Genomic DNA, 57,322 nt, shown 5'->3' with positions numbered 1-57,322 from the left:
CTCACCCAGGCCGACGACCACGGCCGCCATCGCGATAACGCCGCGATCATCGCGGGGCTGCTCTGGCCCCTGCGGGCCGAGCACACGTCGGTCCACGTCGAGGACGACCTCCAGCAGCTCGCCAACGCCGGCCTGCTCTGCCGGTACACCGGCTGCGACGGACGCCGCTACCTCCATGTCGTGACCTGGTTCGAGCACCAGAAGATCGACAAGGCCAGCCAGTCCCGGCTGCCCTCCTGCCCGCAGCACCACGCGGCAGCCCGGTGTGGTCCTTGCAAGGGGACCTGCACCCGGCACCCCGAAGCGTCGCCCACCCCTACCCGAGGACTCGCCGAGATTTCGCCGAACGCTCCCCAAACCCTCGATCTGCCCGCGCAGCCCGCTCCGACGCCTCCCATCCCCCGAAGCGGGGCCCCGGCCGCCCGGCAGGACCCCCTGGTCGGCCTCGCCAGCACCCCTGATCACAGTGACAAGAAAGCCGCAGGTCGGGAGGCATTCGCCGAGGGCTCCCCGAAGCCTCGGAGAGGGCTCGGCGCCTGGATCCAGGATCTTGGATCCTGGATCTTCATTCCCTACGGGGCGCACAGCGCCCGCCACCACCGTCTCGGTCAACGACCTGATCGGCGAGTACGTCGCCGCGTGCGACGAGCGTCCGCCCAGCGACGTGATCGGACACATCGGCCGCATCGCCAAGAAGCTCCTCGGCGAGGGGATCGCCCCGGAGCACGTCCGCGCCGGACTGAAGCGCTTCGCGGAGATCCAGGGCCACCCCAGCCGCCTGCCGAGCCTGGTCAACGACGCCATGAACGCACGAGCGGCCGGTTTGGCGCGGCCGGGAAACCGGCCTAACGTGCCCGCTCACCAGGCGTGGACCAACCCGGTCGACGCTGCCGCCGCCTACGCCGAGGAGCTGTGATGCGCACCCGTACCCGCGACCCGCAGACTCTCGGCGGCGCAGGCACCCTGGACCGGATGGCCCGGATCCTGGCCGCCCGCAACATCGACCCGGCAGCCGTCGCTGCTCTGGTCGACGAGCCCGATTCCTTCTCCCCGCTGGATGCCCTGTTGGCCGCGATGCCCCCGCGCTACCAGGGTGCGGTCGCCGACCATCCGCAGGTCCTGGACTGGGTCCGGGACGTCGCCCAGCAGGCCGTCGCGCCCAGCCCGGGAGCCCGGCGGCAGGTCACCACTGGCCCGAGTCTGCTGCTGGCCGGGGTGGTCGGCGCGGGCAAGACGCACCAGGCGTACGGGGCGGTCCGACAGCTGGTGCGGACCGGGGTGGGCGTGAGGTGGCGCGCGACGACGGCCGCCGACCTGTACGCCGACCTGCGCCCTCGCCCCGGGGTGGACAGCGAGCGGGAGCTGGCGGACGTCAGCCGGTGCCCGCTGCTGATCATCGACGACCTCGGCGCGGCCAAGGCGTCCGAGTGGGTCGAGGAAGTGACGTACCAGCTGATCAACCGCCGGTACAACCACATGCTCCCGACGCTGATCACCACCAACCTGGCGATCAAGGACCTCCGGGCCTACCTCGGCGACCGCGTCACCTCCCGACTCGCGCAGATGACCACCCGGGTCGGGTTCGAGCCGGTCGACCGCAGACGCCACCGCCCCGCCGCCTGACCCACCGCCGGCCGTACCGCCGGGCCGCGCCTCCAGCGCGCTGCCCCATGCACCTCCCGACCCAGCGCACCCCTCCGCCGACACCCCTGCGCGCGGAGAGCGATCGGAGCAACCCGCATGACCACCACGACGATCAGCCCTGCCCGCCACCGGTCGCTCGGTGACCACACCTGGCAGGACCAGGCCGTCTGCCAGAGCACCGAGCACAACCCGGTGGACCCCGACATGTTCTTCCCCGAGCCCGACGAGACCGCCAAGATCGCCGCAGCGAAGTCGCTGTGCGGCCAGTGCCCGGTCCGCCGCACCTGTCTGGACGCCGCCCTGGAAGGCGGCGACACCCACGGCATACGGGGCGGGATGACCGAGGAGGAGCGCGAGCCGCTGCACGAGAACATCTCCAGCCGCCTCGACTACAGCCGGGTCAACGCCACCGTCGCCGGGCGCGACGTCCACCTCACCAAGGCCGAGCGCCGCGCGGTCGTTCGTGCCGCCTACCGCCACGGCCTCACCGAACAGCGCCTGGCCTGGCTCCTGAAGATCAGCGAAGAGCACGCCCAGAAGCTGTACCGCGAAACCCGCCGAGCCCTGCGCAACCGAGACCTGGAGCAGACCACGCAGAACACCCCACCCCCTGAGACCGACGGCAAGCAGCTGGGCCGCGACGACTTCGGGACGGCGGCGTGAGCATCGCGAGCGCGCCGAGCACGGCGCATGTCACCGGGTGGGACCGCGCGGTCGTCATCGCCCTCGGTGGTGCGGGATGCGCTCTGTCGTACGACGCCCTGCAGCAGATGGCCGTCGCCATCCACGTCCGGGGGCTGCTGACCTACCTCTTCCCCTTGGTGATCGACGGGTTCATCGCGTACGGCATTCGCGCTCTGCTGGTCCTGCGCGACGCACCGCTGCGCGCCCGGCTTTACGTCTGGACGCTCTTCGGCACGGCCACTGCTGCCAGCATCTGGGCCAACGCGTTGCACGCGGTCAGGCTCAACGAAGAGAACACCTCGGCCACCGGGCTGCGGCTCGGAGACACGGTGGTCGCGGTGCTGTCCACCATCGCCCCGCTGGCCCTGGCCGGAGCGGTGCACCTATACATCCTCATCGCCCGGGGGCCGGTCAAGGCCAGCGACCGAAGTGACCGCGATGGCCTCGGTCACCCCGGTCACCCCGGTCAGTCCGGTCAGTCCGAGCGTCTCCCGGTCACTCGGACTGACCAGGCCAGCCGCCAGCCGCCGCCGCCCGGTCAGGTCACCGCCGGACAGCTGGCCACCGCCCTGACCGACCGGCCCCGCCCGTCCCTGGACAAGCAGACTCCGGATGCCCGGACATTGGCCGGGGACAGCGCCCCAGCGGACAGCGGCAGCCCAGACAGCAGCCATCGTGACAGGGAGACCAAGGCTGCTGACCTGGGCGGACAGCCGGACACCACCCCGGCGGTCAGTGACCGACAGACCGTCACCGAGCCGGTCAAGGGCCACCCGGACAACCTCCCGTCGGCGACTGACCGGCCGGTCACTCCGCCACCGGTCACTGACGGCACTCCCCGGGCAACCGGTGGCCGGCGACCTGACCCGGACACCGAGGAGCTGCTGGAGATCGCCCGGTCGGCGGTCAGGGCCGAGGACAAGCTGACCCGCAAGGTGGTCGCCCAGGCGATCCGCGGTCAGCAGATCCCTCTCTCCAGCGACACGCTGACCGCCCTGATGGTCCAGCTGCGTCAGCAGCACGGCCGGTCGGTCACCACCCCCAGGAACTGACCGCACACCCCATGGGGCGGTGACCGAGCACCTCGGCCGGTCACCCGCCCCGGACAGCCCGCCCCACGACGTCCTCCCGTGAACCGGAGAGCACCGCCATGCGCACGAAGCCCGCGACACCCGCCGAGGTGGACACCTGGCTGACCGTCCTGCACCAGCGCGGCCACATCCACCGAGCCGAGTCCGGTCCCGACAACACCTGGACCGTGCAACGGTGCCGACACAGCCGCCCCTGGACTCTGCACCACCCGGTCCTGGCCATGGACTGGATCGAGGGCATCGTCCGCGACATCCGTCAGCAGGACGCGGAGGCGGGCCGGTGACCGCCAACGACCAGGCGGCCACCACGTCCGGACCGCAGCGTGACCCCAACTCGGCTCCAGGCGGAGCAAGTTGTCGCATACGACGGTCCTACGGCCCGTCGTACGCACTTGCCCCCGCCCAGGGGAGCGGGGGAAGTCCGGCTGCTCCCCGAGCGAGGGCGCACGGGGACCAGCCGGACTCCCGGCACCAGAGGGCGCCCGTCGGGGGAGGAGAAGCAGACGACCGCGCCCCGCGCGAACAGCAGAGCCCGAGCCAACCTGCTTTCCCCGACCGCAAGCCGCGCCGCCGCACCCGCAACCTGAGCCAGCGCACCCACAAGATGACCACTCGCCTGTCCGACACCGAGAAGACCGAGATCACTGCCGCCGCCAAGCAGCGCGCCGTCACCGTGGCCCGTTTCCTCGCCGCCGCCGGCCTCGCTGTCGCCCGCGGTTCGACCATCGTGCATACCAACGAACAGCTCGATGCCGCCATCGACGAGCTGGCCGCTCTGCGCACCGCCATCTCCCGTGTCGGCAACAACATCAACCAAATCGCCTTCGTCTACAACGCCGGAGGACAGCCCCTCCCCGGCGAACTCGACCGCGCCCTGACGACCGTGAACTGCGTCCTGACCCGCGTGGACGACGCGGCCGACATCCTGGTGAAGAAGCGCCTCTGATGGTCCCCAAGATCCGACGCGGCTCGCGCACCCACGGCCTGCTCGTCTACCTGTACGGCCCCGGCAAGCGCGACGAGCACACGGACCCCCACCTCGTCGGCAGTTGGGAGGGCTTCGCCCCCGACCCCGGCCGTGACACCAGCCCCGACCCTGACCCCAAGGTCACCCTCGCCCGGCTCACTGCTGCCCTGGACCTGCGGGTCAAGCAGGCTGGCGACCAGGCGCCGGCCCAGCACGTCTGGCACTGCTCGGTCCGTACCGACCCCGGCGACCGGACCCTGACCGACGACGAGTGGAACACCGTCGCCCGCCGTCTGGTCCACGCGGTCAACCTCGCCCCCGAAGGCGATCCTGACGGCTGCCGCTGGGTCGCGGTGCGCCACGCTGACGACCACATCCACATCCTCGCCACCATGGTCCGAGGCGACCTGCGCCGCCCGAGGATGAACTACGACTTCAAGAAGGCTCAGGCCGAATGCCGTCGCATCGAACAGGAGATGGGCCTGCGTCGGCTCAAGCCCGGCGACGGCACCGGAGCCAAGACGCCCACCAGCGCCGAGCGCTTCAAAGCCGAGCGGACCGGCCGGCCCGAGACACCGCGCGAGACGCTGCGCGAAGCCGTCCGCCAGGCCGTCGCCGGAGCCGCCAGCGAAGCCGAGTTCTTCACCCGCCTTCGCGAGGCGGGCCTGCGCGTCAAGCTGCGGCACGCGCCTTCCGGCGACATTCTCGGCTACACGGTCGCGCTGCCCGGAGACCGCAACCGCGACCGCGAGCCGGTCTGGTTTGCGGGCTCGACCCTGGCCCCCGACCTTTCCTATCCGAAGATCCAGCGCCGCCTCGCCGGCGGAACCCCCGACGAGGCCCCGCTGCCGGAAGCAGACAGCGGCCGGTCGAACTGGTCGCCTCCCGCACGGTGGCGACGCACCGCGACCGGGATCGCCGAGCGAGCCGCAGTCCTCCTGGACAGCGACGACGACGAAGCCGCAGGCCAACTCGTCGGAGTCGGCGAACTCCTGGACGCGGTCGCCCAGACCTCCCCGGCCGCCACCCGCGCCGAACTCGGCGCCGCCGCCCGCTCCTTCGAACGCGCCACCCGCAGCCACGTCCGAGCCGAACGCGCCGACACCCGGGCGATCCGCTCGGCGGCCCGGGGCATCATCCAGGCCGGAGGCGCGCTCGGCCGAGGAGAAGACGGCGGCACCACCGCCATGCTCGTCTCCACCCTCGTGCTGGTGGCGCTGGCCGCAGCACGCTGGCACTCCGCACGCGGTCACGCCCAGCAGGCCGAAGCCTCCCGGCAGGCCGCCGAGCACCTTCGCGCCGCCTACCGCCAAGCCGCCGCCACACCCATGCAGGCCCTGCGCGACCAGGGACGAGCCTTGCCGGAAGCCCAGCGCCGTGCCTACGAGACCACCATCCGCACCGTCCTGCCCGAGAACCGCACCCGACCCGGCACGAGCACGAAGAACGACGCCTTGGCCGCCACCCTGGCTCAGGCCGAGCAGGCAGGCCACGACCCGAAGGCCCTCCTGAAGGAGGTCATCGCCATGCGCGAACTCGACACGGCCGAGGACGTTAACGACGTCCTGGTCTGGCGACTGCGCCGCCTCGCCCAGCTCCCCGCCCACCCGGGCGAAGCTACTCGACGCCCGCAGGCCGGCACCGGTCGCGCCACGCCTCCCGCCAACCCGGCCAGCGTCCGGACCGCGCCCCCGGCCTCGCCGAGGCCCGCCGCACCGGACCCGCACAGCCGCCCGCCGCGCCGCTGACCAGCAGTCCGGCAGGCCCGCCACCGGCCTGCCGACTGCGCGAAACCCCTGGACAACCGATTCCACCGGCTGTTACGGATGAAGAGAAGGCCCTCGACCGGGAGATGACGCTCGTGCTCAGAACGACCGACCACCACGTAGAGCCGACCCCCGTCCTGCCCGCCGCGCCCGCCGGAAGTGATCCGCTGCTGCAGCAGCAGTACGAGACGCAGCCGCCCAGCGGCCCCGGAGCGACGCGATGCCTCAGCCATCCGCCGGAGCTGTCCCTGCGCGGCATCCCCGTGCTGTGCTCGGCCTGCCGGGCCCGGCGCGACTGGCTGCTCATCAACCACGGCCGCAATGTCTGGGTCCGCTGCCGTTGCGGCAACCAGTGGCTCGAGCCCGAGATCAGCCGCGCCGATTTCGACGCCATGATCGCCATCCCGGACGGGACGACCTACCCCAGCGTCGAGCAGGGCCTGATCGCACTCGGCTTCGACGGCGCCTTCGCCGGCACCTACCTGGACTAACGCGCCGAACTGCATCCGTCGCAACAGTTCTCGAAATCCCGAAATCAACTGCTGTGACCTGTATGGATGTTGGTTCCGAAAGCTCAGCAGTGCTGACGTTCGCCCCTGAGGAGGGCAGCGCGAGCCGCTTCCCGCCGGAGGGGGCGGCTCGGCGAATCCGGGCTCGCTGTCACTGGCGGGTGGCATTCTCCGTAGCCATGAGCAGAGAAGACAGCGACGAGGCGTACGTACTCGGCATGTGTGACGAGGTTCTCGGGGAAGTCGGCCGACAGGGGCATCGGTTCGATTGGCTGCTTGGAGATCCCGGAGCCACCGGACGGCGAGTGAAGCTGCCAGTCGATTCGTACTGGCCCTGCCACCAACTAGTAGTTGAATACCGCGAACTCCAGCACGACCAGCCGGTACCGATCTTCGACAAGCCGGAGATACTGACCATCAGCGGTGTGCACCGCGGCGAACAGCGCGCGTTGTACGACGCCCGTCGAGACACCGAGATTCCCGCGCACGGCCTACGACTCGTGGTGATCCGTCCGGCTGACCTCAATGCTGACGGCAGAGGCCGGTTGCGCAGGACCCGAGTATCTGACCTGGAGGCAGTGCGGAACCTCCTGGCGCGGACCAGCGACGAAGACCGCGTGATCGATGTGTTCAGGTGCTGGCTGATCGCCGAAGGCTGGACCCCAGTCACTCCCACCGACAAGTGGACCGACATCGAAGCCCTGCGTGGTGATGAGCGCTTGATCGGGGAGGCCAAGGGGCGCACGAAGGAGAAGGGCATAGACGTCGACATCGTGTACGGGCAGCTCCTGCGTCGGATGACGGACGGGTCCCCGAACACCCGCTACGCCCTGATCGTGCCGACCTCATCCGTAAAGGCTGCCGAGCGGGTTCCGGCCGCTGTTCGACAACTGCTCAGGGTTGATCTGTACGAGGTGGCGGACGACGACACCGTGAGCCACCGGGCCTTGTAGGGCACGGAGGCTCGGGACGGCACACGGAGCGCACGAGGAAACCGCGTTCGGCAGACATGCGGTAGACCGAGAGGGATGTGTCCCGGGCCTCGTGCTTGTGGTCTGCTGACCGGCGAGAGTCCGCCACTGCAGGTGAGCTGCTCCATCAGCCGCTGGCCTCACTGAGAGCCACAGCCTGGTCGATCAGGGTGTGATTACGCTCCCACAGCGCCGTGATTCGCGCGGCTGCTCGATCTGAGTACGCCGCAACGAGATCGTCTTCCTCGCCAGGGGGAGTCAAGTCGAGCTCTTCCCAACGCGGCCACTGATCCCAGAACGGCCGATCTTGCGGGTCGCAGGCGGCTGAGAGGTACTCGTTAACCCTTGGATCCTCGGCACGGATCCCCAGGAAGGGACGCAGATCTCCACCGAAGTCGAAAGGGTCAGGCTCGGCGCGGGTCCCGTAGCCAACGCCGGCCCGAGGGCTGCCGTCGGCAGTACACCATCCTGGCTTGACCAGGAGCACCGCCAACTCGGGGTACGTCCCGAAGTCTCCGCGTATCTTCTTGTGTCCAACTGCCTGGTAGGGAAACGGGCCGACAACCTTCACGGGCTCACTCAGGTCAAGTCGGTTCAGCACCGCCGCGACAGCCGTTGGCAGTTGCTTGAGCACGTCGCGCGCTGCGGCCTTGGCACTGGGCAAGTGCTGGCCGTAGGTGAGCCAGATCCGCGCCGCAGCCTGGTCCGTTGGGGCCATGCCGGTCATCCTTTCCAGGGTGTCCAGAAGATCCCCTGCCGTTTCCCTGCCACGGCGCGTATGGGGGGTGAGCGGGGCAGGGGCCTGTTCAAGAGCGCTCCGGAGCAGGCAAGCGAAGGTGCGCAGACTCATCGGTGTAAAGCGTTCGTCCGCCGGGTCGTCACCGTGGAGCGTGAGGAACACCAGCAGGAGTTCCTGCTGCTGAGCGTGGTCGTCGGCAAGGCGTTTCGTCTGCTCACGGCCTTCGTCCGCGTGCACCTTCAGCTCGACTACGAGCTTGAACGCTGAGGTGGAGATGACGATGTCCGCGCGTGAGCCCGGTTTGACGACCTCCAGGTCCACCCGGACCCGAGCGAGTCCCTCGGCTTCGACGAGGTGCGCCTTGCCCAGCACCCTCAGCATTCCGGTGAGGACGGCGGTTCCGAGGTCGTGCGGCTGGCGGGGGTCGAGCAGCCAGCCGATCAAGAGTTGGTGAGATCTCTCTTTCCTGCTGGTTTGCAGGACATCCATCACAGTCGAGGGACCAGGCATCCAAGGACGAGCCCTACGCTGCCTTTCCAGGTCTGCCCAGACGGCGGACCACCACTGCTCGTTCAGCCGTTCGTCTCCCATGCGAGTGGCTCCCTGCTCAGCCGCGGTTGCTGTGCTTGGGCAGCTCGCCCCGGAAGTCGCAGCCGGGGCACTCGTCCTCGCCCTGGACATGGCCCTCGTACCAGCCGTGGACGGCTGCGTGGAGGATCGCCTCCTCCACCGAGGCTTCGCCGCTGCGGACCGACGCGATGGCGTTGCCGACAATCAGCCGGAGCACGGCGCTGTCGGGCGAGGGGAACGGCGGGGACGGCATCGGCGAGTCGGTCGTCATGGCCGCAGCCTACGGGCGGGAACGACTGACGGTCAGCCGGATGCGGTGCCGTCGTGAGAGGCAGTGCCGTGCAGGTCGCTGCGGAACCCTCGGCCGACCGGCTGCCAGTCCTGCAACGTGGCGGGCCTCCAGCGTGGCTGGTCCTGCACCCTGATGTCGTCGGGCTCCGGCCGAGTGTCCTGGCTCTTGCGGCTGCGGGCGGCCCGGACGCTGATGCCCATGTGGGCGGCGACCTCCGGATACCTCCAGAGCTGCTGCTCGTCGGCCATCGTGTCCTCATCGTTCGTCGGTGATGAGCGTGGGCGGGGTTACCGCAAGGCCGCCCCTGCCGGTTCGGCGAGGGGCGGCCTTGCGGTTGCGGTCAGACTTCGGCGAGGCGGTTGGAGAGGTCCAGGGCGCTGGTGGCGACCGCGAGGGCGGCGCACAGGCCGGTCACCTCGTGGATGGTGGGGCGGACCAGGCGCGGCCAGTCGTCGGGGGCGGCGGGCCAGGAGGCGAGGAGGACCTCGGCGGTGGCCAGGCCGAGGTGGGCGGTGACGTCCCAGCCCGTGTGGGAGGCGGGCTCCCAGTGCAGGCGGATACGGCCGAGCGGGAGTTCAGGGGTGCCCGCCGGGAGCCAGGAGATGTCGAGCGGTCCCTCCGGGAGGGCGGAGACGCGCTGGACCAGTGCGCCGCGCACTCCCGGCGGCATGGGCCGCACGGCGAGGGCGTGCAGCGGGTAATCGGTGGAAGGGTGGGGTCGCGGTGAGATCGGGGCCTCCTGGACAGGTCCGTACGGAGGGTCAGGCCCAGGCGAGGGCGTTGCGGACCGATGCCGGGAGGTAGCCCTCTTGGCCGTTTTCGGCGATGAACGCCATGCCGTCGCCCACGACGACGTCGGTGCCGACGTAGTGGGCGAAGGGCCAGTCGGGGTTGACAGCCAGGCGGATCGGCAGGTCGGGGTCGAGGTTCTGAAGTTGGCGGAGCAGGTGGCCGACGGTCAGGTGCTGGGGCAACGGGGAGCCTCCGGGATCGAGGGCGAAGCGGTGTGGTGATAGAGCGTCAGGGGCGTCGAGGCAGAGTTGGTCGCGCAAGACCTTTTGCTGGGTGGTTCAGCGGCTTGCGATGAGCGCTGCGAGGAACCCGGCCACGGCCTCGGAGGGGGTGTCGGGGCCGAACTCCTGGATCCAGGGCTCCGCGTCGGAGGGGTGGACCCGGACCTGCCAGACGATGCCGCGCTTCCAGGCGGTGGTGTCCTCGGGGAGCCAGCCGACGTAGACGCGGCCGTCCGGGCTGGTGCAGTGCACGTTAGCCTCCGGGGTGTCGACGATCGCCCAGCCGAGCCCGCCCAGCAGTTCGAGTACCGGGCTCGCACAGTGGTCGCTGGAGAGCCAGGCGCGTTCCTCCACGGCGGGGCGGACGACGGCTGGCAGGAGGATGCTGGAGGCGTTCACGAGTGGGCGTCCCTTCGTTGACCTGCGAGTTTTCCCGACGTCCGTACGTTGACATGCGGTGTGCCGAAGTACGTAGTCGTTTCCGGGAAGGTGAGGTCTGCCGTGGGCGAACTGGCCGCCGAGGGGGGAGGAGGTCGGTGGGCCGGGGAATGGATCGACGCGACCGGTTGTCGTAACCGGGTTGCGGCGCGGGGCCGTACAGAGCAGAAGGGACAGGCCGTGGCGGAGTCGAGCAGACACTGGGACGGTGCCGGGCTGGAGCGCAAGATCCGTGGCGCCGCGCGGCCGTGGACAGCGGGCGACATAGCGATGGTGGCCGACGGGCAGTGGGCTGTGGGCATCCAGGCCCGGAGGCAGCGTGACGGGGAAGCCCTGGTGGAGCGTCGGATCGCGGACGGGCGGCGCGTCGAGCTGACGTTGGTGGAGCTGGCCCGCGCGATGGACTCCCGGTTCGGCGCGGCCCATCGCGACGAAGACTCCCGCTGACCGGTTACCGTCCGGGCCCGGTCGTGGCCACCGTGGGGCGGACAGCGGCCGACGGGGCAGGCTGGTCCGGCGGTTGGCCCAGCGCACGCGGCGCGTGCGCGGAGCGGGTGACAGCGGCCTGGGCCAGGCTGAGCGACGGTGTCCGGTTCGCGGTCACGGCGGCTTCGCGGGCCTCGATCACGTGACTGATCGCCTGCAGGGCTATGCGGCTCTCGGCCTGCGCGACGCGCAGGTCCACCGCCGAGCTGGTGATCCGCTCCAGGTCGTGGAAGGCCGGCACATGACCGGGCCGCGTGAGGGCGTGCAAGCGGTCCTGGTGGACGGCGACCGCGTTGTTCGAGACGACGAGGCTCGATCGGATATGCATTGCTGAGCGGAGGAGCGGGTCCTCGACGGGGCGGCGGACCGCGAGGTTCTCCAGCACGTTGATGGGGGTGGCCCAGGCTTTCTCGATCATGGCTGTGGCCTGATCCAGTGCGGTGGCGTCGGGCATGGCGGAACTCCCGGTATTCGGAGGTGTTGCTTCGGTCAGAGGCGACGTCTCGGAGGGGCCAGGGGCGGGAGTCAGCGGCTGTGCCGTGGGGCCGACAGGCTGGCCGGCGGCCTGGCCGCGGCTGCGTGTGCGAGGTTGCCCGACAGATTCTGTGTCGAAGTCGCGGTGCGACTGCGAGCGGCCACCACGCGGAGGTCGGCTGCTGTCTGCGGGGCGCGTGCGGCGCGGTGGACGGCCTGGGCGACAGCGGTGCGGCGCACGTCGAGTGGGGTCGGAGCACGAGAGATCTGAGGATCGGCGGCTCGGCCGACCGGGGCCAGTGTGACCAGGTGCTCCACCTTGCGGTTGATCTGGTGCCGCTCACGAATCGCCGGGGCTGAGTCCGACATGGCGGCTGCGGTCGCCGCGATCAGGTGGGTCGGGGTGCGGGCTGTGAAGACCGCTTCCGCCCGCGTGCCCCAACCCGGAGGACCGGCCCACAGCCTGACGGTTTCGTCGTCCCAGTCAGAGAGGCGGTTGTCGATCAGAACGCCCGCTTGTCCGTCGGGGGCGATGATCTCGACAGTGCCGCGCTCGGCCGCCCCGTCGCGGGTCCAGCCGGCATTGGTCAGCGGCCGGACGGCACCAGCCCAGTACAACGACGGGCTCGTCAAGAAGCGCGCGTTGCCTTCGGTGGCCTCGGCTTCGGCGTAGTCGCGGGCCAGAGCGCTGGTGAGCCCGGCGACGATCTCGGCCGGGGTGCCGTGGTTGAAGGTTGCCGTCCAGCGGGGTGCGGAGACGGCGTCCTCGGCGGCGGTGATCTTCCACAGTTCGAAGTCGTCGCCGAACCAGCCGATCCGTATTCGCTGGTCGGGCGAGGTGACGAGGAGCTGGCAGGGGCCCTCGTCGAGATAGTGGTGCGGCCAGTGACTGACAGGGGCGAAGCCAGCGTCCCCGGTCCCGTTGGAGCCGGCCAGGTACATGGGGCTGACCAGTACCTCTTGATAGGGATGCTGGTCGTAGGGCTGGGTGTTCACGGTCGAGACTCCGAGGTGTAGGAGGGGAACGCGCCCGCGTGCGCAGAGGAACGAACGGCTGGACTGCACGGGGGCGCCGTGGCAACGGCGTGAAGCGGCTGGCTCTCAGTGCCACCCGGATCACCGGCCCCGGGAGGAGGCCGACTGAGCGGCTACGGCCACCGGTACCCGCGGTTGTGGCTGCGGGGCGTGGCTGAACAGGGAGCTGGGCGCGGCGGTGCTCCGCCGCAGGGCCGCTGAGGTACGGATGCCGTCCGACCCCGGCGGGATGCCCGTGTGGGTGCGCGTGGCCGCCGCGACCCGGACAGGGGCGGGACGCGGTGCGGCGACGGGGTTGCTCCAGTGCTCGACGGCTGCGTAGACCGGGCCCAGCGCCCGTCCGGCGGCGGTCAGGACGTACGGATCGCCGTGGCGCGGTCCGGTGCGGGTGACCAGGCCGTCGAGCTGAAGCCGGATCAGGCGCTGTCCTGTTGTTCAGTCCTGTCTGTTCGACGATGTGGACGAACCGCATGGGCCCGCCCGCGTCGAGGGCCTGGATCATGGCGGTCGAGTGGCGAAGGTGCAGCCGACGCACGGCGTCCTCGACGCGCTCGGCACCGGCCACCTTGCCGAGCGGCAGGTGCGCGCGGGACCAGTCGGACAGCGCCCGGTGTACCGGGGAGAGTGCGTTGCCGAACCCACTGAGCTGGTACGGGGCACCCTGGCGATGACTGGCTCGGGTTACCAGCCCGTCATCGTGCATCTGGGCCAGCCGCTTGCCGACGAACTGTTCGCTGACGAAGGGGAGGTGGGCGGCGACGTCACGCACACGCATGGGGCCGCCCTGCTGGGCCAGGGTCTGTGCCGACCAGGTGGTCCACTTCGGCGCTATCAGGGAGAGTGCCTCCTCGATGCGCCGGGCGTCGACGAAGCCGATCTGGGAGGTTGCGGGTTGTGCGGGGGCGGACATGGCGGTAACTCCGTTATGACGATGGGTGAATCGAACGGCGGGGTGCGGATCAGTGAAGGTCGCGCTCGGCGCGGAGACGCTGGAGCACCGTGCCGAGGCGGCGGTTGCTGACGTGGATGCCGCGAGCGCGCAGGCCCTGGCGCAGAGCTTCGCGGTTGAGCCGGGGCAGAAGGGCGGCGACCTCTCGGGCTACGGCTATGAGGTCCTCATCACTCGGCGCAGGGCCGGTTCGCCGGACGGTCGAAGGCCGACGGGCGGCAGGCTGGTCCAGGAGGAGGCGGACGTCCAGCAAGTCCCAGACTGCCTCGGCTTCCGACTGCTCCCGGCGTTCGATGTCCACGACTTCGGCCGCGTACCGCAGCACGAGGTCGTCGAGCGCGTGTTCGCCGTTGCGGCAGCGCTGCCAGGCCGCGTCGAGATTGCGGCGGGCAGCACGGGCATGGGCGTTCGTCGAGGCCAGGCCGTCGAGCCGCCGCAGCACGACCGGCAGAACAGGATCTCCCGAACCGCCATGCGCGCTGTGGCGCTGGAGGTCCTCCAACGGGCGGCCGTACCGGTGCTCGACCAGGTGGCGGGTGTAGATCACGGTGGACATGGGCGTCTTCCTTCGGGGATTTCAGCGGGAGCGAGAGGGCTTGGCAGTCGTGCTGGCGGGGGAACGCGGGTCGCGGGGTGGATGGTCGTCGCTCAGCGCCAAGGGGGGCCCTCGACGCAGAACTCCTCGGCGACCAGATGCGCGCCGGGCCGCTTCGCGATGTCGTGGGGGTTCATTCGGCAGCGTCCATCCGGGCGAGCAGGGAGCGCACCAGAGTGGGCAGGCTGTCGGGGCCCTCGCTGATTCGGACGTGATCGGTTGCCTCGCTGAGGACGTACGCGGCGTCTTCGAGCAGGCCGCTGGAGATCTCCATGCAGGCGTCGGTGATCCGGGAGGCGGCGAGCAGGGACCGCGAGAGCACCTCGACGTAGTCGCCGGGGCTGAGGTCGGCAGCCTCAGCGGCTGTGCGGATGGCGGCCAACTCCAGTGCGCTGAACGCGAAGTCGAACTCGTCGTCCTGGTCCGTTGGTGAGGGCGCGACGAAGGCCGGGTCCGGCGGCTCGGCGGGGATGCCGACGCGCGTGCAGATCTGGTCCACGGAGGCGGTCAGCTCGGCGAGAGACTCGGTGAGCCAGCCGAGCGCGGAAGCGTAGGACGCCAGGGTGAACAGACCGGCGGGGGTGGAAGGCAGCGGCTCCTCGACGACGAACTCTTCGAGCCGGTCGTTCAGTTCGCGGACCACCCGGGGACCGGCGGACAGCGCGCCGAGGACGGGATGCAGGTAGGAGCGGCCGGCGGAAGTGGGGTATTCGGTCGTGAGGACCTCCGAGACGCTCCGCGCGGCGTCGGTGAGCAGCCCGGCCAGTTCGGTGCGGTCGAGGGATGCACGGTCGGCGGTCATCGCATGGAGGCCTTTCGGGAGGCGGCCGGGGCGGCGGGGCTGGCTGCCGCCGGTGCGGTGGCCGGGAGGGACGCGGTCGGGTCGAACGCGTGGGGGGATCGGGACCGGGCCGCCTGGACTCGGGCCTCGGCCGCCGCGTCGGTGCCCTCGTGCCGGTTGAGGCCGGTGCGGTTGGTGCGGAGCTGGGCCGTGCGGTAGACCGCGTAGTCCTCCCGGGCACCGGCCGCGACGAGGTAGATCTCGCGCTTGTGGGTCGAGGTGGGCGGGGCCGGGCGGAACTGGATGACCATCCGGTAGGAGACGGCCGGGTCGACGTACACCTTGTGGAAGCCCGCGAGGCGGCCGGTCAGCGGCAGGCAGTCGTCGCTGCCGCGGACCAGGTTCTGCAGTTCCAGCAGCGCCAGGTCGCGGATTTGGTCGGGGAGTTGACGCAGGTCCGCGATGGCGTCCGGGTGGGCGGCGAAGGCGAAGCGGGCGCGGCTCACATCGGCCTCCGAGGGGTCGGGCGCTGACCCGTTCCTGTCGACGACGCGTTGCCCGTGTCGAGGCCGGCTTTCGGGACTGCGGAGACACCCGATGACCGGGTGAGGGCGGCGCGGGTCAGCCGGGCGGCGGCCTCACCGCGGTAGTCCGGCGGCTGCGGCAGGGGACCGCTGCGGTCTTCCAGCCAGTGCCGGGCGGCGGCCTCGTCGGCGAAGGCGCCCTCGCGCATCGTGTACGTGTGGGCGTCGGGGTTCCCCTCTTCGAGGAAGACACGAATCGGTGCCTGAGCGGCGCTGGAGTCACGGGTCAACGTCCAGGTCTCGGACGGGGCGTAGTCCGAGGTCCAACTGTCGAGGACCGTGTAACGAGAGCCTGACTCCCGGATCTGCCGCTCGACCCAGAGGGTGAGATCGTCGGCGGGCTTCAGGGAGTCCCCTTTGGCCTGGGCGATCCGCTCGGGCGGGCAGCCACGTTCGATCAGCCAGTTCTGGGCGAACGCCAGGCTGGCGTGGTTCGCGGTCTCGAATGTGAACGTGCGCTCGCGTAGGTCCCGCGTGATCTTGATGGCAACGAGCGCCGGATCACCGGGGACGCCCCAGGTCATCGACCTGTCGTGGGCGACGAGGTAGCTGTGCGTCTCGCCCGGGGTGGTGTGGTGCTCGGCCAGCACGGTCAGGTCTCCGGCCCAGACGCTGCGCTCGGCGAGTTCGGAGGCGGCGTCGGCAGGCTCGAAGTCGGCGAGGCGGAAGTCGGGTTCGGCAATCACTGGGTGGCTCCCGTCAGCTCGGGCGCCGGGGTGGCCAGCACGCGGTGGTTGGGCCGGGTCGGGCTCGTCGTGCATGCGGCGAAGGGGCCGTCGGGGGCACGGAGATGAACCAGGGCCTGGTCGAGGTGGTCGCGGTGCCACGACGAGGGACCGGACAGGCCAGCCTCGGCGTCGGTGAGCTGCTGCCACGCGAGCCAGAGCGCGTGCAGCCGGGCAACGGCCTCGGGGTGCTCGTGCCACTGGTCGCACCACGGTCGGGTAGTGCTGATCTCCCGTCCGTAGACGGGCAGGAACAGGTGGTTCACCCAGTCGCTGAGCGCGGCCAGCTCGACGGCGTACGCCTCGCCGCCCAAGGCGAGGATGAACACCGAGGCCGGGACGTCGGCCTTGACGGCGTCGGCAGCGCCTGCAGTGGAGGTGTCTGCGGTCGGCTGAGGGGTTGAGACGGGCTCGGAGCCGAGGCGGTCCAGGATGACGCCGTGCTGGCGTACCTCCGCCATGGTCTTGGCGAGGGTGCTGGCGAGATCGTCGAGGTCGCCGTCGGGAACGCGGAACGGCTCGGGCCCGGGGGTGGCCTTGCTGGGGTCGGACATGGCGGATCCAAGGGAGTGAGCGAGCAGGGCGGGGGCGAGGTGCGGCGCGCTCTTCTTGAGGTCACGGCGGTGCTCCCTTCGCAGGTCGGCATGGGCAAGAGGATGCGGAGATTCCGCGATTTGGCGCGGCCGGGGAAACCGGGTAATGGGGCGCTACGGCGCGGTGCAGCGGGGGCAGCCTGGGAAGGGCGGTGCCAGCAACCGCACGGCCCGGGTGGCCTGTTGGGGGACCACGCCGTTGCCGAGTGCGGTGAGCTGAGCCGGTCGGCCGAGTCCCGGAGTGGCGGTCACCCAGCCAGGAGGCAGGCCCTGCATCCACTCCACGAAGTCGGCGCGCAGGCGTCCGGCGGCGTCGGTGGGCGCCGGCGCGGGGCGGGTGAGGTTCTCCCATCGGGCGATGGCGGAGGCGTACGCTCCCCATCGCCCGACGGTCCCCCCGCTTCCGGGGCCGCCTCCGCCCACAGCGGCAGGACCACCGCCGACAGGGGCGGGCGCCAGCCCTTGCCCGGACGGCGGCCCGGCGTGCCGGTGTCGCTCGCCCTCGGGGTGGGCAGCAGCCACTCCACCTCGTCGGCCAGGTTCGGGCCGTGGCCGCCGCTCTTCCTCTTCGACGGGTGCTGGGAGCCGCCGTTCTTGCCGATGTTGCTCGTCGGGGTCTTGAGCAGGGTGCTCGGCGGGCCAGGCGGCGAGGAAGGTGCGCTCGCGACGATGGGGGGCTCCGACGTCTGAGGCACGAAGCACGAGCCACCTCGCGTCGTACCGGACATCGGCCAGGGAGCCGAGTACGGCACCAAGTGCCCGCACAGGAGGCTGGGTTGGGTCGTCTCCCAGACACCACGGGCAGAATTCCACGTCGCCAGGGGAACCGGCGGGCGAGGTGAGGAGACCTCGGACATTCTCGATCACCACCAAGCAGGGGCGGAGGGCTTCGACCGCACGGGCGACGTGCAGCCACAGCCCCGAGCGGGTGTGGGGGTTGAGTCCGGCCCGGCGGCCGGCGACGGAGACGTCTTTGACAGGGGAAACCGGCCGTCAGGACGCACACCCGAGGCACATTGGCCCAGTCGACGGCGGTGATGTCCTGCAGATTGGGCACGCCGGGCCAGTGCCGGGCCAGGATGCGCGCGGCGTCGGGGTTGATCTCGGCGTGCCAGGCCACGGTGCCGCCGAGCGCGGTCTGGACCCCGAGGTCCAGACCGCCGTAACCCGAGCAGAGCGAGCCGATCAACGGCATTCGTGCGGTGGTGGGTTCCATGTCACCGGCCACGTGCGATTCGGTCCGAGGGGGCTGCCACCGCCGTGGCGACGTTGGGCGGCGGCGAACCCGGAGAACGCGCGGTGGTCGCGGACCGGCTGCGGGCAGCCTGGAGCCGCGCGGACGGAGGAGAGACCGTTGCCGATGCGGAGTGCAGGGAGTTGGCCCCGTCGTGCAGTGCCGCGCCGGCGGTGGCGAGTGCTTCCTCCATCACCCGTACGGCTGCCTCCCGGGCATCCCTGGCGTCGGGCTGGTCGCGCAGACTCTCGGTCTGGTTCAGGAAGGCGAGCTGGTGGGCCACCGCTCCCAGGGCGGAAGCCGCTTCGCCTGCGGGCTCGACGGCGGCGGCGAAGCTGGCGACTACCCGAGCGGTGTGGGGCCCCGGGGCCTGGCTGACGGCTCGGAAGAGGACCTCGTCGCCCAGATCGGTGATCAACTTTCCGAGTTCGGAGATCTGGCGTGCGACGGCGACGGCATCGGGCGAGCGGTGGGGGTCTCCGGGCACCGGCAGTTTCCCGCGCTGGGCGTCGAAGGCGGAGGCCGTGGCGCGCAGGGCCAGGGCGTCGGAGATGGGGGTGTTGTCCACGGTGCATTCCAGGGGTGGGGACGGTCGGATGGGCTGGGTTGGTGGGTGGGTGAGGACGGCTCAGCCGTGGGCACGCGAGGGCGGTCGTGCGGCTGATGAAGTGGAGGCAGGGCCTGGGCATTCCGAGGGCCGTGCGGCCGGTTGCGCCGTGCTGCGGGCGAGCGCGGCGTGGACCTGCGCCGTCGGGGGCCCGTCGGTCGGCGGCGCGGGGGGCGGCGCCGGAGCGTGGTGGCCGTTCGCGGTCTGCCAGCGGGCGCGCACGTTGTCGAGCGGCCCGAGCGCGTGCAGGGCGTGGCTGATGAGCCGTCCGGGGGCCAGGGTCTCGTTCTCGGCCAGGGCGCGGATGGCACGGGCGGAGGCAGCAGCCGTACTGGCGACGGAGGAGCGCATGATCTGCTCGCCGAGCCACTCGGCGCTGCCGGCGCCGACGCCGTCGCAGATGGCGGTGAGCTGTTCGGTGGTCAGCGTGCCGTCGGCGAGCAGACCGCGCCGCTGGGCTTCCCACAGCACGGTTATCCGGTCGATGGGTTCGCCGCGGTGGTGCAGCGCTCCTACGCAGCGGTAGAGCTGGCCGTGGGCGGGATCGGCGAAGTCGCCGGGTCGCAGCCAGCCGACGACCTCGTCCATCGCCTTCGGCTGCTCGACCAGGACCGCCAGCAGGAGCCGCTCGTCCTCGGCGACCTGGTCCGCTCGTGCCGGCGGCGGCGCGACGGGAGTGGTGGGGGGCGGTGTCGCCCGGGCGACCGGGCGCGGTTCGGACCCCCAGCGGCGCGCGAGGTCTTCAAGCACCCCGGTCAGGACGTCCGCATGGTGCAGCGCTTTTTCCACCTCACCCTGGAGGGCGGCGGCGCGGGCTGCCTGGTGGAGGCGGATCGCGTGCACGGTCACGCTGCGGTGGATCGCTCCCTCCAGCACCATCCGGCCGTACACCGGGGCGTGCTCGGGTCGCGGGCAGGCCGAGATCAGGGTGTGGGGATACACGGCGGTCAGCCCTCGGACATGGTTGCTGGCCTCGGCGACGGCGTCCGTCACCCAGGACAGCGGCACGCGTTCTCCGGTCGCCACGGCGGGATGGCTCTCGGTCCGGAGCTTGCGCAAGGCGGCGAACAGCGCCTGGTGGATGGGCCGGTAGAAGTGATCGGGCGCGAGCCAGTCCAAGTGCGCGAGCTGGCCGGGGTCGAGCAGCACCGAGCCGAGCACCGCCTGCTCGGCGCTGAGGAGCGGGTTCATCGCTGCCGCCCGGAGCGGGGAGTCGGCGGGTCGTCCTGCTGCGAGCGGAGATCGACGACGGCCTGGTCAGCGGCGGTCATCGCGTCGGCGAAGCGGTCCAGCTCGCCGGTGAACGTCGGATCGTCGGCGAGGATCGATCCGGAACCGGTGACCAGCCACCACTGGCCACCGCGTCGGACGACCGGTGACCCGGCGAGGCGTTCGGAACGCGCCAGAGGAGGGGACGGAATGCGCGAGGACACGAGGGGACTCCTGAGCAGGTAGAGGAGAGGGGCAGGCCGTGAGGTCGACGTCGGCCTGGACGGGGGTGCCGGGGCGGCAGGACCAGGGCGGGCAGCCGTCCGGATCGCCGTTCTCCAGTTCGGCGTCCGCGAGCGCGTCGAAGATGTCGCCCTGACGTCCGGACCACTCGTGGGCGGTGACCCGGTCGATCGGGGCCAGGTTCAGAGGCCGGCGACTGCGGTGCAGATACGCCTGGCGAGCAGCAGCGTGCCCTCCGTCAGCGGCGACGGCCGCGGTCGAAAGCCGTCTGCGCGGACGCCGGGAGGGGCGACGTGGTGGGCGGTGGGGTGTGCGGTGTGGGGCGGTGGGGTGTCGTGGTGCGTGCGGTGGCGGCTCGGACTCGTGGGGAGGCGTCGTCGGTGTGCCGGAGGGCGTTGGCGGTGTCGGTGAAGCGGCGCCAGGCGTAGTCGGAGCGGTCCGCGGTCCAGGCCGGGGCTCGAGCGACGAGGGCTTCGGCGAGGGCGGCGACGTCGTTCTCGGGTGCGGTGCCGCTTGCGAGGAGGGGGCCGGCGGGGGACCACAGGTCGATACGCCATTCGTCGCCGAGCCGGACGGCGGTGACGAAGCCGTCGTCGGGTGCCGGCTGGTAGGTCCACATGTGGGCGTGGACTGTCCAGCCGGGTCCGGCGAAGACGGGTGGGGCGGGCTCGGGCAGCGGTTCGGGTGTGCCGATCTCGAACAGGTCGAGCAGCGGTCCGTCGTTGAGAGCCGCGTCCATGAGCCGCAGCGCGTCATCCGTGGAGACGTCCCGGCGTCCCTTGAGCGCGGCCAGGACGGTGCGCAGGGTGCTGAGGTGCTCCCGAGCGTCGCCGGGGTCGAGCCGGTCCTCGGCGGGCCCGTCCTGGCGTAGCCAGTGCCGCACCGACGCCGCCTGGGACCGCAGCGATTTGATGTCCCCGGCGGAGAGCCGTTCCGGCAGGTGCTCGACGCGGTGGACCAACTGCCAGTAGGGCTTGAGGTGTTCGTTGACGACGTGGCGGGCGATGCGGTCGATCTGGGGGCGGAAGCCGGACACGGCCCCGGCGCGGACCCGGTCGTCGTGGTGGCGTAGATCGGTGAGCACGCGCATGTAGGCGTCGTGGGTGTCGATCCGGTCGCGGACGGCGGACTCGTAGGCCCGGTTGAGGAGTTCCAGATCCGACAGTTCCCGCGCTCCGGACTCGGGGTGGTGGGCTGCTTCGCGCCGGAGGGCGGCGACGCGTTCGGCAGCGGGGACGTCCCAGGCCCCGCTCATGCCGGACGCCCGAAGGCGGAGTTGTTCGCCTTCGCGAGTGCGCGGTCGGTGATGGTGGCCGTGGCGGCGGCGGAGGCAGGCGCGATCGTCTTCGCCGACGGCTCCTTGTACCAGGGCTTGAGGTCGAGCAGCGCGATGCGTAGGCCGGTGGCCAGGAGGAGTGCTTTGCCCTTGGGCAGTGCACGGATCGCGTCGGGGGCGAGGATCCGCTCGGTGCGCATGGACACGGACGTCGACTTGCCGCTGTCGGAGCGGGAGACGGAGACGGTCTGTACCTCGTGCTCCCCGATCGCGCGGCTCAGCTTGTCGGCGAAGTCGATGTCGTCGATGCCGGAGCCGACGATCTTGACCGTGGCGGCGCTCCAGAGTGCGTCCATGCCGGCCTCGCCCCAGCACCGCTGGCCCTGCCGGTAGGACTGCAGGATCGTCATCGGGATCACGCCCCGTGAGCCCAGGTGGCTGTACAGGTCGGGGAGATCGGAGATCTTGCACACGTTGGCGGCCTCGTCGAGGACGCACAGGGCGGGCGGGTCGAGCCGCCCCCCGGAGCGCTCGGCGACGACCACGGCCGCGCGCATCACCGCGTCGGCCGCCGCCGCGATGATCGCCGATGCCGAGCCGCCGCCGTCCTTGCTGAGCAGGTACAACGTGTCGCGGGAGGTGGCGAACGCGGAGGGCTTGAACTCGGGAAGGCGCTTGTCGGGTGTGACCCAGGCGGCGATGTCCGGGTCGAGCAGACAGCTCGCGTACTGCCGCGCGGTCTCGTAGATGCCGTCCCGCGTTTCCGTGGCCCCGCTGACGGTGCCCTGGAGCTGGGCGGCGACCGCCTCGTGGCCGGCATCGGTGAGCAGATCCACCGGCGTGCGGTCAGCGGGGGAGGCGAGCCAGGCCAGGACATCGGTGATCGGGCGCCGATGGCTCGCGGCGGCCAGGAACAGCGCGCCCAGCGTGTTGCTCGCGGCGGTGGACCAGAAGTCGGCACCGCTGGACTCGTCGACGCTGGCGGCGACGAAGTGTCCGGCCAAACGTTTCGCCCCTGCCAGGTCGCGGGCGTCGGCCAGGATGTCCCACCACATCTCGCGCGGGTGGTGGGCGATCTGCTGCGGGTCGAGCGTCCAGATCATGCCGACCTTGGCGCGGGCGTCCACTGTCGCGGTGAAGGCGTCGTTCGCCGCCTTGTTCGAGGTCAGCAGTACCGGGCCGGGGGCGGCGAGGACCGCGGGGATCGCCAGCCCGGACGTCTTGCCGGAGCGCGGGGCCATGATCGCGACGATCACGTCCTCCCAGGAGGCGCGGACCTCGGCCCGGCCCGGGAAGTGCGTGCCGACGAGGATCCCGCGGTCCGCGGGAGCGACCTCCTTCGGTTTGAGGCCGGACAGGCTTGGCCGCAGACTCTTCGCCTTGGCGGCGATCTCCTTGTTCATCAGAGGGGCGAGATCCCGCCTGCGGGCGAGGCCGTTCTTCGCACCACCGCGCAGCCGCAGCCACACAACCAGGCCGATGACGGTGAGACAGACGGAGAGCAGCCCAGGAACGAGCCGCGCGCCGAGCAGCAGAGCGGTGTGGCTCAGGTGCGGCCACAGCGCGTCGGGGTGCAGCAGCGCATTGGTGGCCTCGAACGGCGCCCAACGGCCGGTGCCGACGAGGGCGTTGGTGAGGTTGCCGGTTAGCCAGGCGAGGGAGCCGAAGGCGATGCCGACGCCGAGGACGCCGAACAGGAGGTAGAGGAGCGCGTCGGAGCCGGTGGTGGTCGAGGGCGCGCTGGTACGCGGTGCGGGCATGGCAGGTCCAAGGAGGGAGAGCGGACAAGGCGACGCGGGGCGCGCGGCGCTCTTCTGCTGGTCATCGGGCAGCTCCTGTTCAGGGATGGGGGGCGACAGCCGAGTCAGGACGAGGTCATCGGGATCGCGGCGACCGGGGTGGCGGGGCGCTGGCAGGTGGTTCGGACGTCGCGCCGACGGAGGGCGCGATCCGCTGAGTGCCGGCGTGTGGGGAGGAGGCGCGGGCGGCTCGGCGCCGGTCCGCTTCCGGGTTCTGGGCGGCGGGCGGCTTGTGTCGGACCTGCAGGGGCGTGTCGGAGCCGTGTGCCTTGCCACCGTAGGCAAGCCGGATGTTGTGCTGCATCGCGGCGCCTACGGCCTCGCCGATGCTCGGGTAGAACTCGGGCACTGTTCCTCCTTGGGCGCGGTGCGTGGGTCGGTGCCGGGTGGGTTGGACAGACCCCTCGGACCTTGGCCGGTCTGACGGCGACGCGCTGGCCAGAGCGTCGATGTCTGTCTGCATGAGGTAAATGCGCGCCAGACCGCCGGAGGGGGTACGAGAGGAGAGGATCGGGATCAACGGGTCCGAGGGCTGGCGACCTGCGGCGCACCTACGGCGGTACCGATCTCCGGAGACGGAGTTCCGAGCGCCGAAGACGCCTTGGCCCTGTCCGCCGCGGGCGACGTGGCGAGAGCCGCGCTTCGTGCGTCGGGCGGGGCTGGGGACTGCGTCTGCGCCCCGGCGTGGTCCTGCTCAGAGTCGTTGACACGGTGCAGTTCGCGTCCCGCTCCGACGAGTTCTGATTGTGCTGCGCTGACGAACTCCGCGGCGAAGCCGAACCGGTCGGCGAGCGCGTATGCCGCGTCGTCGAGGTCGGTGATCTGTTCGCCTGCCGTCTCCAGAGCTTCCCGGAGGCGTTCCAGGACGCCGTGTTCGGGATGAAGGAGGTGATCGACCGCCTGGGCAAGGCATGCGCCGTTCTCGGCGGCCCTGATCTGGTCGGTCAGCCGGAGGACTTCGGCTCCGGCGGTGTAGAGCCCGAGGGGGTTGGCCGGGGTGGTCAACCGGCTCGTGTCGAGGTCGGGGTCCAGGTCGACGCTGTACCGGGCGGCGCGGAGCATCTCGGCTGCGTGGGAGGCGATGGCAACTCGCTCAGCCTGCGGGGTGGTGGTCGCCAGGCGGTGGCGGAGGCCGTACCAGTCCTCGATCTGCTGGAATCCGGCGTGCTTGAGGAGCGTGGCGGACAGGTCGTCGCTGGCGCCTTTCGCTGAGACGCTGCCGCTGGGCTCTGTGCTGATGGTGATGTAGGGGGCAGGCACGTGGGTCTCCTGGGCGCGGGGTGTTGGGCGCGAGGCCGGGGGAACGTGGCCGAGTTCGGTGGCGATTCGGTGGCACTCGGTCTGGAGACGGAAGGCGTCGCGGTAGGTGTTGTGGAGGCTGGCGTCCTCGCGGGCGAGGGTGGCCACGACGTGCACTTGCCTTGCTTGGTTGCGCACGGCGATCCACCGGCAGGCGTCCGGATCGCCCTCCGGGGCGATGCCGGTGGCCGCCACGATCCGGCGGGCCACCTCGGCCCACTGCGCGTCTGTCGGGTCGGGGTGCCGGGGATCGGAGCGGACCGAGCAGACCCACACCGGCCGCTCGGGAGCTCGGGCCCCGAGGCGCTCGACGGGTGCGTCGAGGGCGTGGGCCAGGTACGTCGGCGCGTCGGTCTGGGCGAGCATCTCGATCGGGGCACCGTGGCCGTCCCCCGTGATCAGGCGGGGGTTGGTGTGGTTGCCGCGCTCGCCTGGCCCGTACAGGTACTCAAGGAGGCCGACGGTATGGCTGGCACGCTGCAGGTGGGCGATCACGGCGTCTACCTCGAAGGGGGGTGGTGAACGGGAGCCCGGGTGGTCGGGCCGTCGAGGAGAGAGGATCCGCGGAATCCGCGATTTGGCCCGGCCGGAGATGGGTGGTAGATGGCTGTGGTCACCCGGCTCGTCGTGGGCGAAGGCCGTGCAGATGGAGCGGGCGCCGTTGTACATGCGGGCCCAGCGGCCGTCGTGGCGGATGACGGTGCCGACGAGGACCTCGCGCGTTAGCTCGAGCCAGTCGTCGTCGGTCCACTTCGGTGGTGTTGGGGGTCGTGCAGTGACAGGTGAGCCGCTGGCACGCGGTGTGGCCAGTCCCCGGTCGTCGTGTAGCCGATCACGGTCCGCCGCTTCCGCTTTGGAGCCGTCCGGTACATGCCGCTGCCAGCCGCCGTGCGATCACGGCTGGTCTTGGCCCAGCAAGCCTCAACAGGGCCTCCGGCGAGGGCGATTCGGGCCGCGGCCACGGGATTCCGTCAGCTTGATCGACTGCACCACTCAGCGGGACGCTATCCGGCCTTGGACCGCCAGGCCCGACCTGCGTGTCGAACGCTCCGACATCGAGGCTGCCTCAGGTGCCGGTAACGGTGGTCAGAAGGCTCGCAGCTTCTCGATGTGGCGTCTCTGCTGTTGGTCGTCCTGTTTGATGTGCACACTGATAAGCACTCTTTGGCCGTCCGGCTTGTAGTAGATGCGGCAAAGTCGCTCGCTTCCCGCGGTGCCTGTTGCCAAGCTCGTCACCTCAAACCAGCCACGCATTTCCTCAAGCGCCTTCCCTGCAAGGCGCCCAGAGTCAATCTCAGCAAGTGCTCTCATCGTGGATGCTGGCGAATCGAGGTTGGCGATCACATCGACTGCATCGAGAACGAACTCGAGGCGGCTGAACGCCCGAGGCAGGAAGTCAATAACGCCCCCGCGCCGAGGCCGTTGCGCGGTCGCGGCGCGAAGTCGTTCCGTCTCCAGGGCCTCAAGTTCCGAAACCCTCCCAAGGAGTGCGTCTACCTGCACCGCCCAGTTGTCAGCGCGTGCTCCGCTTTCTGCCGCTTCCGAGTCGGCCGCTCGCACACGCTCCAGCAGCAAGGAGTTCTCGGCAAGAGCGAGTTCTCGAAGTTCCTCGGCGTCAGCGAGGTTCTTCACCAGTTCCGCCGTGTCAGCCATGCCTCCCAGGCCTTGTCGGAGCACGGCGAGTTGCTCTTGCAGATCTGAATGACGGCGTTCTGCGAGGGCAACGGATTCTCGGTATCGATGCTCGCTCGCTTCCGCGTTCGCAAGATCGTGACGGAGCTGCGCGACCTCACGTTCAGCCGCCTCGCCCTTGCGTGTCGCGACATACAGTTGGTTGAGCAGCTCCTCGATCCGAGCCTCGGCATCAGCAAGGCGAGCTGTGGTCGGATCCGTGACTGGCACCGTCGGCGCAGAAGACGACGGCGGTGCGATGACATCCCCGACGAGCGCAAGTGCTTCGACCTGGCTGCCCTTGAACCGAAGGCGCGCGAACCAGTCGTAGAAGTTGCCGTCATCTGCTGGACGATGGCTGACGTCCCAGCGCTGGACGTTGAGACCCGCGTCCTCAAGCGCTGACACCAAGCTGCTGGCAACGTGCTCCGACGCGTTGAAGACGACGTTATGCCCGTACTGGTTGGTTTCGAGGTGCCACTCGACGTCGAAACCGCTGGCCTTCTCCAGCGGTTCACCGGCGATGGGAGCGTACGGAACCTCTGCTCCGGTGAACAGGAAACGATCGCAGTCCGCGAGTTCCCAGCTCGTTCCGTCCAAGTCGATGAGATCGCCCTGCCGGAGTGGGTAGACGGAGCCCGCATACGCGACGCCCGCATATCCATCGGGAGTCAGACGAATCGGACGGCGGACTCCGGACTCGACTTCCGTTCCGTGGTCGAGCACTCGCACGAGTACCTTGGCGCTCGCCATGTCACGCCGTTCCGCATCGACAATCCGGGTGCCCCCACTGGCGCTTGCAGGCGGCGCACGGCTTGTAGTATAGGTGTTCCAGCACCTGGGCTTCTGTCGCTCCGTCGCGCACGTGCCGGGTGAAGGCCCTTGAATTGTGCCGGTACAGCACGTCGCCCGGAACGGTCGCCTGGTCCTTGTCCCTCGCCACATTCGCACGGACGACCAGTCCCGCCTGTGGCACGACTGTGGACTCCTCAGGTGCTTTTGGGGCTGCGGCTGCACCTCCGGGCATAGCTGAAGCAGGGAGGCCAAGACCGAACTCCAGGTCGTAGTACGACGCTGTGACTCGATCGTGCTTCTGGCTTGATGACGCCTCGACCGACAACACCAAGTCGTCGTCGAGAACGACCTTCAGCTCGAGGCGCTCGTGCAGTGGCGGGGCGGTCTCGTCGACGGCGAGTGTGATCATTCCCAGCGACGTTCGCCGCTCGCTCGCCTGCGGGTGTGATGACAACGCGGTCGGAGTGGCGATCGGAAATTTCGCCTTCCCGTCCGTCGGATCCGCGCAGTACAGGTGGAGGGTTTCGTGCTTGATCTCTCCACCGAGAGGCATTTCGGTGCCCGCAGCGAGGAGCGGCATCAACGACCCACGGGCGAGCTCGAGTTCGATGGGCTTTGCCAGTCGGAGTCTCTGCCTGTCATGCGCGATCCACGCAGCTCCTTGTGAGATCAACGTGGCACTGTTCGTCGGCACCTCAACTCGGTCCGGGCCAAACAACTCGTGCAGTCGGCTCCGAATCGCGGGCATGGCCGCCATGCCACCGACCACGACGACCAGCGAGACCTGGCCGGGCGCCATCGACAGGCTGCCGAGCAGCGACTCGATCTCATCGATACCTGCCGTGACGAGCGGCCGTGTGATCTCCTCCAGCTCCTGACGCGTGAGCCGGTACTGCAACGTGGCACCTGATTGGAAGTAACTTGGCCGGTAGAACGTCACGTTGGCGCGGTCAGCCGAGAGCTCGATCTTGTTGCGTTCCGCGTCTTGGAGGAGCCGGAGTTCAGCCTCAGGGATCGCGAGGTCGTCGTCAGTGGCACTTCCGCGAGCCCGAGCGCGCTTCACGACCTCGTCGCGAATTACCTTGTCGAACTCGTCGCCGCCGACCTGGGCCGAGCCACCATTACGAAGTTGTCGAACCTGGTCTTCGTCGACTCGACAGAGAGTCAGGTCCAGCGTTCCGCCGCCCCAGTCGACAACCAGGACGTTTCGTCGTGCAAGCCGCCGGGCCATCTCTTCTGGATCGTCTGCTCCCCGGATGAATCCGTACAGGGCGGCGAGCGGCTCGTGGACGAACTGCGCTACACCCATCCCGGCCCCGGCGAACGCCTCTCGCAGCGCCGCGCGTCGGTGCCCATTCATGGTCACGGGGATCGTGACCACAGCGTTGTTGAGGCCGCCGAGCACCTTCCGTTGCGGACTGCGCAGGGACTCCGACCGGACGTGCCGCACGACGTCCGCAACGATGTCCACCGGGCTCCGGTCGACGCCTCCGACGGCGATTACCTCCTCGCCGAGGAGGAACTTCGGCGATTTCACCGTGTTGCCGTGCACCCCAATGCCCGCGGCACCCAACGCGTCCTTGGCCTCGCGACCGACGACTACCTGCTCGCCCTCGTACCGGACGATCGAGGGATGTGGCCGGCCAGTCTCGACGTCCATCACGTCGATCACACGGTCACCAACTACCACCGAAACAAGGCTGTTGGTCGTTCCGAAGTCGAACCCGACGATCACGCGAAGCCTCCAGACGCGTCCTTCAGCTGCTTGACCTCACGCGTGAGGGCAAGCAGAGAACGGTCGAGGAACTCCTCCGCGACGTCGGGCGCACCGTTCCGGAGTGCGTGCAGACCATCGGTAAGCAGATCGATCTCACCCCCGAGACGCCGGATGATGCGCGTTCGCAGCGTTTCGTAGTCGTCCGCCATATGGCTCTTGTCGACCACTCTGTTATCGCGCTCAGCCACGAGCTCCTTCTGCAGTCGCACCACGTCGGCAGAGAACGCGTCGGCGCGAGCCAGCGCAGATTGCTCACGCTCCTCGACGGTCGAAAGCTCATTGCGGAGCCGAGTCTCGCGATTCCGAGCAGCCGCAGCCTCACTCTCGAGATGTGTGACCTGCCGTTCCAAGCGGGCGATCCGGGCGAGGTAGTTCGCGCCGACGATCCCGAGCACCTTGTGATCGCTGCTTGCCCCGACCTGGCTGGCGGCTCGCTCCAGCCCTGCTGCCTCCGGGGCCTCGTACCTCCAGAGAGAGTCGTACGACGCATCGATGAACTGATCCAGGGTCCAATCACGTTGGAGCGCGCGGAGGAGTCCGTAGCACGCGATCGCATGCCTGACGAGGCGCTCACTGTCTGCGGCTTTGAACTGCTTCGGGGCCGCTCCAAGTTCGTCGGCGACCCGCTGAGCCGCGGCACGCACGTGTTCGATCGAGAGCTGCGGATCCTTGCGGGGATCGACCAGCTGGTCCACCCTGCCCCCGAACACCGGGCTGTGGCCCAGTGCGACTACCGCGAGGTCAACGAGCCGGTTCAACGCCGGTGCGAGGCCACCGTCCTCGGCGCGCTTGAGCGGGACCCCTTGGCGCGCCGCGAACTGAAGCAGCTTGAACGGGGCCGACAACGTTGGGTCTGTCGGCGCGAGAGACTCGACCAGCGCGCTCTGTGACGCGATGCCCTCATCGGTAATCGCCAGCTTCTTGAGGTCCTCCTTCGAGAACTCAAGCAGTCGAGCGTTCGACTCGTAGGCGAACGTCAGCAACTCCTCGATCGAGGTAATGATCGGCTTCGGTTTCGTCTTGGACTTGGCCCGCTGTGTCCCCTTCTCCGCAGCGGGTGCCGCTGACGCATTGTCAGTAGGCGCGGCCGAGGCGGTGCCATCGCCGGTAGCGGTAGCCGATGCGGGGTCGCTCGGCCCCGACTCCGCGCCGGGCTCTGGAATGGTCTCGTTGCTCAACGTCCTACCTCTTGCAATCGGGTCCGAAATCCTGCGTACCAGGCGCCGGTCTCCTTGGAGTGCCTGAGCGCCTCGCCATGTCGTGATGCACCATCGATGTCTCCCACAGCGAGCAGCGCCTCAGCCGCGATGAGTCGGACCTTGAATTGGTCCTGGGGCCGGAGCTCGCCCAGCGAGGGCAGTAGTTGGGTGACCATGGATGACTGTGTCCCGTCCAAAGCCGTCGCACCGAGGTCCAGGAGGTCCTCGGTAACGGAGTCGCTCAAGGCCCGATCGAAGCTTCCGTGCGACCGGTCGGCCAGGCTTGTCGTGACGAATGCGCCGCCTGCGAGGAGGGATCGGAACCGCGCCGCGACATCGGAGACGCGGTGGCTGTTGGTCTTGCGTACCGCAAGTTCGAACTGGTTGTAGTGCAACGCGACCAACCCGCAGATCGCCTCCGCTGCGGGGCGGTCGAAGGTCGACAGCAGAGAGACCGCACTGTTGTACCGCTGCTCGTAGATCGGCGCGCCCGACGCATCTACCCGGCCGGGGTCCTCGACCGCTTCACGCGCGAGTACGCCGTACAGGTATGCCGCCACACCTTCGCGGTAACGGCGGGCCGTCACCCCGCGGCCGGCACGCATGATGAAGGTGTCGATTGCGTTGCGACTCAACTCGCGACTGGAGATGAGCTTCTCCAAGGCCTGGTCGACGAGGCAGAGGTCGTCTTCTTCTGCAAGGCAGAAATCGAACTCAAACGTCCGCTCCAGCGGGCCATTGGAAACAGCCACCGTCTGGACGCCAACCTTCACCGACGCAAGGAAGCCGGCGGCCTCAGACGGTGAGGTTTCGCGGCCGTTGATGGCGATGGATTCGACATCCGAGGTCACCCAATCGGCGGAGACACTGGGGCTCGTGACCATCAAGCGCGTGCGCCCGCACTCTCGTCCCCTGAAGAGGAGGGTCGGCCGCTTAGTCGCATGACCGTCGAAGCGGTGCGCTCGGAGGGCGCGCTCGGACGAGAAGATGAGCCCACACTCAGTGCAGGGAAACTCACGGGGCTTTGGCGGGGCTGGTAGCCCGACCCATTCAATTCCGGTCGGCTCATGGAACTCCATGTAGCCGGTGTGCCAGAACCCCACGAGCCCCACCCGTCGCTTCCTGATCCGCGTCCCCTACGCCTTCGGAAGGCTAGTCGGACTGCGGGTACTTTGCGAGGTCGCCGGTTGAGTGAGATCGACCCGTGATGGGCTGTCATGTCACCTTCGTGTGGGCCAAGCTGCCGATGCATGTCTGAGACGCCATCCGCTTCCCGAACGTGATCGTTTGGTTTGGACGGGGTGGGCATGAACTCCGTCTGGCGGCAGGAGAGAAGGGCGTAGTTCTTCCGTTTGTCTCGCTGCCCCGTAGGGGCGGGGCACGGGCGGTCAGACATCTCATGTCGTTGCGTGGTCAAGTCCGCGCTCAGGCGGCGAGGGCCAAAGGGGCTGGGAAGGCTCGGTCGGGGTCGTATGTCGTTCGGTTCTGCAGGCAGTGGTAGAGGCAGCCCAGGAGCTTGTTGAACAGATTCCGCAGGGCGGCGGTGTGGCGTTCTCCGCCGGCTCGTCGCCTGTCGTAATGAGCGCGTGGAGCGTCGGTGCGGAGTGTGGCAAAGGCCCACATGTAGCCAACGCCGGCAAGTCGTTGGTTCTTGACAGTCCGGGCCACGACGACGTGGCTGCGGCCTGACGCCCGTGTCACGGGTGCCGCGCCGGCGTATGCCTTGACCGCCCTCGCGTCCGCGAACCGGGAGCGGTCGTCGCCGATCTCGGCCAACACTCGGGCCCCGGAGAGCACGGACAGACCCGGGAAGCTGGTGATGATGTCGGCGTCCGGGTGCGCGAGGAACGCTTCCTCAGTCGCCGCCGCGAGGTCGGTGCCACTGCTGCAGGCAGCGTTGACCTGCTGGATGAGTGCCGATGTCTGGTGCCCCATGGCCTTTTCGACCAGGGGCAGTTGGTGGAGGTGCTCCGACCGGAAGATCTCCCGGAGCCGTTCAACCTCGGTATCAATGCCGCGGCGCAGGCGACCCGCTCGTGTGAGGAGTGCGCGCAGCTGGCTGCGGGTGAGTCTGGCCGCGGCGGCCGGGGTGGGGGCAGCCGCAAGAACCGCGCGTGCGTGTGCGGAGTCGAGTCCCAGTTTGCCCGATCCGTGGAAGGCAGTGAGGGCGGCCGGGTAGTACTCGCGCAAGTGGGAGCGGAGCCGGTTGACCATCTGCTGTCGATCCCAGATCGCGTCCTGGTGGGCGCGGGCGAGGACGGCGATGGCCTGCCCGGCTTCGCTGTCTGCGGGCAGTGGGCGATGGGCGTGCCGGTCGGTGCGGAGAATGTTGGCCAGTACCCGGGCGTCAGCGGCGTCGGACTTGGCCCGGGAGACGCTGCCGCGGTCGCGGTAGCGGGCGGCGGCCAAGGGGTTGATCGCATAGACCTTGCGACCGGTGGCTCGCAGAGAGGCGACCAGCAGCCCACGGGGAGTCTCGATGGCGATCGGGATCAGGTTCTCGACGTTGTCGCCATGGCGGGCCAGTAGTTCCAGCAGGGCATGGAAGCCGGCGCTGTCGTCGCTGATCCGCAACTTGGCCAACTGGCTGCCGTCCTGGTCGACCAGGGCTATGTCGTGGTGCCCCTCCGCCCAGTCGATGCCGCAGAAAATCGCGCTCAACCTTTCTACCTCCGTCTCGTCGTGCACGTCGTTTCCCGGACGGAGCACGCGGCGCTCTAATAGAAGTGCTCGGGGCACGCCATCTCATGAGCCGTTCGTGTCTCCAGCGACCGGCAGGGACCTCGGTCTGCTGGAGAGCTCTGGGCTCGCGAACTGCTGAGAGGTCGGCCCCTGCCGGCGGGCTGGCGACATGAAACCTGATCCGCTCCTGCCGGGCGGGACCGGTCTTAGACAAGAGATCAAAGGTCCCGGAACTACCGAAGGTCTCCGCCCGGCAGGGTAGGCGCGAGGCAGAGCCGGTCTGACCACGGGGATCTCGTCCCGGAAGTGGGGCAGGCTTCCACCTCACTCGGCAGCCCTTGCGCTCACGAGCTCAGGCTTACCGATGAGCTATTAGAAGTGGGGGTTCTCGGTGGGCCGGTCGGCGCCGGTGGCCGCTTCGAGCAGCTCGGTCAGGTCGCCGGGCTCGGAGGAGCGTTGATCAATCCACCAGCCGGCGCGGGTGATCGTGCGTGCCGCTTCTTCGATCTCCTCCCACTCCGCCTCGCTGGTCTCGCCTTCGAGGACCAGAACGGTGTAGGCGGCGGCCAGGACCTGGTGGCGGCAGCGCACGCCCCAGGCGACGGCGCGCTCGCGGCCTTCGAGGGGTGGCATTCGGTACTGTTCCGACCAGGCTTCGGACGCGGCCTGCTCTTCGGCGCGCTTGGTCTCCAGCCAGGCGGCCTTGTCCTGCTCGTCGCCCTCCCTCGCGGCCCGCCAGCAATCGGTGCACTCCTGCTTGGCGAGCCACTCGGCGAACCCTGCGCGACGGTCGGCCGCACGGTCGGACAGGTCTCGCTCAGCCTGGTGCCCACAGGAGTGGGTGATCTGCCAAAGGGTCTTCACAGCCATGGGAACTGCTCCTTACGGGAGTTGGATCAGCGGTTACGGGAGAACGCGATGCGCGGGTCCACCGGGCGGGCCGCCGGGCCGGAGGCGGCGGGCACGGCCACCGGCGCCTTACCCGGCAGGTCGGCGCGGGCGGGACTGGCGGCGAGCGCGGCGGCGCTCATGGGGAACTTGTGAGTGGTGAAGCCCTGATCGCGCTGGGGGCGCGCTGCCGTCGTAGGCGCGGGTGAGCGGCGCGCGGCTACGTCCTGGGCGAGGAGGGGCTGCACGGCCACCTGGAGGTTGGCACGATGCATCGCCAGCGTGGCAGTGGCGACCTTGTCGAGCGCCTCGCTGCGGTGCGTGGTGATGGGCAGCGTGTAGATGTCCAGGCTCGGTTTGTGTCGCCAGCCGTGCTCTTCCAGGATGAGCGGGCCGTCGAGAGCGGAGGAACCGTCGGCGGTGGCGGCGACCACGCCGAGCTGCGGGTGTTCGGCGAACGCGACGTCCGGCTCGACGCGCGGGGGCCGGTCGGGGGCGGGCGCTGGTCCGGAGGTCGGCGAGGGGTCGAACGCGGTGCCCACGTCGACCCGGTAGCCGGCCTTGCGTAGTAGCGCGACGGCCCGGGTGGTGCGGCCCTGCCCGTCACGCTGCTGGTTGGCCAGTGCGTACAGGTTGGGGTGGTCGGGGACGGGGTGGAAGTCGAATCCCTTCAACATCCAGGTGCTTGCGGCCAGTTGCTTGGGGTTGGCGGCGACGATGCCGAGGTCGGGGTGGCGGCCGACCGCGATGTCGGGAAGCGGGTCGTGCTCGGGGGTGGGCATGGCGGATCCGTCCGATGGGCGCAGGGGGAGCGGGGCGGTCGAGGACGGGGACGGTTCTGCTGGTGCGGGACATGGCGGGCTCCAAGCTGGGCAGCGGTCAGCGATCGGGCGCGGACGAGGGCCGGGCGGGTGGCAGGGAGGCAGGTGCGGCTGAAGCGGACGGCGGCGCGACCGGGGTTGTGGGCCGTGCGGTCGGCGAGACCGCGAGAGCGGCGGCGACCCGGGACGCCGCCGGTTCCTCCGGGGCGACTTGGTCCACCCGGGTCTGGAGCCTGCCGGGGTGGTCGGTGTGCCGGTCGGCCAGGACGCCGCGCATGGACCGAATGTCCAAGGCGTAGGAGTCGAGCTTCTGGGCGATGTAACGCAGCCGGTTCGCGTAGTGGGGATCGGCGGGTTCGTCCAGGCTTCCCCACCAGTCGGCCGTCGTGTTGAGGGACTCCACGACGCGCTGGAGAACGCCGTCACCGGGAGCGGTCAGCTCGCTCAGCGCGGCGACGACTTCGCCCGTGTGCGCCGCCGACCGGATGGACTGGGGCAGGTGGCCGAGCCGGTCGCCGAGGCTGAGCCCCTGATCACCAGGGGGCGGCAGGCTGGGGTCGAGCAGGCCGGGATCGCACGAGACGTCGAAGCCCTCGGCCTGAAGCATGTCGACGGCCCGGGTCACCATCTGCCGCTGCTCGACCGGGTCGGTCATGGCGGAGGGCAGCCGGTGGAAACGCTCGCGGAACAGCACGACGGGGACGAAGCCCGCACGGTGGAGCACCGCGTCGGCGCCGCTCTCGTGGGCAGGTCGCCGCGGTTCCGGCCGGGGCGGCAGGCCGAGCTGGTCCAGGCGAGTGTCGATGGCGGCGAGCAGGCGGGGGATGCTGCCGCCGTGTCGGGCGTGGGGACCGTCGGGCTCCGAGTCGTAGATCACTTCGTGGAGCGTGGAATCGTCGGGATGACCGCGGGTCACCAACCAGCTCTCCGGATACCCGGGTGGGTGGTCGGTGGGCGGTTCCTGGGGCGGAGAGATGATCAGGGCGCTGCCGTCGGGAAGTTCGGCGTGGACGATGTGGTCGCTGAGGCCGTACTCGACGGTGCAGGACAGTCCGCGCTGCCGAAGCGGCGTGGTCAGGTGGCCGTACGGGTGGTCATGCTCCGACGTGCCAGCGGCGGCTTCCTGGATGAAGGGTTCGCTGGTGCGCGCCGTGATGCGTGTGCCCTCCCGCTGGAGGGTGACCAGGGTCTGATCGGGGCGCATGTGGGCTTCTCCGTAGCCGGCTGTCCCCAGGGGGCGACGGCGGTGGGAAGCCGCAGCCGGGGCGGGGGCCGGTAGGGGGTAGTGGCGTTCGTTGAGGATCCGGCGATCGTGCGGTTTGGCCTCGCCGGAAGTCGGTGCTAGAGGCGTCAGCGCGAGCGCCGCACGGCAGGGGGCTCTGACGCCGCCGAGGCGGGCGGCGAAGCGGCGGAGGCACCGTGCTGGCCGGAGGGGGATCGGGCCAGGGCCGCCTGGACACGCCCGGTGTACTCGGACTGGTCATCGCCGATCCGGTCGGTCAGGTGATCGGCAGCCCTGGCCAACGCCGCTCCGCTGTAGCTGAGTTCGTCGGCGTAGTGCCAGCCTTCGGAGTTGCGGATCTCGCGGGCTCGTTCCTCGTAGAGCTCCCGCGACCCGGGCATGGACCCCTCCATGAGCGCGATGACCTGATCCCATTCGCGGCGGATCTCGCCCGCTCGCTCCAGTACGGAGTCGATCCCGCGCAGGCGCAGCAGGTCGGCGCTGATCGGGCCGTCAAGGTAGTCGGCCGGTTGCGCGGCGGCCCGAACACCGGCGAGGACTTCGGGGCCGTGGGCCAGGAAGGTCTCGACGTGCTCCCAGGCGGTAGCGTCCCGGGCCACCTTGCCGTCGGCGTAGCCGGTCTCGTCGACGGGCCAGCCGTCCTCGTCGCAGTACGAGTCGGAGACCGCGGCCCACTGGTCCGAAGCCTGCCTGATGCCGTCGGCGGCGGAGGCCAGGGCCTGGACACGCGCCCGCCATGCTGCCCGTTCGTTGGCATCTTGCGGCTGGCGATCAGGGGTGGCGGAGGAGTCGGGAGAGGTAGGCATGGTCGTTACTCGTTTCTGTACGGGTGCCTCACCGCGAACGCGGCAGCGAGCGCGTGACGGATGGTGGGGCAGGGGATGGAGCGTCGTTCCGCTGGCCGGGGGAGGTCCCCCGGGCCGACGCCGCTGGCGAGAAGCGGGCCGCTGCTGCCGCTTGGTGCGCCCGGGAGTGGATCTCGTGGTCGACGTTCTCCGCGACGAGATGCAGCTCCTCGCCGAGGTCGGTCAACCGGGAGGCGATGGTGTCCAACTCGGACGCGCTGCTTCGGGCACCGTGGGTGCGACACCACTCGGAGGCGGTTTCGAGCATCTGGTGCAGGCGGGCCACCGCGCCGAAGTCCTCAGTGACGGCCTCGCGGAATAGGTCGGTGAACTCCTCGGTCCGGGCTGCGGCGAGGCGGTCGTTCCCGTCAGGTGCCGGTGCGCCGTTGTCCGGACTCGTGGTCGGGCGGGTCGTCGGGGGGCGCTGGAGCGGGGCGGCGTCCTTGACCGCACCGAACCGGAGACCGGGGGCGAGCCCGGACCGGGAAATCGAGACCCCACGGGGGCTCACTGCCGCGCCTCCCTGCTCGGTCCAAGAACTGAGGACTTGTCAGTTACGGTGAACTCACGGGGGTCTGCATGCATCCGGGCGTCCGTGTCGAACAGTTCGCGCTCGGCCGGATGCAGGATGTGCTGCGTGATGAAGCTCCGACCTGCGACTTTCCACAGGCCCCGGCCCTTGGTCAGGGCGGACACGGCCTGGGTTTCGATACCGGTCAGGCCGAGCAGCGACGCGGCTGCGGTGAGCTGGTCGGGCTCCTGGCGGTAGATGACGCGGGTGGAACAGTCGGCGAGGAGACCCTCGGCCAGCACCCGGCCGCGCGAGCCGGCGTCGCCCGCGCTCAGCAGATCGCTGAGGCGGTGGATGACCATCAGGTTGGCGATGCCGAGCCCTCGACTGAGCTTCCACTGGCTCTGCATGCGCTCCAGCAGGCCGACGTGCCTCATCACGCGCCATGCCTCGTCGTAGATCACCCAGCGTCGGCCGCCGTCCGGGTCGGCGAGCGCGGACTCCATCCAGGCGCTCGCGCAGGTCATCGCGAGGACCAGCGCGGTGTCGTCGCCCGAGCCGCCGAGGCGGGAGAGGTCGATGGACAGCATCGGGGTGGTCGGGTCGAAGGCGACGGTCGAGGGCGCGTCGAACATGCCGCTCAAGTCGCCGTGGACCAGACGGCGCAGGGCATGCGCGAGGTCCTGCGCGGCGGGACCCATGCGCCCGGCCTGGTCGCCGAGAGCCCGGTCGAGGCGCTCGGGCGCGCCGAGGGCGTGCGCGATCTCGCCGAGCAGGGGCACGGTGCCGCCTGCCTCGGCTTCGGTGACGACCAGGTCCAGCGCGAGATCGAGGGCCGTGTGTTCCATCGGCTGGAGATCGCGCTTCAGTACGGTGCGCGCTAGGCCGGCCAGGAGCAGGAGACGGCGCTTGCGGACCTCCGTTGACCAGTCGTTCTCGCTCACCGAGGCGGGCCGGGCAGGGGCATCCAGGGGGTTCAGCCTGCCCGGGAGCCCCGGCCCCAGCGCGATGCTGTAGCCGCCGAGAGCCTGAGCGACGGCCGTCCACTCGCCCTTGGGGTCGCAGGGCACGTAGACCCGGTAACCGTGGGCAATCGCCCGGGTGGCAATGGACTTGGCCAGCGCGGACTTGCCCATGCCGATGATCCCGGCCAGGACCGCGTTGGGGTTGGTGAAGCCCTCGACCCGGCCGCTGCTGTACAGCGAGAACGGGTCGTAGCAGAACGCGGCCTCCGCGTGGACGTCGCGGCCGATGAAGATGCCCTCCGCGCCCAGTCCGCCCTCGGCGAGGAAGGGATAGGCCCCGGACACGGTGGCGGTGGTCATCCGGTGGGCGGGCAGGCGGAGCTTGCCACCGCGTGCCGAGGAGGAGCCGGGGCGTCCGGACGGCGGATAGGTCGGCCGCAGCTCCGGGTCGAAGGTCTCCTCGTCGCGGCGCGTGGGCGGGGCTCCGGCGAGGCGGGCCTGGCGCCGGGCCTCGGCGAAACCGGCGCGGGCGGCGCGCTGCTCGGCCCGCGACGCCTTGTGGGGGACGAACAAGGGGGAGGCGCTGGCGCGGGTATGGGGCATGAACGATTCTCCAGACGGAAGGCAGGGTCAGTGGCGGACGAGACCGGTGAACGGAGCGTGGAGGTCGGCCGGGGTGGTACGGCGTCGGACCAGGTGCGCGGTGCGCTGGTGGCGCTGGCAGATGGTCAGCTCCGGTGCGCCTTCCGGCAGGCCGGCCTGGCACGCTTCGCGGTCGGGGACCTCACCGGAACCGGGCCGGGGGGCCGCGTGGTAGGCGGCGTGGACATGGTCGGCGGCCTGCCAGACCCGGGTGCGGGCGGCGCTGAGCTGGTCGCCCTCGATCGGCACGAGCTGGCCCGTGCGGGCGGCGTGGGCATCGAGCAGGCCGTGCAGCGAGACGAGGTGGGCGTGCAGGGCGTCCAGTTCGGCGCGGGTGGTGACGAGAGGACCGCCTGGCACGTTGAGCGCGCGGTGGAAGTCGAGCGCGGCGGTGGCGAAGGGCACGAAGTCCTGCGCGGTCGGGCTGGCGGTGCGGGACATGGCGGTGCTCTTTCGGAAGGGATGAGGGCCGACATCAGACGGCGAGGGCGAGCGGCACGGCGGCGACGGTGAACGCCTCGGCCTGCTGCCTGGTGAGCGGCCGGAGGTCGAGCTGCGCGCCGACCGCCGCGGTCTCCACGACCGCGCAGGCGGAACGAAGTTCCTCCTCGGAGTCGGCCGAGACCGTCAGCAGACCGGTCAGGGCGACATCCGCGTGGCCCGCGATGAGCTGACGCTCCCGGGACTTGATGTCCTGGTACTCGATGGAGTCCGCTTCGGAGTCGACCTGGCCACGCCGCGCCCGCTCGGCTGCGTCCGCAATCACACTGGCCTTCTTGCGCTGGACATCACGCAGGGCGGCGTCCAGCCCCTTCGGCTCGTACGACAGCGACAGGGTCCGCCGCACCCCGGCGGTGAACAGCAGCTGGTGCAGGAAGCCCGCCGACGTCTCGGTGCGGGGCCAGTTCTCCACCCAGTACGTGCAGTGGACGGCGGAGTCGGTCGCGATGTGGTCCGACTTCTCGACGACCACGACCGGGCCGGCCGCGGCCGCGTCAGCCTCGGGGCGCCCGGAAGACGACCAACGGTCCAGTGCGGAAAGGGCCTTGGGGTCGTACGCCGTTCGTACGACTGCCGCGATCTCGCGAGCGGTGAGCCAGCCGGTGGGGTTGAGCCCGGCGGTGCGCGCGGCCTGGTCGAAGGTCGAGGTCAACTGCGCCAGGACGCTGAAGGACCCGGTCAGACCACCACCGGCCTGGTTGATCAGCCGCCTGGCGGCCTTGGCGTCCAGCGAGATGGCGACGTACGCCTCGTGCGGAGCAGCGGCCGGGCCGGCGCTCTGGATCAGCTCGCTGTAGACCTGGCCGGCCACCGGGGCATCGGGCCGGCCGTGCTCCTCCCAGTACCGGCGAAGGGCGTCGCCGGAGTCCGGCACGGTGCGCTCGATCACCTGGATCCGGGCGACCTGGCCGGTGCGGGCCAGTGCGGCGAGGGCGCGGCCCCAGCCGTTGACGTTGGCGTTCTGGGTGCCCGGGTCGAGCAGCGCGTAGGCGCGGGAGGACACCTTGACGACGGCTGTCAGCGTGCCGGCGTGGGGATCGTGGACCGCGCCGTACCGGCGGTCGGGTGCGGTGACCACGCGCAGGCTGGCGGCGGTACCGGGCAGGTGGAGGAGTCCTTCGCGGACCGGGCGGCGGGAGGGGCGGACGAGCCAGATCAACTGGCCCCGCATCCGGCGGAGCACGTACCGGGTGACGATCGGCGCCCAGTCGGCCAGGGCCCGGCCTCGGTAGCGAACGAAGACGAGCAGGGCGGTGGCGGCCCACAGCGGGACGAGTTCGAGAGCGCCGACCACGCCACGGGCGAGGATCACGGCGAGCAGGAGCAGGCCGGTGAGGCTCACGACGATCAGTTGCGGGGCGGTGAGGCCGAGCAGGATGCCACGCCTGCTGCGGTGCGGGAACTTCACGGTGGCCGTGGTGGCTTCGGCCTGGCGGTTGTCAGACATGGCGGTTCCAGACGGGGGAGCGGGCGGGAAGGGGCAGAAGGCGCAATGCTCTTCTGGAGGTCATGGCAGGGCTCCGTCTCGGGTGGCCGGAGGGGAATGGGGCGGGCTGGAGGGAAGCAGCCCGCCCCCGGGTGGCGGTGGGTCAGGACCCGGACGGCGGCTGGTCGGGGTAGACCCAGCTCGTCGGAGTCGGGGAGCCGGTCGCCGACGGACCGGTGGATGGCGGCGGTGGTGCGGTGGGACCACCGGGCGGAGCGGCACCTAGGCGGGTCAAGCTGCCGCCCGGAATCGACGCGCCAGCGGGCTGGACGGCGGGAAGATCGCTCCCCTCCGAGCCTCCTGCTTCGGTGTCGGCAGGCCGTGTGATCAGCGCGGGGATGCCGGGACGCTGGATCAGGGCGCGGCCCTTGTCGCCGGAGGCGTTCGGGTCCTCGCCGTACCGGAAGCGGGTCTGCGGCTTCGGAGGTCCGCCGTCGATGCCCTCCTTGCTCAGGTTGCCGCCGGTGGGGTTGATGCCGGAAGCGACACCGTCGCTGCCCGCGCCGGGGACCTTGCTCGGCCCCTGCGGAGCGGGAGTGCCGGTGCTGGCCTGCATCGCGAGGCTGCCCGCGGTCTTCGCCGCGCCCGCGGCGACCGCCATGCCGGCGACGCCGGTACGGTGCAGATCGTCGTGTCCGCCGCCGTCACTCGCCCAGTGGACGAACTTGTAGGTCGCGTACGGGCAGAGCAGGACCAGGACCATCACGACGATGCCGGCCATCGCATCGGAGAGGGCGGCCATGCCGTCCGTGGCGTCGGACTTGCCCATGGCCGAGACGCCGATCAGGAAGACCACGGTCATCAGCAGTTTTGACACGACCAGGGTGGCCGTTGCCTCGATCCAACCCCGCCGCCAGCGCTTGGCGACCTCCCAACCACCACCGGCTCCCGCGAAGACCGCGAGAGCGACCATGATCAGGACGCCGACCTTGCGGGCGACCATCACGCCCCAGTACATGAACGCGCCGATCGCACAGCCGAAGGCGACCAGGGATGGGACTGTCCAGCCGAGGCCGTACATCGGCCCCAACTGGTTGACCTTGATGACGCGGCGGATCGCGTCGTCCACTGAGCTGTTGGCCGCTTGGAACAGGCCGTCGGACAGGGCGTCGACCACCGTGATGGCGACGGAGGTGAAGGCGACGGCGCAGAAGGAGAAGAGGACGCCGGTCATCGTGCCGATCGCGGCTTGGGCGAGTGCGCGTTCGTCCCGTCGCCAGGCCGCGAGCATCAACTGGATGCAGAACGTGCCGACGGTCAAGGCGAGACCGATGGGCAACAGCAGCTCGTAGTTGTCCCGGAACCAACCGGCGTTGAGATCGATGGCGGTGGTCTCGTTGACGGCCCTGGCGGCGAGATCGGCCGCGCTGGCGGCAAGCTCACCCGCTGACTTCGCGATCCACGCCCCGATGCCGTCGGTGACGGTCCCGGCGGGATTGGTGGCGAAGTCGACGGCGCCGCAGACCTTGTCCATCAGCGGAAAGTCGCAGACTCCCATGTCGATACCTCCTTTCAGGGGCGGGGGTCAGGGAGCGACGGCCGACAGGACACCGGCCAGGGCGCAGGGACGGGAGGGACGGCACTGGACCGCGAGGGTGGTGACGCGGTTCTCGGCGCCGCCGTGCGACGAGCCTTTCCAGGCGATCGACTGTTTGCCGGAGACCGTCACGGCGTAGACGTACGCGGTGGTGATCGCCCCGGGGTCCGCCTGCAGGGCCTGGGTGAACGAGTCGGGGAAGTGCGCCTCGTTCACCTTGGCGGTGGCGAACTGGCCGTTGGCGGCCATCTCCTTCCACAGCACGCGCGAGGGGACGAGCGTGTCGACCGAGGCGGTGTCGGCGTACTTCTTCTCGCTGGTCAGCCACCCGCGCAGGGCGACCACCAGCTCGCGCTGGGAGTAGGCGCGGGTGTCGTACGACCACAGCGCCGCGGCTGCCGCCTTGCCGAAGGCGATCGGGTCGTGCGTGGACGTGGGAACGGGCAGGTCGCCGCGGCTGCCGTGCGGTCGTGACGAAGCGGAAGCAGAAGCGGTCGAGGGGGAAGCCGAACTCACCTGCGGTGCGGGAGCCTTGGAGGAGATCCTGCCGTCGCGGGTGAGGTAGGCGGCCAAGCCGGCGAGGGCGACGAGCACCACCAGGACAGCGGTGCCGAGCAGCGCCCGGCGGCGCACGCGAGAAGCGCCGCCGGGGTTCGTGGAGCGGGAAGACATCAGCGGACCTGGCTCCCCAGCGTGCTGAAGAACGCCACCACACCGTTCGCGGCACCCAGCAGGAGAGCCGCGCCAGAGCTGACCAACACACCCTTCTTGCCGTTGGCCTCGGCCTGGTGACCGCCGGAGTGGTGGCCCCAGGCCCACACGCCCGCACTGACGGCGAGCGCCCCGACCACGGCGATGATCCCGAAGAGGTTGATCGAGCCCATCACCTGCTTGAGGACCGACAGACCCGGCAGCCCGCCCTCGTTCGGCTTGATCCCGGGGTCATAGGCGAGCTGGACGACCTTGTCGACGAGGTACATAGTTGTGAACTCCAGTTCGATTTAGTGCACGCCAAAGCCCGAAGGGGCGAAGAGCCAGTGCAGGAAGGGGGAGGGAGAGAAGCGCCGGTCAGACGACTCGGCGGGCCGCGAGAATCTGCGACTTCCAGGACGCGAGGGTCACGAGGCGGACCACGTCCCCGGTGCGCGGGGCGTGCACGATCAAGCCCTGGCCGACGACCATCCCGACGTGTTCCGGGACTTTGGCAGTCCCCTCGGTGAAGACGAGATCACCGGGCCGGAGAGCGTCCACCGATACCGGCTTGCCCTCCTTGACCTGCGTGTACGTCGTCCGCGTGAGGGTGACCCCGGCGGCCCTGTACGCCTGCTGCATCAACGAGGAGCAGTCACAGCGGCCCATGGGGTCGCTCCCGTGGGAGTCGGTGCAGCTCCCGCCCCACTGGTACGGGGTGCCGAGCTGGCCGAGCGCCCAGCGGATCGCCGTCTGAACCTTGGGCGGAGCGTCTGCCGGGATCTTGTACCCGGTCGGCACCGCGCCGGGCGGGATGGTTCCGAAGTCGGTGCCGTCCCCGTCGGCCGTACAGCCGCCCGCGGTACTCGACGCAGCACTGGCCGTGCTGTCCGAGCCGGACGGCGAAGGGCTCGGCGACGTGCCGCCGGCCTTCGACAACAGCGGCTCGATCGCCTGCTGCAAGGCGGTGGCAAGGGGCTCCCACTTCGCGTAAGCCTCGGGGAAGCCGGACCTCTGCACCGCCTGGGCAGCCTGGGTGACGGACAGGGACTGCCAGCCCGAGACCTTTTCCAACGCCTCGTAGAACTTCGTCGAGGTGTGCACCGGGTCGAGGATCTCGTTCGCGGTGCCCCACCCCTGCGACGGCCGCTGCTGGAACAAGCCCAGCGAGTCGCGGTCGCCGTAGGTCAGGTTCCGCAGGCCACTCTCCTGCAGGGCGGTCGCCAGAGCCACGATCTGGCCCCGGGCCGGGATGTTCATCGCGACGCCGGTGGCCTGGATGGTCTTGGCGTTGGGGATCTGCTCGGCCGGGTCTCCCAGGCCCGGCACGGAGACCGTGCCTTTGACGCCGTCCTCCAGGATGACCTTCACCTGAGCAGCAACGGCTGACGTATCCACAGCCTGTGTACCGCCGGTCGAGCAGGAGGCCGAAGCGCTCCCGGCCGCGATACCGAGGATCGGAACGGCCACCAGCAGCGGACCGGAGGCGAAGAGACCGACGACGGCTCCGGTTGTCTTCTTCATCGCCGCTGCCGTACGCCGGGGCGGACAGCCCGGCTGGGCAACGGTGTTGGGTCAGGGCGTGGGCGTATCAGGGCGTGCTGCATCGCAGCGGCTCCTCGCGGTTCGTAGGAGGCGCGGTGCCGACTTCTCGTGCAAAGCCGTCGACACCGCGCCGATGTGAATCCGCCTCTCAGGGCGGGCCCGGATCAGGGGAGTTGGTAGCTCCCGGACGCCGGGTTCAGGTCATGCGTGGCAGCCAGCCGCGCTCGTAATCTCAGGCGGTGCACCGGGTCTCCTCACGGCTTCGGGAACGGGGAGTCAACGTGCCTTCCGGCCCGCGTTCTTGGACGTGGCAATACGGATCAGCACAGGTCAGCAGGGGCGAAGCCGGGCTCCGCCTCGGTGACGTGGCGAGACAGTAGACCGGGATTCCGGCCGCACCAAACGACTGCCGAACCGGGCCCGAACCACGGCACCGGCTCGTTAGGCGCGGCCGGAAATCGCGGCTAACCTCCGGCGCAATCCCGCTCCGAACGGCCGCCGTTGACCGCCGTCCGGGGAGGGCCCAGTCCCGTCGTGCCCTGAAAGAGGCCCCGCACATGAGCTACACGCTGCACCGAGGCGACGCCCTCACCGTGCTGAAGAACCTCCCGGACGAGAGCGTCAACGCCGTCATCACCGACCCCCCGTACAACTCCGGCGGACGCACCAGCTCGGACCGCACCGGCCGCACCGCCCGCGCCAAGTACGTCACGGCCGGATCGGCGCACGACCTGCAGAACTTCCCCGGCGAGAACCGCGACCAGCGGAGCTATCGAAGCTGGCTGACCGCACTGCTCACCGAGGCGTACCGGGCCGCGACCGAGCACTCCGTCGCCATGGTCTTCTCTGACTGGCGCCAGGAGCCGACGACGTCCGACGCCCTGCAGATGGCAGGCTGGACCTGGAGCGGAACGATCCCCTGGATCAAGCCCGCCAGCCGGCCCCGCAAGGGCGGGTTCAAGCAGTCGGCCGAGTTCATCGTCTGGGGCGTCAAGGGCAGCCTCGAAAAGGACCGGGACCTCTACCTGCCCGGCCACTTCATCGCCTCCCAGCCCCGCAAGGACCGTGTCCACATCACCCAGAAGCCGGTCGAGATCATGCAGCAGCTCGTGCAGATCTGCCCCGAAGGCGGCACCGTCCTCGATCCTTTTACCGGCAGCGGCTCCACAGGCGTCGCCGCCCTGCGCGAGGGCCGGCAGTTTTTGGGGGTCGAGCTGTCCTCGCATTACGCCGATGTCGCTGAGGCGAGGCTCCGAGCGGAGCTGACCCAGGACGACTTTGTCCTGGCAGGACCGGAGGCATGAGCATGAGAGCGACCGGACCGGGGCCGACGGACCGCAGACGGATGAGGGCGGCTGGTGCATCGAGAAACCGACGCACCAGCCGCCCTTCCTCTTGCGTCAGGCCGCCTCGAACGCCCGCCGGATCAGCGGTCCGGCCTTCTCCATGTCGGCTGCCGAGGCGATACGCACCTCCAGGTCGCCGGTCCCGAGGTGGCCGATACCGCGCATGTCGCGTGAGAAGCCCTCCTCCAGCTCGACCGTATCCGGGTCGACCTTGAGGTAGACCAGGATCGCCTCGTGCTTCGGACGGAAGATGACGGAGGCGACATTCACCATCCGGCGGTACGCGATGTAGTGCCGAAGCTGAGCCACCTCGACCTCGCCCCAGGCGGTGAGGGCCTCGTCCAGCTCGGCGTACAGGTCCTTCAGGCAGCCAGGAATCGCACCTGCGGTGGCAGTTGCCTGAGCGGATGGCTTCCCGCCTCCGCCAGCGGCACGAGCCGTGCCCTCCCGCTCGCGGCTCTGGCGACGATCCGAGACCGGTCTCGTGGATCCGGGAGTGGACTCGATCAGCAGCAGGCTCAGCAGCCCACCCTCGAAGACGCGGTAGCGCACCAGGTCGACCCGCTCGCGCAGACGGTGCACCGCGACTCGGTCGTGATGCGAGAAGCCAGCGGCGATACAGACCATCCGAGGGTTCCGCCAGTCGATCGAATCGGCGACCTCGGATCCCAGCTTCTCCTTGACCAGTGCCTCGAACTCGTGACGCGCGGAGTCCAACCACGACAGGTATGAGACAGCCTGCGACAGGACACCGCTGTCGGCGCCCTTCTTGTACTCGATCAGCGCAGGTGTGCCGTTCTCGTCCAGGCCCAGCGAGTCGATCCGGCCGCGGTGCCAAGGCCCCGTCGGGTACTCCGACGCCAGGAAGCGGATGCCGAGCATGGCCTCCATGCCTGCCTCGACCCGCCGCTGCAGCTCCACCTCCAGCGTCACCGTGGAGCCGCGCAGCTCGACGTCCTGGCCGTCGGCATCCAGCCGGAACAGCTTCAGGTTGGTCACCAACGTCCCCCTCCGTGATCACTACAGGAGGAGCAATCGAAACCGGCCTGCCGGTATTCCGTACTGGGCGCAAACCACCCCAATCAAGGCCACCTTGCGGAAGGATCTACGCGGCCACAGAGAACATGGGTACGGAGACGAAGTGGAACCGTCGCGTGTCGGAGTCGTGTTGGTCCATGGGTTCTTGGCCTCTCCGAAGACTTGGGACGCGTGACGGCCGCCTGGTTCTCTACGGGGGACCTCGCGGTCCCTGGACCCGCACGAGCTGGCGGCTGTGTTGTGGATCAGAACAGATTGGCCCCTTCGGGCTTCATGCTCACGGATACTCTGTGGAGAAGGCGGCGAAGGGGAGAAACGTGGAGAGCTTGTTCCGAGCGGTCGAGCCACGCGACGACGTGCTAGCGGGCGAACTCACAGAGTCGCGCTTTGCAGCGTCGCTTGAGGAGGTCATCGCTGGTACGGCCCCGGACACGTATGCCGACGCAGGGCACTTCTTCGCGGCCACTTTCCCGTCGGCTGGCTTGAAGTCATTGCTCAATGAGGTCCTCGGCCGCATCGGCGGTGGCAAACCGGACGGCGCCAGTGTGATCCGGCTGGAGACCAACCTCGGCGGTGGTAAGACCCACAACCTCATCGCGCTCTTCCACGCGGCTCGAGGACGACTTGGTGCAGTTCACGCCGCAGAGTTCATGGACGCCTCACTCCTCCCTGGCGAGCCCGTGGATCAAGTGGGGGCGTTCGTCGGCACCAGCACCGGCGCGCAGAGCTTCCCCGAGGTCGCTGGCGTCACTCCCCGCACCGTCTGGGGATACCTAGCACTCCAGGTCGGTGGGGCTGCTGGGTATGAGTTCGTTCGAACGGACGACGAGGCGCTCACTGCGCCGGGCTCCGATGCGATCAAGCGGATGCTGGGGGATCGCCCCTCGCTGCTCCTCATCGATGAGATCGCTCGCTACTACCACGTCGCCAAGGGGGTGCGAGTCGGCGAAACAACACTCGCCAGCCAGACCACGGCCTTCCTGATGGCGCTCATGGAGGCGGTGGACGGCCTGCCCCATGCGGCATTGGTGATTACAACCACCGGGGTGACTGACGCATTCGGCGACGCGACCAGCGATGTGCTTGAGGCCATCAACGAGGCTCGTTCGCTCATGGCGCGCAAGGAGCTAGTCCTCCGCCCCAGCGAGGAACCCGATCTCCCGAAGATTCTCGCGCGTCGTCTCTTCAAGCAGCGCGAGAGCGGTAGCGCCGCAGCGGACGCCGCTCAGGCGTATGCGGAGGCCGCCGATGCTGCGTATGCCAGTGGCCTTGATCTCCCAGAGGGCATGGTTGGCAGCGGCTGGGCATCAGAGGTTGCGCGAACGTATCCGTTCCATCCCGCCCTCATCCGGATCTTGGACAAGCGTCTGTCTACGATCCCGAACTTCCAGCGCACCCGCGGTGCGCTGCGGCTGCTTGCCCGTGTTGTGCGTCGGCTCTGGGCTCAGCAGTCGGATAGCACCTACTTGATTCACCCGCACCACATCGATCTTGCGGAACGGGTTATCGCTGAAGAGCTCTCCAGTCGGCTGGAGAGACCACAGTTCGAGCCTGTGATTCGGGCAGACATCGCATCTCAGGCCGGCGCGGAGTTGTCACACGCTGAGCGGGTCGACGAGCGGATGGGCGCGCCCTACGGGCGGCGCCTTGCCGCTGCGGTCTACCTGTACTCCCTCACGCGTGATGTGCCGGGCGTGCAGCCTCCCGAGCTCTTCGGCGCAACGCTCGTCCCAGGAGACGATCCCAACCTGCTTCAGAAGGCGCTTGATGGCCTCGAGTCCGCCTGTTGGTACCTGCACGCAGATGTGCGCGGTTACCGCTTCTCGACCGAGGCATCCTTGGTGAAGCTGATCCAGGAGGCCGAGAGTGAAATAAGCGTGACCAAGGCGCGCACCAAGGCCACGAGGATCCTGACCGAACAGTTCCGCGACAGCACGCTCAAGGTCCGTCGGCACTGGGACGACGCGAAGGTCCCAGACAACGCCGAGGATGCCTGGCTGGTCGTAATGCACTGGGACGACTTCGGTGACCCGCGCGGCGTTGACCCTCACGGCGCCATCCCTCCCAAGATCCAGGAGCTGTGGGAGCGCACTCCGTCCGGCGGAGTTCGCGAGTATCGCAATCGACTGGTGGTGCTGGCGCCGTCACTGGGCACGCATGATGCGATGGTCCGTGCTGTGAAGACTCACCTCGCCCTTGAAGAGCTCTCCACGAGCACCGACACGCTGAACGCTCTGACTCCTGAAAAGCGGAGCGAGCTGAAGGACAAGGCCAAGGAGTCCGCGCTCATGGCAAGGGTTGCGGTCTGTAACCACGTGAACGCGTTGTATGTGCCTACGAGCCAAGGTCTTGAGGCAGTACAGCTTGATCAGGTCACTACCTCATCGGTATGGCCCAACCAGACCGATGCGATCTTGAGCCGTCTTGCTGCCATGGAGAAGACGCTTCGCGCCGGCGACAAGGCAATCGACCCGGCACACGTAAAGAACAAGCTCGGTGACCTGATGAACCGGCCCCAGCCAACTGAAGAGCTGGTCAAGGCATTCGCCAGGCGCCCTGATCTCAAGATGGTTTTTGACCGGGCCCAGCTGGTCTCTCTGATCAGTGCCGGCGTCCGCAACGGTGTGTGGGAGTACCAGGACCCGGACCGCGGCGACGATGGCTGGGCAACCAGGGAGCACCCCGGTGCGAGCATCCGACTAGCGGCTGATGTGCTCCTGCACCCGCCCGGCTCAGCCCCGGCACCAACGGAGCAGGCGTGTCCTTTGTGTGACACCGTCCATCCTGGTCGGGGGTGCCCGGACGAGACACTGAATGGCTCTCCGAACGGGGGCACTCAGCTCGGGCTGCAACAGGTGAAGCCCACGGTGTTCACTGGCGTTGGCGCGGCTGGTAGTGCCTTCACACAGGCACGCAGCGCAGCAGCGGATACACAACGAGAGAGTTTGCTGGAACTGAAGATTGAGATCGACCACCTGGGCGCCGGAGGCGGACCCGAGCTGCTGAGACTTCATTCGATCGTCCCAGCAGCGACCTTGGGCGCCGACTTGACCTACGAAGTCGATGTGATTGTGACCCTCGGTGATGAGCAGACGCATGCGGCGAAGGTTTCCTACCTGGGCACACCCAGCGATTACACTCCGCTTCGCGAAGCTCTCAAGCAGCTACTCGGCCCGCGTGAGTCCGTGCTCAAGGCATCTGTAACTGCAGCTTTCGCTGATCCATTGCAGTTGTCCGGAGACGTGGTGGAACGGTTTGCTCAGGCTGCGCGAGACACTGGTCCTACCAAGTGCAGAATCACTATGCGCACTGAGAGTGATGGATGAGCCGAGCTGAGCAGTACACCTGCCTGATCACCCGCGATGAAGATGGGCGAATCGTCGCTGTTGACGTAGCTGCAGACGATCTTGATGGAGGTCATCGTGCCATCCATGTGAATGGTGGTCGAGCCACGCACATCGCTGCCCCTCTCCAGGACGTTCTTCGGGCCGCTGGCTTCCGCGGCCGAGACTGGACTTCCCGGAAACCGCTGGAGCTCGATCCGATGCTCGGTGCTCACGCGGAACTGTTGTTGCGCGCAGTGAAGCCCCTACGTCGTGCGGATCGCATCGTCGACATCGCCGAAGGCGTGGCGGGGATGAGCCGGGAGGAGGCGGCGTATTGGCATGCTCAGGTACAACATCGGCATGGGCTTAAGGCGTTGCGAATTCTTCTCGACGGCGGCAGACGCCGGTAATTGCGTTGAGCTACCTGAAGTGCTGCGGCGTCACCCGGGGGCCCTCGACTGACGACCTCTCGGAGTGCTTGCGTGGTGCTTCATCAACTAAGAAATTCGACGATCCATAGCTCGCAGCGGTCGCATCCGCGGTGCGGGTGTAGTGAGAGGACCGCCAGTGAGTCGCAGTTTGATCGAGCAATGGCTGCCTGCCGCAGCGATTGGTGCCGAGAGCCTGCGTGAGCGGGGCAGTGCTAAGGCGTACCCGCCGATCAACTTTCTGCACGTATGGTGGGCTCGCCGCCCGCTCGTAGCTAGCCGCGCCGCTGTTGTCTCTTCGCTGCTGCCAGCCTGGCCGTCTGATGAAGAGGCGATGGGAAACCCAGAAGCGGCCCGTATCCAAAAGGGGCTTCAGGAAGAGTTTCCCGGTGGTGAGCAGAGCTATCAAGACTGGTATGTGAAGTCTCTTGGAATCCTTGGCGATTCGGTTGCTGCAAGGAAGGCTATCAAGGCTGCAAACGAGGCTGGATTGAAGCTCGCTGGAAATGGCTACGGATATCCTCGAGCCTTCACCGTAAATCCTCAGGAAGACACCATTGCGCGAATTCAACGCCTGGCGAACTTGCGCGTGCCAGGCAGCATGGCAGGCCGAGAAGTTCCTAAGGTTCTCGACCCGTTTTCGGGCGGCGGGTCAATCCCATTCGAAGCGGCGCGATATGGGTGCGACACAGTGGCGAACGAATTGAATCCAGTAGCTGCTGCGATCCTGCAAGGAACGTTGGTACTTCCGGCTACGCTCGGACCGCAGTTTGGAAATGTAATCTCTGCTTGGGGAGCAGAGTGGAGTGAGAGGCTGCGCAAGCGTCTCGCCGTATATTTTCCGCAAGAGCGGAATGAAACAATTGTGGCCTATATTTGGGCCCACACTGTCCCCTGTCCCACGACAGGTCGTCCGACCCCGCTGATGCCTGATTTCTGGCTAGAGCGCGGTAACTCCGCGCGCGATTCTGCAATCGCTCTCGAGGTAGACAAGGAATCTGGGGTTTTTGAGACCCGTATCGTTCGTGGTGCTGCAGCGAAGGAATGGGGAATAAAGTCCACTTATAAGGGCGGCGCTGCTACAAGTATTTGGACGGAAGAGGCGTTTTCCGGTGAGCATATCCGGGAAATGGCTCGTTCTGATCGGATGGGGCAAGTCCTTCTCGCTGTTGCCGTTGCCCGAGCTGGATCGAGAGGACGCTTCTTCCGTCCCCCGACAGCTGCCGACATTTCGGCTGTGGCGGAGGCGGAACGCGCGCTAGTGCAGAAAATTCCTGGATGGGAAATTGATGATCTAATTCCAAGTGACGAAATCGACAGTCTCTCGAATTATGATCGAGGGCATCGAATGTATGGCATCAAACGATGGGCTGATTTCTTCTCGCCGCGACAGCTGCTTGTAGGTGTCACCGCGCTAGAAGAGCTCCAAAAGATCACGAGCGAGGCGCGCGATAAAATCGGGGAAGAGAAGGCCGGGGCGCTTTCTTTGTATCTTGCCTTCGCTCTGGATAAGATGATCGACTACAATAGTCGACAGTGCAGCTGGGATTCATCGCGTACCAAGATCAGAAGTACGTTTGATAAGCATAACTTCAACTTCAAATGGTCATTTGCTGAATTTGATGGAGCTTATGCGCTAGCTCCGTGGGCGGTGAATAATGCAGTCGTGAATCACGAAAAGATCTCGGCGTTGATTTCGAGTGGCGACGTACTGATGGGTGAAGCCCAAAAATCAGCTGTGCATGTTGTTCGGGGGTCGGCCAGGAGTTTGCCTCTCGCTGACGAATCCGTCGATGCAGTCGTTACGGACCCGCCATACTATGATAATGTCATGTATGCGGAGATCTCTGATTTCTTCTATGCCTGGCTCAAGCGGTCGCTTCGTGACACCTGGCCGGAGTTTACCGATCTCGCTCGCACTGACAAAGAATCTGAAGCAGTGGCTAATCCTGCACTGTTTAAAGATGTTGCGATGCCGACAGTCCGTGGGCGCCGAAAGGGCGGTGCTGCCAAGACTGCGGCCGACTTGGCTGACGCCAGGTATGAAGAGCTGTTGAGACAATCTTTCCTTGAGTCGTACCGCGTTCTGAAAGCGGAGGGTGTCATGACTGTCATGTTCACCCATAAGCGAATTGATGCTTGGGATACCTTGGGATCGGCTTTGCTGGATGCGGGTTTCTCAATCGATGCTTCCTGGCCGGTGCATACGGAAAGTGAGAATTCGACACATCAGGCGAAGAAGAATGCGGCGCAGTCAACTATCTTCCTGGCCTGTCGAAAGCGAACTGGGAACGAGCCTGCCTACTGGTCAGATATTCGACGTGACGTTGAGCGCGCTGCTGAAGAGGCTGCAACCCGATTCGCCGTCCAGGGCATGACTGGCGTAGACCTCACTATCGCGACATACGGTCCTGTGCTGTCGGTGCTGTCTGACCGCTGGCCTGTATACACTGGTGAACTTGATGACGATGGAAATCCGGAGATCTTGCGGCCGGACGCAGCACTGGACCTGGCCCGAGAAAAGGTTGCTTCGCTAAAGAAGCGGGACCTGCTTGGCGGCCGGGACATCGATTTCGACAGGATCACTGACTGGTACTTGCTGGCCTGGAGCGACTTTGCGGCGGCAGAGTTTCCTTACGACGAAGCCCGCAAGCTTTCCCTGGCAACGCACCTTGACCTCGATGATCTGGCCAAGCGTCACAAGGTGGTTAAGGCGTCGAGTGGAAGCGTCACTCTTCTGACGCCGACGCAGCGAGTCACAGCTGGTGCGCTTGATCCAGAAGCTGCGGAATACGCGACTTGGCTCGACCGGCTGCACGCTCTGATGTCGTTGTACGATTCGGATGGCCTCGGCGCAGCGAAAGCTTGGCTGAATCGCACCGGTCTGGCGGACGACTCCACGCTTACGGAGGTGGTCCGCGCCGCGCTTCACGCGATTCCCCGCGTGAAGGTCAAGGGCGCTTTTGCACGCCCCGAGGCACGGATTTTGGACAGCCTACGAGCGGCTCTGTTCGATCACCTTGACCTACCCGTCGATGAGGTGGAACCCGTTGCTCAGCACGAGCAGCAGAGCTTCGGTTTCGATGTCTGACGTCAGCGTCGTGGCGCCGCCCGGCCTGAGAGGCTTGGACCTGAAGCCTGGTTATGACTCCAGCGATCAAGTGCTGGAGGCGTTCTACATCCCAGCCCTGTCGCGGTCGGTTCACTACAACCGCTCGGTTGGGTACTTCCGCTCCTCTTCGCTGAGTGTTGCCGCGCGCGGTCTGTCTCGCTTCATCAATGGCGGCGGGCGCGTGCGGCTGCTGTGTGGTGCTGAGGTCAGCCCGGGGGACAGGGACGCCTTACTTGGCCGTGCCGAGATCGGCCCGGCGTTCGCCAAAAAGCTTGCCGACGCGCTGGTCACTGAGTCCGAAGTGGATCGACGGCGTCTTGAGGTGCTTGCCTGGTTGGCGAAGGTGGGGCGTCTTGACGTGCGGATTGCGATCCCGGTGGACCAGGACGGGACCCCGATCGTCGGCGGAAACATGGACCCGTACTTTCACGAGAAGATCGGGGTCCTGCGTGACGCGGCTGGCGACGGCGTTGCCTTCCAGGGGTCGGTGAACGAGTCCGCCCAGGCGTGGACTCGTAACTTCGAGTCGTTCTCTGTCTACCCTTCGTGGACTGAAGCTGCCACGTACTTCAGTCACTGGGCCCTGAAGTTCGAGGAGCATTGGGCTGGCCGGATGGTCGGCTTTAGGGTGTACGCCCTACCGGATGCCGCATCAGAGCGCCTGCTGAGCATGGCGCCAGAGGTGGTGCCTGGAGAGAGAGATCCGGAAGAGCCGGAGCCAATGGGCGACGACGCTGCCGTCGCTCGCTATCTGCAGGTGGCGCCGGCTCTTGTCGGTGCCGAGGCCCTCCCGGTGGCAACGACGGGACTGACGCTTTTCCCACATCAGCAGCAGGTGGTTGAACGGCTCGCAGGTCTCTACCCTCGCTCCTGGCTGCTCGCCGACGAAGTTGGTCTTGGTAAGACGATCTCAGCTGGCATGTCGTTGCGCCGGCTCTTGCTGTCCAAGCGCGTGCGACGAGCCCTTATCCTGGCCCCCGCGAACGTTTGTCGGCAGTGGCAGGACGAGCTCTTCGAGAAGTTTGGGCTATGGGTTCCCCGCCTTGAAGGCGGCAAGATCTATGGTGCTCACCCTGACGATGTGCGGAGTGTCGTACCAGGGGTGAATCCATGGGAGGCCGAGCCCGTACTGATCGCCTCCAGCCACCTGGCGCGTCGGCCGGCTGAGCAGGAGCGTCTCCTTGCGGCCGGACCGTACGACCTCGTGATTGTGGATGAGGCACACCACGCTCGCCGTACGCATATTGATGAGGATGAATACCGCCCGGGTCGCTTGCTCGAACTGCTCGATCGCATCACTCAACGGGGAGCAGCCAAGGCACTCTGGTTGCTGACCGCTACGCCGATGCAGGTTGCCCCGATCGAGCTGCGCGACCTACTCGTCCATGTAGGTCTGCAGGGCCCTTTGGCTAGCCCTCATGCATTCGAGAAGTACTTCCGCGAAGTAGCCAGGGGCGATGGCCCGAAGGGCCGCAAGACGGCTTGGGCATGGTTGGACCAGACGCTACGTGACACGCCTCGGCTACCACATACCGCTGCAGAGGAAGCGGTCCTGCGGGGGATCCGAAGCCGAGTGGGACCGATAGCGGCAGCCCGCATTGAGAAGTTCGGCACGGGAGACCTGTCTGGGGAGGAGATCGCCCAGGAGCTGACGCCCAGCGGACTGGCAGCCCTGCGGGAATGGCTGTCTCTTCTCAGCCCTGTCGGACAGTTCGTCACGCGCCATAGCCGAGAGACGTTGAAGATGTACCGCGATCGCGGACTCCTCACAGAGAACCTCGCTGATCGGGACACCCAGCCGGTCGTCGTGCCCTTCACCCAGGAGGAGCAGGACCTCTACGACGAACTCGATGACCTCATCGACCGGCTCATGTCTGCGCACGGAAGCAAGCGTGGCGCCGGCTTCGTATTGACCGTATACCGCCGTCGGCTGACCTCGTCCTGGGCCGCGATCCACGCGACGTTGACGAAGCGACTCAACCGCGAGGCATTGGCGCTCGACGACGATCAGGCGGCAGAGGACTTCGAGGAGGCGTGGAGCGACGCTGGCCTGGAGACCGGAGAAGGACACCAGGTCAACGACTCTCAGGCACTGCCACTGACGCCGACCGAAATCGAGGACATCCGGGGGTACATCAGCCGGATGAAGCACGTGCCGGACTCGAAATTTGACCGATTGCGCTCCGATCTGGACGCTGCCCGTGGGCGAGGACATTCAACTATTGTCTTCACCCAGTACACGGACACACTTCTGAGCCTTCGGGACAGGCTTGTCGGAGCCTATAGATCGCAGCTGGCCACCTTCACCGGACAAGGCGGACAGGTCTTCCGTGAACACGAAGGCTGGGTCGACATCTCCAAGCGTGACCTTGTCGACGCCGTGCGCTCCGGCCGTGTGACCGTCCTGCTGGCCAACGACGCGGCCAGCGAAGGACTCAACCTCCAGGCGTGCAGCTTCCTCATCAATTACGACATGCCGTGGAATCCGATGCGCGTCGAACAGCGCATCGGCCGTGTGGATCGCCTCGGTCAAGCGCGCGATGTTGTCCACATCCGAAGCTACTTCGTACCCAACACCGTTGAGCAAGACGTCTACGCAGCGCTCGCCGGACGAATCGACGACTTCCGGCAGCTGCTTGGGCAACTGCAGCCGATTCTTGGCGCCACCGAACGTGCATTTCAAGCGATCTTCAAGGCGCCGAAGAGCGAGAGGGCCTCAGCTCAGCAACAAGCGATCCGCGAGCTGGTCGACCAAATCGACGTCGTGCGACAGGAAGGCGTCGGCTTCGGCGCAGAAGACGCGATGCCGCTGCCCGAGCACGCCCCTTCCCCCGTTGCTCTTGAGGACCTGCGCGAGGTCCTCTTCGAACGCTTCGGTGCTGTGCTCGACAAGCCTGGCCGCCCCGTCACGTCTGACCCTGCGCGGGCATCGCGTGACGGAGATAGCTGGACAGCACTGGCGACATATGGTCATCCGGCCTTGTCTGAGGCGCTCGCCCGTAGGGCAGGGGCAAGCCTTCCTGACGACAGCGCGCTGGTCATTACTGGCGACGGGGTATGGCCGAGTGTTGCCCTACGCGCCGACCGCACTCCACCCACCGTGGTGTGGGGGCTGAAGGACGTGGACAACCTCGGAACTGCGGCGGCTCGCGGTGAGGCAGAAGAGACAGCCAACACCATTCGGATTGAAGCCATTGGAAGGCAACGGTCGTACGAAAGCGCTCTCAGCGACACTCGCCGACAGCAGGCGTTGGAGGTCATCCGAGCGAAGTTCATCGTCCTTGTTCACGAGGCACTGGCAGCCGGGTGCGCGGCAGCGCGATATGAGGGCGGCGCCAGCATCGATCCGCTGACCGTCTGGCATGCCCTGAACACGGATAGAACGTCGATGTGGGGCTATGCGGAAGCGATGCGCGGCAAGTTGAACGTGCCGCTCGCCCGGCTGATCCCCGCCCGCCTAAGCACCCAGAGGGAACCGATCTCGCCAGAGACTTGGGATGAACTCCGTCGCCAACTCGGACTTCAGCTGGGTGGGTTGATGACCTTGATGCGCGCCACATTTCTTGGGCTGTGAGGGAAGGTGTGGTCCAACGTCGCTTCCTTGCTGGGTGATCGTTTAGGATCCGGGGCTTGTGGCTCGTGATCATGTGGTGGGGATGGCTTCCCGGAACGGATACGGATTGGCGCGTTGACGCGGACGT

52 protein-coding genes and 4 pseudogenes (1 of these 56 cut by a window edge) are annotated in these 57,322 nt (G+C 68.3%); 15 read left to right on the top strand and 41 right to left on the bottom strand.

The genetic code is table 11. The features are described 5' to 3' along the window. The 9 genes and pseudogenes from HW837_RS43705 to HW837_RS43665 all read left to right on the top strand — a co-directional run. A pseudogene (locus HW837_RS43705) lies at positions 1–916 on the top strand (hypothetical protein) (it extends 93 nt beyond the left edge of the window). Further along, a complete protein-coding gene (locus tag HW837_RS43700) occupies positions 916–1,623 on the top strand; it encodes an ATP-binding protein (RefSeq protein ID WP_193382794.1) in 708 nt (235 codons plus the stop codon). The pseudogene HW837_RS43705 and the gene HW837_RS43700 overlap by 1 nt, the downstream one beginning before the upstream one ends. Before the next feature lie 117 nt (positions 1,624–1,740). Then, positions 1,741–2,307: a WhiB family transcriptional regulator gene (locus HW837_RS43695; protein ID WP_099964092.1), complete on the top strand. Its 567-nt coding sequence runs from the start codon at positions 1,741–1,743 to the stop codon at positions 2,305–2,307. Continuing rightward, positions 2,304–3,380, top strand: coding sequence for a DUF2637 domain-containing protein (locus HW837_RS43690; protein ID WP_193382795.1), 1,077 nt, complete (start codon positions 2,304–2,306; stop codon positions 3,378–3,380). The genes HW837_RS43695 and HW837_RS43690 overlap by 4 nt, the downstream gene beginning before the upstream one ends. A 98-nt stretch (positions 3,381–3,478) precedes the next feature. Continuing rightward, on the top strand, positions 3,479–3,703 hold the full coding sequence (locus HW837_RS43685; RefSeq protein WP_067020199.1) for a hypothetical protein: 225 nt from the start codon (positions 3,479–3,481) through the stop codon (positions 3,701–3,703). Further along, a complete protein-coding gene (locus tag HW837_RS50525) occupies positions 3,595–4,365 on the top strand; it encodes a plasmid mobilization protein (protein WP_408996859.1) in 771 nt (256 codons plus the stop codon). Before HW837_RS43685 ends, HW837_RS50525 begins: the two co-directional genes overlap by 109 nt. Next, positions 4,365–6,134 (top strand): relaxase/mobilization nuclease domain-containing protein, encoded by a 1,770-nt coding sequence (locus tag HW837_RS43675; protein ID WP_193382797.1) that lies wholly within the window; start codon positions 4,365–4,367, stop codon positions 6,132–6,134. Before HW837_RS50525 ends, HW837_RS43675 begins: the two co-directional genes overlap by 1 nt. Before the next feature lie 104 nt (positions 6,135–6,238). Continuing rightward, positions 6,239–6,643, top strand: a complete 405-nt coding sequence (locus HW837_RS43670) for a hypothetical protein (RefSeq protein WP_193382798.1) — start codon at positions 6,239–6,241, stop codon at positions 6,641–6,643. Positions 6,644–6,840: 197 nt separating this feature from the next. Further along, complete coding sequence (locus HW837_RS43665; protein WP_193382799.1) at positions 6,841–7,614, top strand: hypothetical protein; 774 nt, start codon at positions 6,841–6,843, stop codon at positions 7,612–7,614. A 145-nt stretch (positions 7,615–7,759) separates the two neighbouring features. On the opposite strand, the gene HW837_RS43660 is transcribed toward HW837_RS43665, so the two are convergent. The 6 genes from HW837_RS43660 to HW837_RS43635 form a co-directional block, all read right to left on the bottom strand. Continuing rightward, positions 7,760–8,962 (bottom strand): PD-(D/E)XK nuclease family protein, encoded by a 1,203-nt coding sequence (locus HW837_RS43660; protein WP_193382800.1) that lies wholly within the window; start codon positions 8,960–8,962, stop codon positions 7,760–7,762. 16 nt (positions 8,963–8,978) lie between these two features. Next, positions 8,979–9,212 carry a hypothetical protein gene (locus HW837_RS43655; protein ID WP_099964086.1) on the bottom strand — a complete coding sequence of 78 codons (234 nt, stop codon included), beginning with the start codon at positions 9,210–9,212 and terminating at the stop codon, positions 8,979–8,981. A gap of 32 nt (positions 9,213–9,244) precedes the next feature. After that, positions 9,245–9,481: a MarR family transcriptional regulator gene (locus HW837_RS43650; RefSeq protein WP_193382801.1), complete on the bottom strand. Its 237-nt coding sequence runs from the start codon at positions 9,479–9,481 to the stop codon at positions 9,245–9,247. Positions 9,482–9,573: 92 nt separating this feature from the next. Next, positions 9,574–9,903: an esterase gene (locus HW837_RS43645; protein ID WP_193382802.1), complete on the bottom strand. Its 330-nt coding sequence runs from the start codon at positions 9,901–9,903 to the stop codon at positions 9,574–9,576. 91 nt (positions 9,904–9,994) lie between these two features. Beyond that, positions 9,995–10,207: a hypothetical protein gene (locus HW837_RS43640; protein ID WP_046915963.1), complete on the bottom strand. Its 213-nt coding sequence runs from the start codon at positions 10,205–10,207 to the stop codon at positions 9,995–9,997. Positions 10,208–10,303: 96 nt separating this feature from the next. After that, a complete protein-coding gene (locus HW837_RS43635; RefSeq protein ID WP_193382803.1) occupies positions 10,304–10,645 on the bottom strand; it encodes an SPDY domain-containing protein in 342 nt (113 codons plus the stop codon). Between the two features lie 219 nt (positions 10,646–10,864). Between HW837_RS43635 and HW837_RS43630 the strand changes: the two genes are divergently transcribed. Further along, complete coding sequence (locus HW837_RS43630) at positions 10,865–11,131, top strand: hypothetical protein (protein ID WP_193382804.1); 267 nt, start codon at positions 10,865–10,867, stop codon at positions 11,129–11,131. Between the two features lie 4 nt (positions 11,132–11,135). Here the strand turns inward: HW837_RS43630 and HW837_RS43625 are convergent, their stop codons facing one another. The 34 genes and pseudogenes from HW837_RS43625 to HW837_RS43465 all read right to left on the bottom strand — a co-directional run bounded on the left by HW837_RS43625 (position 11,136) and on the right by HW837_RS43465 (position 44,350). Beyond that, positions 11,136–11,624 (bottom strand): hypothetical protein, encoded by a 489-nt coding sequence (locus HW837_RS43625; protein ID WP_193382805.1) that lies wholly within the window; start codon positions 11,622–11,624, stop codon positions 11,136–11,138. 71 nt (positions 11,625–11,695) lie between these two features. Continuing rightward, positions 11,696–12,586, bottom strand: a complete 891-nt coding sequence (locus HW837_RS43620) for an SPDY domain-containing protein (RefSeq protein WP_196790235.1) — start codon at positions 12,584–12,586, stop codon at positions 11,696–11,698. Between the two features lie 730 nt (positions 12,587–13,316). Next, positions 13,317–13,454: pseudogene (locus HW837_RS49330) on the bottom strand (winged helix-turn-helix transcriptional regulator); the annotation flags it as partial. A gap of 184 nt (positions 13,455–13,638) precedes the next feature. Then, positions 13,639–14,184 (bottom strand): hypothetical protein, encoded by a 546-nt coding sequence (locus HW837_RS43610; protein WP_193382807.1) that lies wholly within the window; start codon positions 14,182–14,184, stop codon positions 13,639–13,641. Positions 14,185–14,356: 172 nt separating this feature from the next. Beyond that, positions 14,357–15,025 (bottom strand): hypothetical protein, encoded by a 669-nt coding sequence (locus HW837_RS43605; RefSeq protein WP_193382808.1) that lies wholly within the window; start codon positions 15,023–15,025, stop codon positions 14,357–14,359. Then, the gene (locus HW837_RS43600; RefSeq protein WP_193382809.1) at positions 15,022–15,510 is read right to left on the bottom strand and encodes a hypothetical protein; all 489 of its coding nucleotides are present in this window, start codon (positions 15,508–15,510) and stop codon (positions 15,022–15,024) included. The genes HW837_RS43605 and HW837_RS43600 overlap by 4 nt, the downstream gene beginning before the upstream one ends. Next, a complete protein-coding gene (locus HW837_RS43595; protein ID WP_193382810.1) occupies positions 15,507–16,274 on the bottom strand; it encodes a glycosyl hydrolase in 768 nt (255 codons plus the stop codon). The genes HW837_RS43600 and HW837_RS43595 overlap by 4 nt, the downstream gene beginning before the upstream one ends. Next, complete coding sequence (locus HW837_RS43590) at positions 16,271–16,867, bottom strand: DUF4913 domain-containing protein (protein ID WP_193382811.1); 597 nt, start codon at positions 16,865–16,867, stop codon at positions 16,271–16,273. Before HW837_RS43590 ends, HW837_RS43595 begins: the two co-directional genes overlap by 4 nt. A gap of 153 nt (positions 16,868–17,020) precedes the next feature. Beyond that, positions 17,021–17,428, bottom strand: coding sequence for a hypothetical protein (locus HW837_RS49325; RefSeq protein ID WP_319703493.1), 408 nt, complete (start codon positions 17,426–17,428; stop codon positions 17,021–17,023). Positions 17,429–17,545: 117 nt separating this feature from the next. Beyond that, positions 17,546–17,824, bottom strand: a pseudogene (locus HW837_RS49825) (DNA cytosine methyltransferase); the annotation flags it as partial. 118 nt (positions 17,825–17,942) lie between these two features. Beyond that, positions 17,943–18,101 (bottom strand): annotated as a pseudogene (locus HW837_RS49820) (DNA cytosine methyltransferase); the annotation flags it as partial. Between the two features lie 22 nt (positions 18,102–18,123). Next, positions 18,124–18,708 carry a hypothetical protein gene (locus HW837_RS43580; RefSeq protein WP_193382812.1) on the bottom strand — a complete coding sequence of 195 codons (585 nt, stop codon included), beginning with the start codon at positions 18,706–18,708 and terminating at the stop codon, positions 18,124–18,126. 60 nt (positions 18,709–18,768) lie between these two features. Continuing rightward, positions 18,769–19,938: a DnaB-like helicase N-terminal domain-containing protein gene (locus HW837_RS43575; protein ID WP_193382813.1), complete on the bottom strand. Its 1,170-nt coding sequence runs from the start codon at positions 19,936–19,938 to the stop codon at positions 18,769–18,771. Continuing rightward, positions 19,935–20,180 carry a hypothetical protein gene (locus HW837_RS43570; protein WP_237280693.1) on the bottom strand — a complete coding sequence of 82 codons (246 nt, stop codon included), beginning with the start codon at positions 20,178–20,180 and terminating at the stop codon, positions 19,935–19,937. Before HW837_RS43570 ends, HW837_RS43575 begins: the two co-directional genes overlap by 4 nt. Positions 20,181–20,437: 257 nt before the next feature. After that, on the bottom strand, positions 20,438–21,454 hold the full coding sequence (locus HW837_RS43565) for a hypothetical protein (protein WP_193382814.1): 1,017 nt from the start codon (positions 21,452–21,454) through the stop codon (positions 20,438–20,440). Continuing rightward, entirely contained in the window at positions 21,451–23,235 is a 1,785-nt protein-coding gene (locus HW837_RS43560) for a type IV secretory system conjugative DNA transfer family protein (RefSeq protein WP_193382815.1), read from the bottom strand. Before HW837_RS43560 ends, HW837_RS43565 begins: the two co-directional genes overlap by 4 nt. 555 nt (positions 23,236–23,790) lie before the next feature. After that, entirely contained in the window at positions 23,791–25,068 is a 1,278-nt protein-coding gene (locus tag HW837_RS49315) for a hypothetical protein (protein WP_237270644.1), read from the bottom strand. Positions 25,069–25,659: 591 nt separating this feature from the next. Next, the gene (locus HW837_RS43550) at positions 25,660–26,997 is read right to left on the bottom strand and encodes a hypothetical protein (RefSeq protein ID WP_193382816.1); all 1,338 of its coding nucleotides are present in this window, start codon (positions 26,995–26,997) and stop codon (positions 25,660–25,662) included. A 1-nt stretch (position 26,998) separates the two neighbouring features. Continuing rightward, positions 26,999–28,774 (bottom strand): Hsp70 family protein, encoded by a 1,776-nt coding sequence (locus HW837_RS43545; RefSeq protein WP_193382818.1) that lies wholly within the window; start codon positions 28,772–28,774, stop codon positions 26,999–27,001. Then, positions 28,771–29,994: a hypothetical protein gene (locus tag HW837_RS43540; protein ID WP_159083222.1), complete on the bottom strand. Its 1,224-nt coding sequence runs from the start codon at positions 29,992–29,994 to the stop codon at positions 28,771–28,773. The genes HW837_RS43545 and HW837_RS43540 overlap by 4 nt, the downstream gene beginning before the upstream one ends. Further along, complete coding sequence (locus HW837_RS43535) at positions 29,991–30,866, bottom strand: hypothetical protein (protein ID WP_193382820.1); 876 nt, start codon at positions 30,864–30,866, stop codon at positions 29,991–29,993. The genes HW837_RS43540 and HW837_RS43535 overlap by 4 nt, the downstream gene beginning before the upstream one ends. A 574-nt stretch (positions 30,867–31,440) precedes the next feature. Beyond that, positions 31,441–32,676, bottom strand: coding sequence for an IS110 family RNA-guided transposase (locus tag HW837_RS43530; protein ID WP_193382844.1), 1,236 nt, complete (start codon positions 32,674–32,676; stop codon positions 31,441–31,443). A 393-nt stretch (positions 32,677–33,069) separates the two neighbouring features. After that, positions 33,070–33,567 carry a hypothetical protein gene (locus HW837_RS43525; protein WP_193382821.1) on the bottom strand — a complete coding sequence of 166 codons (498 nt, stop codon included), beginning with the start codon at positions 33,565–33,567 and terminating at the stop codon, positions 33,070–33,072. Positions 33,568–33,593: 26 nt separating this feature from the next. Then, positions 33,594–34,367: a hypothetical protein gene (locus HW837_RS43520; RefSeq protein ID WP_193382822.1), complete on the bottom strand. Its 774-nt coding sequence runs from the start codon at positions 34,365–34,367 to the stop codon at positions 33,594–33,596. 97 nt (positions 34,368–34,464) lie between these two features. Then, positions 34,465–35,610, bottom strand: a complete 1,146-nt coding sequence (locus HW837_RS49310; RefSeq protein WP_237270643.1) for a hypothetical protein — start codon at positions 35,608–35,610, stop codon at positions 34,465–34,467. A 146-nt stretch (positions 35,611–35,756) separates the two neighbouring features. Further along, a complete protein-coding gene (locus HW837_RS43505) occupies positions 35,757–36,455 on the bottom strand; it encodes a hypothetical protein (protein WP_237270642.1) in 699 nt (232 codons plus the stop codon). Between the two features lie 28 nt (positions 36,456–36,483). Then, a complete protein-coding gene (locus HW837_RS43500) occupies positions 36,484–37,005 on the bottom strand; it encodes a hypothetical protein (RefSeq protein WP_193382824.1) in 522 nt (173 codons plus the stop codon). Beyond that, complete coding sequence (locus tag HW837_RS43495) at positions 37,002–38,573, bottom strand: ATP-binding protein (protein ID WP_193382825.1); 1,572 nt, start codon at positions 38,571–38,573, stop codon at positions 37,002–37,004. Before HW837_RS43495 ends, HW837_RS43500 begins: the two co-directional genes overlap by 4 nt. A 27-nt stretch (positions 38,574–38,600) precedes the next feature. Next, a complete protein-coding gene (locus HW837_RS43490) occupies positions 38,601–39,053 on the bottom strand; it encodes a DUF6238 family protein (protein WP_193382826.1) in 453 nt (150 codons plus the stop codon). Between the two features lie 34 nt (positions 39,054–39,087). After that, positions 39,088–40,560, bottom strand: coding sequence for an SCO6880 family protein (locus tag HW837_RS43485; RefSeq protein ID WP_193382827.1), 1,473 nt, complete (start codon positions 40,558–40,560; stop codon positions 39,088–39,090). Positions 40,561–40,702: 142 nt separating this feature from the next. Continuing rightward, positions 40,703–42,097, bottom strand: coding sequence for an SCO6881 family protein (locus HW837_RS43480; RefSeq protein ID WP_193382828.1), 1,395 nt, complete (start codon positions 42,095–42,097; stop codon positions 40,703–40,705). Between the two features lie 27 nt (positions 42,098–42,124). Next, a complete protein-coding gene (locus HW837_RS43475; protein WP_193382829.1) occupies positions 42,125–42,808 on the bottom strand; it encodes a hypothetical protein in 684 nt (227 codons plus the stop codon). Beyond that, positions 42,808–43,116 carry a DUF6112 family protein gene (locus HW837_RS43470; RefSeq protein ID WP_193382830.1) on the bottom strand — a complete coding sequence of 103 codons (309 nt, stop codon included), beginning with the start codon at positions 43,114–43,116 and terminating at the stop codon, positions 42,808–42,810. The genes HW837_RS43475 and HW837_RS43470 overlap by 1 nt, the downstream gene beginning before the upstream one ends. Positions 43,117–43,204: 88 nt before the next feature. Further along, positions 43,205–44,350 (bottom strand): C40 family peptidase, encoded by a 1,146-nt coding sequence (locus HW837_RS43465; RefSeq protein ID WP_193382831.1) that lies wholly within the window; start codon positions 44,348–44,350, stop codon positions 43,205–43,207. A gap of 578 nt (positions 44,351–44,928) precedes the next feature. Between HW837_RS43465 and HW837_RS43460 the strand changes: the two genes are divergently transcribed. Beyond that, on the top strand, positions 44,929–45,675 hold the full coding sequence (locus HW837_RS43460; RefSeq protein WP_193382832.1) for a DNA-methyltransferase: 747 nt from the start codon (positions 44,929–44,931) through the stop codon (positions 45,673–45,675). A gap of 96 nt (positions 45,676–45,771) precedes the next feature. On the opposite strand, the gene HW837_RS43455 is transcribed toward HW837_RS43460, so the two are convergent. Next, positions 45,772–46,716 carry a DUF5655 domain-containing protein gene (locus HW837_RS43455; RefSeq protein ID WP_193382833.1) on the bottom strand — a complete coding sequence of 315 codons (945 nt, stop codon included), beginning with the start codon at positions 46,714–46,716 and terminating at the stop codon, positions 45,772–45,774. 356 nt (positions 46,717–47,072) lie between these two features. Between HW837_RS43455 and HW837_RS43450 the strand changes: the two genes are divergently transcribed. The 4 genes from HW837_RS43450 to HW837_RS43435 all read left to right on the top strand — a co-directional run bounded on the left by HW837_RS43450 (position 47,073) and on the right by HW837_RS43435 (position 57,195). Then, a complete protein-coding gene (locus HW837_RS43450; RefSeq protein WP_193382834.1) occupies positions 47,073–50,081 on the top strand; it encodes a DUF499 domain-containing protein in 3,009 nt (1,002 codons plus the stop codon). Next, positions 50,078–50,491, top strand: a complete 414-nt coding sequence (locus HW837_RS43445) for a DUF7680 family protein (protein ID WP_193382835.1) — start codon at positions 50,078–50,080, stop codon at positions 50,489–50,491. The genes HW837_RS43450 and HW837_RS43445 overlap by 4 nt, the downstream gene beginning before the upstream one ends. A gap of 157 nt (positions 50,492–50,648) precedes the next feature. Next, on the top strand, positions 50,649–53,600 hold the full coding sequence (locus HW837_RS43440; RefSeq protein ID WP_193382836.1) for a DUF1156 domain-containing protein: 2,952 nt from the start codon (positions 50,649–50,651) through the stop codon (positions 53,598–53,600). Beyond that, positions 53,593–57,195 (top strand): DEAD/DEAH box helicase, encoded by a 3,603-nt coding sequence (locus HW837_RS43435; protein ID WP_193382837.1) that lies wholly within the window; start codon positions 53,593–53,595, stop codon positions 57,193–57,195. Before HW837_RS43440 ends, HW837_RS43435 begins: the two co-directional genes overlap by 8 nt. Positions 57,196–57,322 lie beyond the last annotated feature (127 nt).

The organism is Streptomyces caniscabiei (assembly GCF_014930365.1).
Lineage (GTDB): Bacteria > Actinomycetota > Actinomycetes > Streptomycetales > Streptomycetaceae > Streptomyces > Streptomyces caniscabiei.
The sequence above is the reverse complement of the archived record's forward strand: the minus strand, read 5'-3'. Positions and strand labels throughout refer to the sequence as shown.

Coding starts and splice junctions, on each gene's coding strand:
- HW837_RS43700 (WP_193382794.1), top strand. CDS start 916: ATGCGCACCCGTACCCGCGACCCGCAGACTCTCGGCGGCGCAGGCACC.
- HW837_RS43695 (WP_099964092.1), top strand. CDS start 1,741: ATGACCACCACGACGATCAGCCCTGCCCGCCACCGGTCGCTCGGTGAC.
- HW837_RS43685 (WP_067020199.1), top strand. CDS start 3,479: ATGCGCACGAAGCCCGCGACACCCGCCGAGGTGGACACCTGGCTGACC.
- HW837_RS43675 (WP_193382797.1), top strand. CDS start 4,365: ATGGTCCCCAAGATCCGACGCGGCTCGCGCACCCACGGCCTGCTCGTC.
- HW837_RS43670 (WP_193382798.1), top strand. CDS start 6,239: ATGACGCTCGTGCTCAGAACGACCGACCACCACGTAGAGCCGACCCCC.
- HW837_RS43665 (WP_193382799.1), top strand. CDS start 6,841: ATGAGCAGAGAAGACAGCGACGAGGCGTACGTACTCGGCATGTGTGAC.
- HW837_RS43660 (WP_193382800.1), bottom strand. CDS start 8,962: ATGGGAGACGAACGGCTGAACGAGCAGTGGTGGTCCGCCGTCTGGGCA.
- HW837_RS43655 (WP_099964086.1), bottom strand. CDS start 9,212: ATGACGACCGACTCGCCGATGCCGTCCCCGCCGTTCCCCTCGCCCGAC.
- HW837_RS43650 (WP_193382801.1), bottom strand. CDS start 9,481: ATGGCCGACGAGCAGCAGCTCTGGAGGTATCCGGAGGTCGCCGCCCAC.
- HW837_RS43645 (WP_193382802.1), bottom strand. CDS start 9,903: ATGCCGCCGGGAGTGCGCGGCGCACTGGTCCAGCGCGTCTCCGCCCTC.
- HW837_RS43625 (WP_193382805.1), bottom strand. CDS start 11,624: ATGCCCGACGCCACCGCACTGGATCAGGCCACAGCCATGATCGAGAAA.
- HW837_RS43620 (WP_196790235.1), bottom strand. CDS start 12,586: ATGTACCTGGCCGGCTCCAACGGGACCGGGGACGCTGGCTTCGCCCCT.
- HW837_RS43610 (WP_193382807.1), bottom strand. CDS start 14,184: ATGTCCACCGTGATCTACACCCGCCACCTGGTCGAGCACCGGTACGGC.
- HW837_RS43605 (WP_193382808.1), bottom strand. CDS start 15,025: ATGACCGCCGACCGTGCATCCCTCGACCGCACCGAACTGGCCGGGCTG.
- HW837_RS43590 (WP_193382811.1), bottom strand. CDS start 16,867: ATGTCCGACCCCAGCAAGGCCACCCCCGGGCCCGAGCCGTTCCGCGTT.
- HW837_RS43575 (WP_193382813.1), bottom strand. CDS start 19,938: ATGAACCCGCTCCTCAGCGCCGAGCAGGCGGTGCTCGGCTCGGTGCTG.
- HW837_RS43565 (WP_193382814.1), bottom strand. CDS start 21,454: ATGAGCGGGGCCTGGGACGTCCCCGCTGCCGAACGCGTCGCCGCCCTC.
- HW837_RS43560 (WP_193382815.1), bottom strand. CDS start 23,235: ATGCCCGCACCGCGTACCAGCGCGCCCTCGACCACCACCGGCTCCGAC.
- HW837_RS43550 (WP_193382816.1), bottom strand. CDS start 26,997: ATGGCGAGCGCCAAGGTACTCGTGCGAGTGCTCGACCACGGAACGGAA.
- HW837_RS43525 (WP_193382821.1), bottom strand. CDS start 33,567: ATGGCTGTGAAGACCCTTTGGCAGATCACCCACTCCTGTGGGCACCAG.
- HW837_RS43520 (WP_193382822.1), bottom strand. CDS start 34,367: ATGCCCACCCCCGAGCACGACCCGCTTCCCGACATCGCGGTCGGCCGC.
- HW837_RS49310 (WP_237270643.1), bottom strand. CDS start 35,610: ATGCGCCCCGATCAGACCCTGGTCACCCTCCAGCGGGAGGGCACACGC.
- HW837_RS43505 (WP_237270642.1), bottom strand. CDS start 36,455: ATGCCTACCTCTCCCGACTCCTCCGCCACCCCTGATCGCCAGCCGCAA.
- HW837_RS43495 (WP_193382825.1), bottom strand. CDS start 38,573: ATGCCCCATACCCGCGCCAGCGCCTCCCCCTTGTTCGTCCCCCACAAG.
- HW837_RS43490 (WP_193382826.1), bottom strand. CDS start 39,053: ATGTCCCGCACCGCCAGCCCGACCGCGCAGGACTTCGTGCCCTTCGCC.
- HW837_RS43485 (WP_193382827.1), bottom strand. CDS start 40,560: ATGTCTGACAACCGCCAGGCCGAAGCCACCACGGCCACCGTGAAGTTC.
- HW837_RS43480 (WP_193382828.1), bottom strand. CDS start 42,097: ATGGGAGTCTGCGACTTTCCGCTGATGGACAAGGTCTGCGGCGCCGTC.
- HW837_RS43475 (WP_193382829.1), bottom strand. CDS start 42,808: ATGTCTTCCCGCTCCACGAACCCCGGCGGCGCTTCTCGCGTGCGCCGC.
- HW837_RS43470 (WP_193382830.1), bottom strand. CDS start 43,116: ATGTACCTCGTCGACAAGGTCGTCCAGCTCGCCTATGACCCCGGGATC.
- HW837_RS43465 (WP_193382831.1), bottom strand. CDS start 44,350: ATGAAGAAGACAACCGGAGCCGTCGTCGGTCTCTTCGCCTCCGGTCCG.
- HW837_RS43460 (WP_193382832.1), top strand. CDS start 44,929: ATGAGCTACACGCTGCACCGAGGCGACGCCCTCACCGTGCTGAAGAAC.
- HW837_RS43445 (WP_193382835.1), top strand. CDS start 50,078: ATGAGCCGAGCTGAGCAGTACACCTGCCTGATCACCCGCGATGAAGAT.
- HW837_RS43435 (WP_193382837.1), top strand. CDS start 53,593: ATGTCTGACGTCAGCGTCGTGGCGCCGCCCGGCCTGAGAGGCTTGGAC.